The 57,671-nt window shown below is 72.2% G+C and carries 31 protein-coding genes and 1 tRNA gene (2 of these 32 running past the window's edge); 18 read left to right on the top strand and 14 right to left on the bottom strand.

Annotated features, from left to right (window positions below):
- Window positions 1–920: the beginning of a DEAD/DEAH box helicase gene (locus tag ACIPLC_RS02180; RefSeq protein WP_400470034.1), read on the bottom strand. 1,609 nt of this gene lie to the left of the window's left edge; only the first 920 of its 2,529 coding nucleotides appear in the window; its start codon is at window positions 918–920; its stop codon lies off the left edge, out of view.
- A 221-nt stretch (window positions 921–1,141) separates the two neighbouring features.
- On the opposite strand from ACIPLC_RS02180, the gene bldG reads away from it, so the two are divergent.
- The 17 genes from bldG to ACIPLC_RS02095 all read left to right on the top strand — a co-directional run bounded on the left by bldG (window position 1,142) and on the right by ACIPLC_RS02095 (window position 26,883).
- On the top strand, window positions 1,142–1,483 hold the full coding sequence (bldG, locus tag ACIPLC_RS02175) for an anti-sigma factor antagonist BldG (RefSeq protein ID WP_049659132.1): 342 nt from the start codon (window positions 1,142–1,144) through the stop codon (window positions 1,481–1,483).
- Window positions 1,484–1,648: 165 nt separating this feature from the next.
- Window positions 1,649–2,068, top strand: coding sequence for an ATP-binding protein (locus tag ACIPLC_RS02170; protein WP_400470031.1), 420 nt, complete (start codon window positions 1,649–1,651; stop codon window positions 2,066–2,068).
- Between the two features lie 167 nt (window positions 2,069–2,235).
- A complete protein-coding gene (locus ACIPLC_RS02165) occupies window positions 2,236–2,721 on the top strand; it encodes a cyclophilin-like family protein (protein WP_400470028.1) in 486 nt (161 codons plus the stop codon).
- Window positions 2,718–3,482 (top strand): small secreted protein, encoded by a 765-nt coding sequence (locus tag ACIPLC_RS02160; RefSeq protein ID WP_400470025.1) that lies wholly within the window; start codon window positions 2,718–2,720, stop codon window positions 3,480–3,482. The genes ACIPLC_RS02165 and ACIPLC_RS02160 overlap by 4 nt, the downstream gene beginning before the upstream one ends.
- Before the next feature lie 314 nt (window positions 3,483–3,796).
- Window positions 3,797–5,329: a methyltransferase gene (locus ACIPLC_RS02155; RefSeq protein ID WP_400470022.1), complete on the top strand. Its 1,533-nt coding sequence runs from the start codon at window positions 3,797–3,799 to the stop codon at window positions 5,327–5,329.
- 168 nt (window positions 5,330–5,497) lie between these two features.
- Window positions 5,498–5,956: a DUF3592 domain-containing protein gene (locus ACIPLC_RS02150; protein ID WP_400470019.1), complete on the top strand. Its 459-nt coding sequence runs from the start codon at window positions 5,498–5,500 to the stop codon at window positions 5,954–5,956.
- Between the two features lie 381 nt (window positions 5,957–6,337).
- Window positions 6,338–9,220: a type I DNA topoisomerase gene (topA, locus tag ACIPLC_RS02145; RefSeq protein WP_400470016.1), complete on the top strand. Its 2,883-nt coding sequence runs from the start codon at window positions 6,338–6,340 to the stop codon at window positions 9,218–9,220.
- A gap of 293 nt (window positions 9,221–9,513) precedes the next feature.
- Entirely contained in the window at window positions 9,514–13,014 is a 3,501-nt protein-coding gene (tmk, locus tag ACIPLC_RS02140) for a dTMP kinase (RefSeq protein ID WP_400470013.1), read from the top strand.
- A gap of 265 nt (window positions 13,015–13,279) precedes the next feature.
- Complete coding sequence (locus ACIPLC_RS02135) at window positions 13,280–14,491, top strand: DNA polymerase III subunit delta' (protein WP_400470627.1); 1,212 nt, start codon at window positions 13,280–13,282, stop codon at window positions 14,489–14,491.
- 355 nt (window positions 14,492–14,846) lie between these two features.
- Window positions 14,847–15,995 (top strand): hypothetical protein, encoded by a 1,149-nt coding sequence (locus tag ACIPLC_RS02130; RefSeq protein ID WP_400470010.1) that lies wholly within the window; start codon window positions 14,847–14,849, stop codon window positions 15,993–15,995.
- Between the two features lie 200 nt (window positions 15,996–16,195).
- Entirely contained in the window at window positions 16,196–17,863 is a 1,668-nt protein-coding gene (locus ACIPLC_RS02125; RefSeq protein WP_400470007.1) for an alpha/beta hydrolase, read from the top strand.
- 119 nt (window positions 17,864–17,982) lie between these two features.
- Window positions 17,983–18,648, top strand: a complete 666-nt coding sequence (gene leuE, locus ACIPLC_RS02120; RefSeq protein ID WP_400470004.1) for a leucine efflux protein LeuE — start codon at window positions 17,983–17,985, stop codon at window positions 18,646–18,648.
- 83 nt (window positions 18,649–18,731) lie between these two features.
- A tRNA-Thr gene (locus ACIPLC_RS02115) sits at window positions 18,732–18,808 on the top strand.
- Between the two features lie 593 nt (window positions 18,809–19,401).
- Entirely contained in the window at window positions 19,402–21,846 is a 2,445-nt protein-coding gene (locus tag ACIPLC_RS02110; RefSeq protein WP_400470001.1) for a type I restriction-modification system subunit M, read from the top strand.
- Window positions 21,843–23,057, top strand: a complete 1,215-nt coding sequence (locus tag ACIPLC_RS02105; RefSeq protein WP_400469998.1) for a restriction endonuclease subunit S — start codon at window positions 21,843–21,845, stop codon at window positions 23,055–23,057. The genes ACIPLC_RS02110 and ACIPLC_RS02105 overlap by 4 nt, the downstream gene beginning before the upstream one ends.
- Before the next feature lie 12 nt (window positions 23,058–23,069).
- Window positions 23,070–26,156 carry a type I restriction endonuclease subunit R gene (locus ACIPLC_RS02100; RefSeq protein ID WP_400469996.1) on the top strand — a complete coding sequence of 1,029 codons (3,087 nt, stop codon included), beginning with the start codon at window positions 23,070–23,072 and terminating at the stop codon, window positions 26,154–26,156.
- 7 nt (window positions 26,157–26,163) lie between these two features.
- Window positions 26,164–26,883 (top strand): M48 family metallopeptidase, encoded by a 720-nt coding sequence (locus ACIPLC_RS02095; RefSeq protein WP_400469993.1) that lies wholly within the window; start codon window positions 26,164–26,166, stop codon window positions 26,881–26,883.
- A gap of 714 nt (window positions 26,884–27,597) precedes the next feature.
- Here the strand turns inward: ACIPLC_RS02095 and ACIPLC_RS02090 are convergent.
- From ACIPLC_RS02090 to sbnA, 13 genes are all read right to left on the bottom strand, one after another.
- Window positions 27,598–28,242: a LuxR C-terminal-related transcriptional regulator gene (locus ACIPLC_RS02090; protein WP_400469990.1), complete on the bottom strand. Its 645-nt coding sequence runs from the start codon at window positions 28,240–28,242 to the stop codon at window positions 27,598–27,600.
- Window positions 28,206–29,525: a sensor histidine kinase gene (locus ACIPLC_RS02085; protein ID WP_400469987.1), complete on the bottom strand. Its 1,320-nt coding sequence runs from the start codon at window positions 29,523–29,525 to the stop codon at window positions 28,206–28,208. The genes ACIPLC_RS02090 and ACIPLC_RS02085 overlap by 37 nt, the downstream gene beginning before the upstream one ends.
- 164 nt (window positions 29,526–29,689) lie before the next feature.
- Entirely contained in the window at window positions 29,690–30,178 is a 489-nt protein-coding gene (locus tag ACIPLC_RS02080; RefSeq protein WP_400469985.1) for a MaoC family dehydratase, read from the bottom strand.
- A gap of 267 nt (window positions 30,179–30,445) precedes the next feature.
- The gene (sbnB, locus tag ACIPLC_RS02075) at window positions 30,446–31,477 is read right to left on the bottom strand and encodes a 2,3-diaminopropionate biosynthesis protein SbnB (RefSeq protein ID WP_400469982.1); all 1,032 of its coding nucleotides are present in this window, start codon (window positions 31,475–31,477) and stop codon (window positions 30,446–30,448) included.
- A gap of 51 nt (window positions 31,478–31,528) precedes the next feature.
- Window positions 31,529–33,229, bottom strand: a complete 1,701-nt coding sequence (locus ACIPLC_RS02070) for a phytoene desaturase family protein (protein ID WP_400469979.1) — start codon at window positions 33,227–33,229, stop codon at window positions 31,529–31,531.
- Window positions 33,230–33,240: 11 nt separating this feature from the next.
- A complete protein-coding gene (fabG, locus tag ACIPLC_RS02065; protein ID WP_400469976.1) occupies window positions 33,241–33,969 on the bottom strand; it encodes a 3-oxoacyl-ACP reductase FabG in 729 nt (242 codons plus the stop codon).
- A complete protein-coding gene (locus ACIPLC_RS02060; RefSeq protein WP_400469974.1) occupies window positions 33,966–35,087 on the bottom strand; it encodes a beta-ketoacyl synthase N-terminal-like domain-containing protein in 1,122 nt (373 codons plus the stop codon). Before ACIPLC_RS02060 ends, fabG begins: the two co-directional genes overlap by 4 nt.
- Window positions 35,088–35,089: 2 nt before the next feature.
- Window positions 35,090–36,358 carry a beta-ketoacyl-[acyl-carrier-protein] synthase family protein gene (locus tag ACIPLC_RS02055; RefSeq protein ID WP_400469971.1) on the bottom strand — a complete coding sequence of 423 codons (1,269 nt, stop codon included), beginning with the start codon at window positions 36,356–36,358 and terminating at the stop codon, window positions 35,090–35,092.
- 61 nt (window positions 36,359–36,419) lie between these two features.
- The gene (locus ACIPLC_RS02050) at window positions 36,420–36,668 is read right to left on the bottom strand and encodes an acyl carrier protein (protein WP_400469970.1); all 249 of its coding nucleotides are present in this window, start codon (window positions 36,666–36,668) and stop codon (window positions 36,420–36,422) included.
- Window positions 36,669–36,955: 287 nt separating this feature from the next.
- Window positions 36,956–37,159, bottom strand: a complete 204-nt coding sequence (locus ACIPLC_RS02045) for an MbtH family protein (RefSeq protein ID WP_400469967.1) — start codon at window positions 37,157–37,159, stop codon at window positions 36,956–36,958.
- A 50-nt stretch (window positions 37,160–37,209) separates the two neighbouring features.
- Entirely contained in the window at window positions 37,210–44,544 is a 7,335-nt protein-coding gene (locus tag ACIPLC_RS02040) for an amino acid adenylation domain-containing protein (protein WP_400469965.1), read from the bottom strand.
- Window positions 44,541–52,505, bottom strand: a complete 7,965-nt coding sequence (locus ACIPLC_RS02035; protein ID WP_400469962.1) for an amino acid adenylation domain-containing protein — start codon at window positions 52,503–52,505, stop codon at window positions 44,541–44,543. Before ACIPLC_RS02035 ends, ACIPLC_RS02040 begins: the two co-directional genes overlap by 4 nt.
- A gap of 97 nt (window positions 52,506–52,602) precedes the next feature.
- Complete coding sequence (sbnA, locus tag ACIPLC_RS02030; RefSeq protein WP_400469959.1) at window positions 52,603–53,640, bottom strand: 2,3-diaminopropionate biosynthesis protein SbnA; 1,038 nt, start codon at window positions 53,638–53,640, stop codon at window positions 52,603–52,605.
- A 222-nt stretch (window positions 53,641–53,862) separates the two neighbouring features.
- On the opposite strand from sbnA, the gene ACIPLC_RS02025 reads away from it, so the two are divergent.
- Window positions 53,863–57,671, top strand: the 5' portion of a protein-coding gene (locus ACIPLC_RS02025) for an amino acid adenylation domain-containing protein (RefSeq protein ID WP_400469956.1). The gene runs 3,358 nt beyond the window's last position; 3,809 of the gene's 7,167 nt are visible here — the first part of the coding sequence; its start codon is at window positions 53,863–53,865; the stop codon falls past the right edge of the window.

Here is a 57,671-nt window from a genome sequence, read left to right as displayed (position 1 = left end):
AAGACGACGGTGCGGGTCTGGCGCTCGACCAGGTCGGTCAGTAGCTGCGCGGCCTCGGCGGTGGCCGTGCGGCGGACGGGCGCGCCGTGCTCGCCGACGTTCTCGGTCAGCGGCGGCTCCCAGAGGCCGAAGACCATCGGCCCGCGCGGCGAGGCGTCCTCGGTGACCGCCCGGGCGGGCAGGCCGGTCAGGCGCTCGGCGGTGGCGGCCGGGTCGGCGGTGGTGGCGGAGGCGAGCAGGAAGGTGGGTGACGAACCGTAACGGGCGCAGACGCGACGCAGCCGCCGGAGCACCTGGGCGACGTGCGAGCCGAACACACCCCGGTAGCTGTGGCACTCGTCGACGACCACGTAGCGCAGCACCTTGAGGAAGGAGGCCCAACGGGCGTGGGCGGGCAGGATGCCGCGGTGCAGCATGTCCGGGTTGGTGAGCACGTACGAGGCGTACTGGCGGACCCACTCGCGTTCCTCGGGCGGGGTGTCGCCGTCGTAGAGGGCGGCCCGGACCCGGGGCGGGGCGAGTTCGGCGGCCCGGCGGCGCTGGTCGGCGGCCAGCGCCTTGGTCGGGGCGAGGTAGAGCGCGGTGGCGCCACGGCCGTTGCGGGCCTCCGTGCCGTCCAGCAGGTCGCTGAGCACCGGGGCCAGGTAGCCGAGCGACTTGCCCGAGGCGGTTCCTGTGGCGATCACCACAGTCTGACCGCTTTTGGCCAGTTTCATTGCTTCTGCCTGGTGCGCCCAGGGCTGCTCCACCCCGACGGCGAGCGCGGCGGCGACGATCTCGGGCCGGATCGACTCGGGCCAGGGCGCATAACGCGCAGGTCGGGCGGGAAGGTGCTCCGTATGGGTGAGCCGGTCGGACCGCCCCCGGCTGGTGGACAGGGTTGTGAGCAGTGCCTCGGGCAGGCTGTGTCGGGGCGGCATGAGGACCCAGTGTGTCACCGGCGTGACGCAGAATCGTCGTAAGCCATCGTGCGGGCATGGTCGCAGGTGGTTGAATGTGGCCGTGACGGCCGGATGGCCGTGGGTCGCAGCGCCGAGGCTTGCCACGCGTGGCTGGGCGCGGCCGGGCTCGCGACCATGCGGTGGCGGCCGGCCGGCCGAGGATCGCACATGACGTAGCAAGGCAAGGTGCTGGAGGTTCCGTGGACCTGTCCCTGTCGACCCGTTCAGTCGGCGATCGTACGGTCGTCGAGGTTGGCGGCGAGATTGATGTGTACACCGCCCCGAAGCTGCGGGAGCAGCTGGTCGAGCTCGTCAACGACGGCAAGTACCACCTCGTCGTCGACATGGAAGGCGTGGACTTCCTCGACTCGACCGGCCTCGGTGTGCTGGTGGGCGGTCTGAAGCGAGTGCGCGCCCACGAGGGCTCGCTGCGCCTGGTCTGCAACCAGGAGCGCATCCTGAAGATTTTCCGCATCACCGGCCTGACCAAGGTCTTCCCGATCCACACCTCGGTGGATGACGCGGTCAACGCGACCGACTGACGCGGCCGGGCCGGCCCGTGCCCGTGGAGGCCGGCCCGTTCGTTCCACGCGTCCGGGGTGCCGGGGCCTGCGGGCCCCGGTGCTTCCCGGCCGCCCCGGGGCCGGTTCCGCCGGCCCGCAGGGGCCGCATCGCCGGCCCCGGTCGGAGCACCCCGAAGGGGAGAGATGGCAACCGTCGAACTTCGATTCAGCGCGCTTCCGGAGCACGTGCGAACGGCCCGGCTGGTCGCCGCGGCCGTCGCGAGACGGGCGGGGGTCGACGAGTCGGTGCTCGACGAGGTGCGGCTCGCGGTCGGTGAGGCCTGTTCCCGCGCGGTCGGCCTGCACCAGCGCGGCGGCATCGGCGGCACGGTCCGGGTCGCGTTGACCGACCAGGAGAAGCGTTTCCTCATCGAGGTCGAGGACGAGGCCGGCCCCGCCGCCGTCCCGGCCCCGGGCGCCGCCGAGGCGGCGGACCCGGACGAGGACACCCTGGGCCTCGCCGTGATCACCGGTCTGGTCGAGGACCTGGAGGTCACCAACGGCGCGGACGGCGGCCTGATCCGGATGAGCTGGCCGGTCTCGGTCGAGTCCGTGGTGGTCTGAGGGCCCGACCTTCCGCGTGCCTTGCGCACCCCCAGTGGTCCAGCCGTTGGCCCGGTCCCTGGTCCAGTCCTCGGGCGTGCGTTGACAGATTGTTGAACCTGGCGGTTCGCTGCTTCCGGCGCGTCCGGGTCCGATCGGTGATCGGACCTGTCGCGCGAAGGAAGACCATGCGGATTCGCATTCTGCGGTCGGCCGGACAGGCCACCGCCACGCTGGAGGCCACACCCACCACCGAGGCGCTCTGGGCCGAGCTGTCGATCAGCTCCTCGGCGAGCACCTGGGGTGGGGAGGTCTACTTCGGCACGCCGGTCAGCGTGCCGCGCGAGGGCGACGCCCGGCAGGTCGTCGAGCCGGGCACGGTCGCGTTCCGGACCGACGGCGACAGCCTCGCGCTGCCCTACGGGCCGACGCCGATCGCCCACGACGGCGAGTGCCGACTGGCCGGCCCCTGCGACATCCTCGGTGGACTGGACGGGAACGCCCGGGTGCTGCGCACCGCCGGCCCGGCGATCCGATCCGCGTCGAGCGCGCCTGAGCGGGGCCGGGCACCCGCCGGGGCACCGAGGTCCGGGAACCGGGAAGCAGGCAGCGGACACCGGCCGTGTAGGTTCGACGACCGAAGACGACCGAAACCGAAAGGCTTCTCCCGGTGAACAAGCGACTGCTGGCCGTACCCGTCCTCGGCGCGCTGCTCGCGTTCGGCGCCGTCGGCTGCGGCGGCGACGACAACGGCAAGCAGCTGGAGTCCTGGGCGTCGAACGTCTGCGGCGCGGCCAAGGACCCGATCGCCCAGGCGCAGGCCGCGCTCGTCGACACCGGTCAGGTGAAGACCGGCGAGGCCCCGGCCGACCTCCAGAAGCGGCTCTCGGCGGACATCGGGCGGTTGGCCAAGACCAACCAGGACATCGCGGGGGCCATCAACTCGGCCGGTGTGCCCAAGGTGAAGGACGGCGCGAACCTGCAGAAGGACGCCGTCGCCGAGCTGACCAAGGCGGCCGACGGCTACCAGGACATCCAGAAGAAGCTGGACGCCCTGTCCAACGCCGACCAGGCGAAGTTCGCGGACGGGCTGCGCAGCGTCTCGGACCAGATCCAGCAGCTGGCCTCGCTGTCCACCCAGGCGCAGGGCAAGCTGCAGCGCGGCGATCTCGGCGCGGCCATGGCCAAGCAGGAGGGCTGCAAGCCCGCCGCCTCCGCGGCCCCGGGCGGCGGGGCCGGCGGCGCGTCGGCCACCCCGGGCGCCGGGGCGCCCGGCGGGACACCCGCGCCCGGTGCGACGGACGGCGCGAGCCCGGCGGCCACCCCCTCCGCGGGCGCCGACACCACCCCGGCGAGCCCGCCGGCCACTCCGCCGGCCACTGCGGCGACGACCCCGGCCGCGCCCCCGGCCACCCCCGCGCCCAGCGCGAGCTGAACCCAAGGCCGTTGGGCCGGGACCGGGCAGCCGCCCCGCCCCGGCCCGGTGGCTGCCCTGCCCTGCCCCGGCCCGGTGGCCGCCTCGCCCCCCCGCCCCTTCCCACCCGCCGTCTCGCCCCCCCGCCCCGGCCCGGTGGCCGCCTCGCCCCCGCCCCGGCCCGGTGGCCGCCTCGCCCCCCCCGCCCCTTCCCACCCGCCGTCTCGCCCCCCGCCCCGGCCCGGTGGCCGCCTCGCCCCCGCCCCGGCCCGGCGGCCGCCCCGCCCTGCCCCGGCCCGGCGGCCGCCCGGTCCGGGGCGGGGGACAATGGCGGGGTGATCAGTAGCCCCCTTCTCGACCAGACCCGCCTCGCCAAGTTGCGTGAGGCGCTGCTCGCCGCCTCGTTCACCGCCGATGGCTGCCTCGACCTGCTCGGGCCCACCGGCTATGCGGCGCTGGCCCGTAGTGAGGCGGTGCCGGCGCTGCGGGCGACCCGGGGCGGCAGCCCGCTGGAGACGCTGGTCCGGCTGTTCCTGCTCCAGCAGCCGGTGCCGTACCGGGCGGCCGCGGCCGCGCTGCCGGTCGAGGACTGCCTGGCCGACGGCTGGCTGCGCTCCGACGGCGAACTGGTGCGGGCGACGGTGGACGTCCGGCCGTACGCCAACGAGGTGGCCGGGATGGCCAGTTCGGACGCCTGGGTGGTGTCCGACCTGGGCTGTGCGGTGGGTGGCGCGGGCGGTATCGGGTCCGGCGAGACCGCGCACGGGGTGGCCCGCAAGGACCTGGTGCTCGGGGTCGGCGGCGCGTCGACGACGCTGGCCAACATCACCGTGCGCCGGCCTGTCCGGACCGCGCTGGACCTCGGTTCGGGCTCCGGCGTGCAGGCGCTGCACGCGGCCCGGCACGCCGGGCAGGTGACCGCCACCGACCTGAACCCGCGCGCGCTGCGCTTCTCCGAGCTGACCCTGGCGCTGTCCGGTTTCGACCGGAGGGAGGCGCTCACCGGCAGCCTCTTCGAGCCGGTCGGGGAGCGGCGGTTCGACCTGATCGTCTCCAACCCGCCGTTCGTGATCTCGCCGACCGGCCGGTTCACCTACCGCGACGGCGGCATGGCCGGCGACGACCTGTGCCGCGGCCTGGTCCGCTCGGCCGCCGATCACCTGGAGCCGGGCGGCTACTGCCAGTTGCTCGCCAACTGGCAGCACGTCAAGGGCGAGGACTGGCAGGAGCGGCTGGCCAGCTGGGTGGCGGGTACCGGACTGGACGCCTGGATCGTCCAGCGGGAGGTCCAGGACGTCGCCCAGTACGCCGAGTTGTGGCTGCGGGACGGCGGCGATCACCGCGGTCCTGGCGGCGACTACCAGGCCCGGTACGGCGAGTGGCTGGACGCCTTCGAGGCGGGCCGGGTCGAGGGCATCGGCATGGGCTGGATCACCCTGCGGGCGAGCGGCGCCGAGCGTCCGACGGTCCGGGTGGAGGAGTGGCCGCACCCGGTGGAGCAGCCGCTGGGCCCGCACATCGAGGAGTGGTTCGACCGGCAGGACTTCCTGCGTTCGCACGACGACGCGGGCCTGCTCGCGGCCCGTTACGTGCTGGCCGACGAGGTGGTCCAGGAGCAGGTCGGCGCGCCGGGTGCGGAGGATCCGGAGCACGTGATCCTGCGTCACAACCGGGGCATGCGGCGGGCCACCAAGGTCGACACGGTGGGTGCCGGTTTCGTCGGGGTCTGTGACGGTTCGCTGTCGGCGGGCGAGATCGTGGACGCCATCGCGCAGTTGCTCGGCGAGGACCGGGTGGTCCTGCGGGACCGGGTGCCGGAGTCGCTGCGGCTGCTGACCGAGCAGGGGTTCATCCGCCCCGAGGGCTGACCCGCTCCCCCGACGCGGGAGCCCCCGGATCTGGGCGGTCGGCGCCGGTTCACCTTCCGGTACTCCCCGGTTCGTCCGGCGGTCGTCGGTCGGCCGCCGCGCGTTGGTCCCCTGCTGTGAGGCTCTGTCCACAGGCTGTGGACAGAGCTGGGGAGCCGGGGGTCAGGGGTGGACACGACGACGGCGACGGTGGGTGGGCTGGTGCTCGCCCTCTTCGGTGGCGTGCTGCTGCTCTGGTGCGCCGCTGAAGTGCGCCTTCGCCACCGGGTACGTCGGTCGGGGGCGTCGGCGGTGGCCACGGTCGTGGTCGAGGACGAGGCGCACGGCCAGCTCGACAGCGCCCCGCTGCTCTCCTTCTCCGTCCTGCCCCCGGCCGAAGGGGTCGGCGCGGGCCGGATCGCCGAGCTGGTGCTCACCCGTCCGCGCGGACACACGCCGCTGCGCCGTCCGGACCGCTTCGCGCCGGGTGCCTCGGTGCGGATCTGCTACGACCCGCGCCGTCCGAGCCGGGTGGTGCTGGCGGCCGGGGAGATCAGCCGGGCCGCGGTCGCCGACCTGCTGTGGAGCGTGCTCGGCCTGGGCTGTCTGGCAGCGGGTGCCGGGCTGCTCTCGGCGGTCAACGGCTGAATCCGGGGCGGACGGTCGACCCCGGACGGGTTCGCCGGGAAACCGTGGTCGGCGTCCTGCGGCGGGCGGCCCCCGGGGCCGTCGATATTGCGTTGACAGATCTTGAAATCCGTCATTCCATCCTCCGGAACCCGCCGAAGCCCCCCCTCCACGGGGCGCGAACCTCCGTCATCGGGTTACCGTTCGAGTGGCGTCGGTGAGCGCGGCAAAGTGAAAACGCGGGATCCGTCCGTTTGACAAGGGTGGCCGGGGTACGGTCACACTCCGCTGGTGGGGTCGTCGTACAGCGGCAGCCCCGGGACGGTGGAGGGGCCGGGCGGAGCGCAGCCCGTGCTGCCGGCGCCGACCAGCCCACATAAGGACCGGGAGAGAAGAGCGAAGGTGTCCCCGAGCAGCGAGACCGCGCACGGACAGCGACTCGTCATTGTCGAGTCGCCGGCCAAGGCGAAGACGATCAAGGGCTACCTGGGCCCCGGCTACATCGTCGAGGCGAGCGTCGGGCACATCCGCGACCTCCCCAGCACCGCGGCGGAGGTCCCGGACAAGTACACCGGCGAGGTGCGCCGCCTCGGGGTGGACGTCGACCACGACTTCGCCCCCATCTACGTGGTCAACGCGGACAAGAAGTCCCAGGTCAGCAAGTTGAAGTCGCTCCTCGCGGAGTCCGACGAGCTCTTCCTCGCCACCGATGAGGACCGCGAGGGCGAGGCCATCGCGTGGCACCTCCAGCAGGTGCTCAAGCCCAAGGTGCCGGTGCACCGGATGGTGTTCCACGAGATCACCAAGACGGCGATCCAGGAGGCGGTGGCCAACCCGCGCGAGCTCAACCAGCGCCTGGTCGACGCCCAGGAGACCCGCCGCATCCTCGACCGCCTCTACGGCTTCGAGGTCTCGCCGGTGCTGTGGAAGAAGGTCATGCCGAAGCTCTCGGCGGGCCGGGTGCAGTCCGTCGCGACCCGGCTGGTGGTCGAGCGCGAGCGCGAGCGGATCGCCTTCCGCACCGCCTCGTACTGGGACCTGGTCGGCACCTTCGGCACCGGCCGCACCCCGGCCGACGCGGCCAACCCGGAGACCCTCGGCGCCCGGCTCTCCTCGGTGGACGGCAAGCGGATCGCCACCGGCCGCGACTTCGGCTCCGACGGCCGGCTGAAGGCCGGCAGCGCCAACACCCTGCACCTGGACGAGCAGGCCGCCCGGCAGCTGGCCGCCGCCCTGGAGCAGACCGCGTTCAGCGTCCGCAGCGTCGAGTCCAAGCCCTACCGCCGTTCGCCGTACGCGCCGTTCCGCACCACCACGCTCCAGCAGGAGGCCAGCCGCAAGCTGGGCTTCGGCGCCAAGCGGACCATGCAGGTGGCCCAGAAGCTGTACGAGAACGGCTTCATCACCTACATGCGCACCGACTCCACCACGCTGTCGGACACCGCGATCTCCGCCGCCCGCGCGCAGGTCACCCAGCTGTACGGCGCCGACTACCTGCCGGACGCCCCGCGCACCTACGCCAGCAAGGTCAAGAACGCGCAGGAGGCGCACGAGGCCGTCCGCCCCTCCGGCGACCGCTTCCGCACCCCCGCCGAGACCGGCCTGACCGGCGACGACTTCCGGCTCTACGAGCTGATCTGGATGCGCACCGTCGCCTCCCAGATGAAGGACGCGGTCGGCCAGTCGGTGACCGTCAAGGTCGGCGGCGCGTCCGCGGACGGCCGCGACGTCGAGTTCTCCGCCTCCGGCAAGATCATCACCTTCCACGGCTTCCTCAAGGCCTACGTCGAGGGCGCCGACGACCCGAACGCCGAGCTGGACGACCGCGAGCGCCGGCTGCCGCAGGTCGTCGAGGGCGACCCGCTGGCCGCCGAGCAGCTCACCCCCGAGGGCCACGCCACCAAGCCGCCGGCCCGCTACACCGAGGCCTCGCTGGTCAAGGAGCTGGAGGACCGGGAGATCGGTCGCCCCTCCACCTACGCGTCGATCATCGACACGATCATCCAGCGCCGGTACGTGTTCAAGAAGGGGACGGCGCTCGTCCCGTCCTTCCTCTCCTTCGCCGTGGTCAACCTCCTGGAGAAGCACTTCGGCCGACTGGTCGACTACGACTTCACCGCCAAGATGGAGGACGACCTCGACCGGATCGCGGCCGGCGAGGCCAAGTCCGTGCCGTGGCTGAAGCGCTTCTACTTCGGCGAGGGCGACGGCCACGCGACCGGCGGCGCCGCCGAGGCCGGCAACGGTGACGGCGACCACCTGGGCGGCCTGAAGGAACTGGTCACCGACCTCGGCGCGATCGACGCCCGGGAGATCAGCTCGTTCCGGATCAGCGACGGCATCACCCTGCGGGTCGGCCGCTACGGCCCGTACGTCGAGCGGGCCTCCGACGTCGAGGGCGAGCCCGGCCAGCGCGCCGACATCCCCGACGAGCTGCCGCCGGACGAGCTCACCGTCGAGCTGGCCGAGGAACTGCTGGCCAAGCCCAGCGGCGACTTCGAGCTCGGCCCGGACCCGGTCAGCGGCAACATGCTGGTCGCCAAGGACGGCCGCTACGGCCCCTACGTGACCGAGATCCTGCCCGAGGGCACGCCCAAGACCGGCAAGAACGCGGTCAAGCCGCGCACCGCCTCGCTGCTGAAGACGATGTCGCTGGACGCCGTCACCCTGGAGGACGCGCTGCGGCTGCTCTCGCTGCCGCGCGTGGTCGGCGCCGACGCCGAGGGCGTGGAGATCACCGCGCAGAACGGCCGCTACGGCCCGTACCTCAAGCGCGGCACCGACTCCCGCTCGCTCACCAGTGAGGAGCAGATGTTCACGGTCACCCTGGAGGAGGCCCTGGCCATCTACGCCCAGCCCAAGCAGCGCGGCCGGGCCGCCGCCGCCCCGCCGCTCAAGGAGCTGGGCACCGACCCGGTCAGCGAGCGGCCCGTCGTGGTCAAGGACGGCCGCTTCGGCCCGTACGTGACCGACGGCGAGACCAACGCGACGCTCCGCAAGGACGACGAGGTCGAGACCATCACGCCGGAGCGCGGCTACGAGCTGCTCGCCGAGAAGCGGGCGCGCGGGCCGGTGAAGAAGACGGCGAAGAAGGCCCCGGCCAAGAAGGCGACCGCCAAGAAGGCGACGGCGACCAAGACCGCCGCCACCAAGACCGCCGCCACCAAGACCGCGGCCGCGAAGAAGACCGCCGCCAAGAAGACCGCGACGAAGGCGACCACGGCGAAGAAGACGGCGGCCAAGAAGACCGCCGCCGCCAAGGCCGCGGCCGTCGACGAGGGCTGATCCTCCGGCAGGGCTTCGACCGGAGCCCTGCCAGGGGGCCCTGTCACGGCCCCTGGCAGGGCCTCTGGCAGAGCTCAGGACAGGGCTAGAGCAGGCCTTCGCCAGCGCCAGCGCCTTCGCCAGTGCCTCCACCAGTGCCTCCACCAGTGCCGACGGGCCCGCGACCCCACCCCGGGGACGCGGGCCCGCGGCCGGTCGGGCCGGGTGCGCGGAACGTCACAACCCGGTGATGAGCGGGATCCGGAACCCCGTTCGTCTCATTCCGGCCAACCCCCGCCCGCTACGCTGACCGTATGACGAGCGAGGAGCAGCCCACCCCCAGCGCAGCCCCGGCCGCCCGCGACGCCACGTCCGGCCTGCCCGAGGTCGCGCCAGCCGGGACCCCGGTCGAACGGGCCCGCGCGCTGCTGCGGACGCGCCCCTACCGGCGCCTGTGGACCACCCAGCTGATCGGCGGCACCGCCGACCGGCTCGGCCTGTTGGTGCTGCTCGCGCTCACCGTGATCGCCGTCGCCCTCGGCGGCCAGTTCGGTGACCTGCCGCGCAGCCTCGCCTTCGCCGTCACGGCGGTCCTCGCCGTCCGGCTGGCGGCCACCGGGCTGGTCGGCGTCGCGCTGCTCGGGCCGGTGCACCGGCTGGTCGCGGGCCGGCTGGACCGGCGCTGGACGCTGTTCGGCGCCGACGCCCTGCGCGCCCTGCTGATCGGCCTCGCGCCCTGGTGGACCGTCTGGCTGGGCTCCGGCCCGAAGCCCTCCGGCGCCGCCGCCTACGTCCTGCTCGCCACCGTGTTCGTCACCGGCGCCGCCGAACGGATCTGGGGGATCGCCAAGGACGCCGCCGTCCCGGGCCTGCTGCCGCCCGCCGACCCGTACGCCCCCGCCGCCGAGCAGCGGCCCGCCGCCGCCCACCTGGACACCGTCCGGCGCATCGACCGCTTCACCGGCTGGGCCACCGTGCCGCTCGCGGCCGTCGGTCTGGTCGCCCTCACCCTGCTGAACAACATCGGCGCGGCGCTCGGCTCGGACTGGCTCCGGGCCCACCAGCTCACCTTCGCCGCGCTCGGTGCGGCCGGTCTGTTCGCCGCCTCGGCCGCCCGCGGCTACCTCCAGCAGCTGCCCGTCGGCCCGGTGGTCGTCGCCCCGCACTCGCCGCTGAAGGGCCTGCGCGCCCCCACCGACGCCACGCCCGGCCCCGCGCTGAGCAAGGGCCGCACCGGCAGCGCCCCGTACTTCACCTTCGCCGTCGCCGCCGGGTACGCCTCGATGACCGGCGTCGTCGCGCTCGCCCTGCTCACCGCCGCCGAGCACCGGGCCGGGCCGATCGGCTACGGCCTGCTGGTGCTCGCCGCCACCGCGGCGCCCGCCCTCGGCTCCCGGCTCACCCGGGCCACGCTGCCCGCGCTCTCGCGCCGCCGCCTGCTCGCGCTGGCGCTGCTCACCGAGGGCGTGGCGCTGATCCTGGCCGGGCTGGTGCTGGACTTCGTCCTCGTCCTGGCCCTCACCGTGCTGGCCGGCCTCACCGCCGGGATCGTCGTCTCCGCTGGGCGCACCCTGCTCGGCCAGGAGGTTGAGGAGGCCCGGCTGCCGAAGGTCACCGAGCACCTGTACGCGGTGCTGCGGGTCGTGGTCGCCGCCGCACTGGTCGTCGTCCCGCTGATCGCCGCGGCGTACGGGGACGTCGAGTACGGCACGGTCGAGCCCGGCTCGTTCACCTTCATCCACGGCGGTGCGGCCCTCGCGGTCGCCACCTCGGGGCTGCTCACGCTGGTCCTCGCCGCCGTCGTCCTGCTGCGGACCGACGACCGGCGCGGCACCGCGCCCTTCGGCCGGGACCTGGTCGACGCGGTGCGCGGCGCCGTCGGCCCGGCCCCGCGCCAGGGCGCCGGCACCGGCTTCTTCATCGCCCTGGAGGGCGGCGACGGCGCCGGCAAGTCCACCCAGGCCCAGGCGCTCGCCGAGTGGATCCGCGGCAAGGGGCACGAGGTCGTGCTCACCCGCGAGCCCGGCGGCAGCCCGGTCGGCCAGCGGCTGCGCGGCCTCGTCCTGGACGTCGGCAACACCGGCCTGTCGCACCGCGCCGAGGCGCTGATCTACGCCGCCGACCGGGCCGAACACGTCGAGAACGTCATCCGGCCGGCCCTCGCCCGCGGCGCCGTGGTGATCACCGACCGGTACATGGACTCCTCCATCGCCTACCAGGGCGCCGGGCGCGACCTGGCCGCCACCGAGGTCGCCCGGATCTCCCGCTGGGCGACCGGCGGGCTGCTGCCCGACCTGACCGTCGTCCTGGACGTCGACCCGACCCGGGCCCGGGAGCGCTTCACCGAGGCGCTCGACCGGCTGGAGTCCGAGCCCACCGAGTTCCACCAGCGGGTCCGGTCCGGCTTCCTCGCCCTCGCGGCCGCCGACCCGGCGCGCTACCTGGTCGTCGACGGCAGCCAGGCCCCCGGCTTCGTCACCACCGCCATCCGGCACCGGCTCGACCGCGAGCTGCCGCTCTCCGAGCAGGAGAAGGCCGCCCGCGCCGAGCAGGAGCGGCTGGCCCGTGAAGAGGCCGAGCGCCGCGCCGCCGAGGAGGCCCGCAAGAAGGCCGAGGCCGAGGCCGCCGAGCGCAAGCGGCAGGAAGTGCTGGCGCAGCTGCGGGCCGAACAGGCCGAGAAGGAGCGGCTGGCCAAGGAGGAGGCCGAACGGGCCGCCGCCGAGGCCCGGCGCAAGGCCGAGGAGGAGGCCCGCCGCCGGGCGGAGGAGGAGGCCCGCCGCCGCGCCGAGGAGGAGGCCAAGCGGAAGGCCGAGGAGGACGCCCGGCTGGCCGTGGAGGCCGCCGAGCGCAAGCGCCTCGCCGACGAGGCGGCCGCCCAGGCGGAGCTCCAGCGGCAGCGCGAACTCCAGCGCGAGGAGCAGCGCCGCCGGGCGGAGGAGGCGCTGCAGCGGGCCGAGGAGGCCCGGCTGGCGCAGGCCGCCGCGCTCGCTGCGGCTGCTGCTGCGGCGCAGACGACGGCGGATCGGGCGGCGGCGGGCTCGGCTGGCCTGGCCGGTTCGGTCGGTTCGGGTGCTGGCTCGGCTGCCGGTCCGGCTGCTGGTCCGGCCGCTGGTTCGGCTCCCGGCGAGGCTGTGACCACCGAGCTGCGGGCCGTGCGGGACGTCCCGGGGGCGGGGCCCGTGGGCGCCGCCGGGCCCGGCGGGACCGACGAGGCGACGCGGGAGCTGTCGCCGCGGGACCGGCAGGCGGCCGTCCGGGCGGCGGAGGCCGCCGACGCGACCGCCCAGCTGCCGGTGGTCCCGTCGGCCGCCGCGGACGAGACGGCCGTGCTGCCGAAGGTTCCGGAGGAAGCGGACCGGACCGCGGTGCTGCCGCGGGTCGAGCCGGAGCGTCCGGTGTCGGAGCGTCCGGCGTCAGGGCGTCCTTCGTCGGAGCGTCCGGCGCCGGGTGGGGCGGCGCCGGGCCGTGCTGGGGCGGGCCGTACCGAGGATCGGGTGCCGCCGGGGCTGTGGCGCGAGGAGCCGGTGGACAGCACCCGCGAACTGCCGGTGGTCGACGCCGAGCCGCGGCCCGTCGACGAGTCGCAGGCCACCGCCGAGCGGCCCCGGCCCGACTGGGCCGAGGAGACGCCGATGGACGACCTGCCGAGCCTCACCGACACCCTGCTCGGCTCGCGTGACGAGTGGGCGCGCTGGAATCACGGCGCCCCGGCCCCGCAGGACCCGCGTGGCAGCCAGGACCGGCCGGCCCCCGGGGGCGACCAGGGTGAGGGCGGCGGCAAGGGCAAGGGCCGTCGCTGGGGCCGCCGGGGCTGACCCCGGGCGGCGGGACGGACGACGCAAGGACAGCGGTACGGACGACGGTAAGGACAGCGGTACGGACGGCGGGCGGCGCCGTCGGGGCGGAGAACCCCGGCGGCGCCGCCCGTCGCCTTCGGCGTCGGGGTGTCTTCTGCGGTGACGGGGCGTTCCTTCGGCGGCGGGTGCCTCGGAGGGCGCCGTGGCTGTCGGAGCGGACACGTATGCTCGACGGCGGGGAAGAGGCGCCGGGAGCGCTGCCGTACGGAGCTTGGGAGCAGCAGTGGCCGTCTGGGACGACCTGGTGGGCCAGGAGCGGGTGGTCGAGCAGCTGACCGCCGCCGCCCGGGCGGCCGGGGCGACGATCGCGGCCGGCCGCGGATCCGACTCGCAGCCGGGCGGGAACGCCTCCCTGATGACGCACGCCTGGCTGTTCACCGGCCCGCCCGGGGCCGGGCAGGTCACCGCCGCGCGTGCGTTCGCCGCGGCCCTCCAGTGCACCAGCCCGGACCTCGCGCTCGGCGGCACGCCCGGCTGCGGGTTCTGCGACGGCTGCCACACCGTACTGGCCGGCAGCCACGCTGACGTCAAGTACGTCCGGACCGACGGCCTGTCCATCGGCGTCGGCGACATGCGCGAGCTCGTGCTGCGCGCCTCCAGCTACCCGACCGGCGGCCGCTGGTCGGTGATCCTGGTCGACGCCGCCCACCGGCTCACCGAGGCCGCCGCGAACGCGCTGCTCAAGGGCGTGGAGGAGCCCTCCCCGCGCACCGTCTGGCTGCTCTGCGCCCCCTCCGTCCAGGACGTGCTGCCGACCATCCGTTCGCGCTGCCGCCTGCTCGTCCTGCGCACACCCGCCGCCGAGGCCGTCGCCGACATGCTGGTCCGCCGCGACGGCGTCGATCCGGAGACGGCCCGGCTGGCCGCACTCGCCGGGCAGGGCGACGTCGAGCGCGCGCGCCGCCTCGCCGTCGACGACCAGGCCCGCACCCGCCGTACCGAGGTGCTGCGGATCCCGCTGGAGGTCGGCGACATCGGCGGCTGCCTGGCCGCCGCCCAGCGCCTCGTCGACACCGCCAAGGCCGATGCCGAGGCGCTCGCCGAGACCCAGGACGCCAAGGAGACCGACGACCTGAAGGCCGCCTACGGCGCCGCCGAGGGCAGCAAGGCGCCGCGCGGCATGGCCGGGGCGGTCAAGGAGCTGGAGAAGCGGCAGAAGAGCCGGGCCACCCGCACCCGCCGGGAGACCCTCGGCGTCGCGCTGCTCGACCTGCTCGGCTTCTACCGGGACGTGCTCGCGCTCCAGCTCGGCTCCAGCGGCGCCCTCGCCAACGAGGACCAGCGGCAGGCCCTGAACCGGGTCGCGCAGGACGGTCCGCCGGAGGGCACGCTGCGCCGGATCGAGGCGGTGCTCGCCTGCCGGAAGGCGCTGGACCGCAACGTGGATCCGCTGCTCGCCGTCGAGGCGATGACGGTGGCGCTGCGCGCGGGCTGAGCCGCGTCGCCGGGCCGTTCGGGGTTGGCCCCTTCTGGGTTGGTCGTTCGGAGCGGGCTGTTCGGGCCGGGTCCTTCGGGGCGGGCTGTTCGGGCCGGGTCCTTTGGGCGGGCTGTTCGGGTCGGGTCCTTTGAGTCGGGTTCCTTTGGGCCGAGTGCCCGGCGTGGGCCTCCCGGAGCCGCTCCGCTGTCCCACCTTCGAGTGAACGATCGATACGCGCCGGGCGCACCCGCGTGTGACCGTCCGCCCGTTGTGCACGCTGGGGGCCGACTGCGCCCCGGTACCGGGGCCGTCGCCCCCCGTACGGCACCGGGTCCCGTCCGGCGCCGGCCCTCCTCCCGAGGCGGTGCGTCCCATGGTTCGTTCGCTCCTCGTCATCCCCCTGCTGATGGCCGCGTTGGGCGGGATCTGGCTGGCCCGCGGCGCGCTCCAGCGCTGGCGAGACCTATGCGCCGCCGCAACCTACGAACTGCCGGGCGACCGCTGGCCGATGCTGGTGCGGGCGGCCGGAGCGATGATCTGCGGGGTCTGCGTCACCGCGCTGACACTGCTCACGGCGGCAGGGGCGTTCGGCGGCCACGGCCGCTACGACCAGGAACCGGACGGGACCGAGCAGGTGGTCGACGCGGCGGGATCGGGTTCGGGTTCGGGCGGGGGAGCGGTGGTCCGGCAGCAGGCGGCGCCGCCCGTCGTGGCGGAGCCGGCCGCGGCCTCCGCCGCCCCGTCGGCGGCCGCGGCCGCGGCCGGCCACTTCGACAGTGTCGGTCAGCCGGGGGGCGGCGAGCTGCTGCAGTCCGCCGTGCCCGGCCCGGACGGGCGCCCGCGCAACGTCCGGGTCTGGCTGCCGCCGCAGTACGCCAAGGAGCCCAACGCGCGCTTCCCGGTCGTCGTGATGCACGCGGCCGCCCCGGGCAAGACCGCCGACGCCGAGGTCCCGGACGTCTTCGACGGCCTCACCGCGGCCCTGCAGACCGGTCGCGCCCGCGCCTTCATCCTGGTCGCGCCCGAGGCGCCGAACGGCACCGCACACCCCTGCGACCTGGTCGCCGCCGCGCCGGCCGCCGTCGCCGACGACGAGGCGCTGCGCACCGCCATCGCCGCCTCCTTCCGCATCCTGTCGCCCAGCGCTGCTTCCTGGGGCACCCTCGGCGTCGAGGGCGGTGCGCCGTGCGCGGCCGCCGCCGGGCTGTCCCGCCCCGACCTGTACGGCGCGGCCGCCGCGGTCTCCGGTCGGTACGACGCCGCCGCGCTCGCCCAGAGTGGCGCCGAGGCCCCGGCCGGCAGCGCGGCGAAGCTGCTGCTGGCCGCCGCCAAGGCCGACACGGCCGGGCTGGACGCGGCCCGCAAGCTCCAGGCCGCGCTCCAGGCCGGGACCGGCCCGGCGGCCAAGGCGGAGGTACGGATCTCGGACAACGTGCAGGACTACACCCCCGAGCGGGAGCGGCTGCGGCTCGTCCGGCAGGCGGCGCAGTACCTGGCCGACGCGCTGTCCAAGGCGTCCTGACCCGGCGTGGACGGGGCGTTGCGGCCCGGTCCCGTGGCGGGTGCCGGGCGGCGCGCTGTGGTGCAATGCGAGTCGGGTCGCCGGGCGACGACCCGGGGATGACGACCGGGGGTGACGACCGGGGATGACGACCGGGGGTGACGACCTGGGGTGACGACCGGGGTGACGATCGAGAGGGTCGGATGATCGAGAGGGGTCGGATGAGGGCCACCGGGCGGGTACTGGTCGCGGCGCTGGCCGTCGGGCTGCTGGCGGGCGGGTGCGGCGCGGGTTCGTCCGGGGCGGGGGGTGCCGGGCCGTCCGGTCCCGCCGGGTCGGCCTCGTCGGATGTGGCCGGGCCCGCGGCGCCGTCCGCCTCCTCCTCGCCCGGCGTCACGCCGCTGGAGCCGCTGCCCGCCGCCGTCCCGGCCGGGCTGGCTCCGTACTACGCGCAACGGCTCGACTGGCAGCCGTGCGACGCCGGGTTCGAGTGCACCACCCTCCGGGTGCCGCTGGACTACGACCGCCCCGGCGACGGCGACCTCACCCTGGCGGCCGCCCGCGCCACCGCCGTCCCGGCGGGCTCCGGTTCCGGTTCCGGTTCGGGCCCGGGCTCCGGTTCCGAGGCCGGGGGCGGGAGCGGTCGGCTCGGCTCGTTGCTGCTCAACCCCGGCGGGCCCGGCGGCTCGGCGGTCGAGTACCTGGAGGCCGCCGCCCGGACGTACGACAGCGGCGTGCGCGCCCGGTACGACCTGGTCGGCCTCGACCCGCGCGGGGTCGGCCGCAGCAACCCGGTCACCTGCCTGAGCGGCGACCGGATGGACGCCTACACCGCCGTCGACCTGACCCCCGGCGACCAGCACGGAGTCGACGCGCTGGTCGCCGCCGACAAGGAGTTCGCCGACGGCTGCCGACAGCGCGCCGGGGCGGCGCTCGGCCACCTCAGCACCGTCGAGGCCGCCCGCGACATGGACGTGCTGCGCGCCCTGCTCGGCGACGAGCGGCTGAACTACGTCGGCAAGTCCTACGGCACCTTCCTCGGCGCCACCTACGCCGGGCTCTTCCCCGGCCGGGTCGGGCGGCTGGTGCTCGACGGCGCGGTGGACCCGTCGCTCGACTCGGTCACCGGCAACCGCACCCAGGCCGGCGGCTTCGAGACCGCCTGGGCCGCCTTCGCCAAGGACTGCGCCAAGCACGAGGACTGCCCGCTCGGCCGCACCGAGCAGCAGATCGGCGAGCAGCTCACCACCCTGCTCGCCACCGTCCAGGCCCATCCGCTGCCCAGCACCGACAACGGCCGCCGGCTCACCGAGGCCCAGGCGACCACCGGCGTCATCCAGGCCATGTACGCCGACTTCCTCTGGCCCAAGCTGCGCACCGCGCTCACCGACGCCAAGGCCGGTGACGGCACCAGCCTGCTGAAGCTCTCCGACTCCTACTACGGGCGTGAGGCGGACGGCTCGTACCCCAACCTGATGTTTGCCAACACGGCGGTGAACTGCCTCGACCTGCCCGCCCCGTTCGCCGGGCCGACGGACGTCCAACGCGCGGTGCCGGACTTCGAACAGACCTCGCCCCACTTCGGCCGCGACATGGCGTGGATGGCGCTGACCTGCACCTACTGGCCGGTCCGGGCCACCGGCACGGCGCACACCATCCGGGCCGCCGGCGCCGCCCCGATCGTGGTCGTCGGGACCACCCGCGACCCGGCCACCCCGTACGCGTGGGCCCAGGCGCTGGCCGGGCAACTGGAGTCCGGACGCCTGCTCACCTACGACGGGGACGGCCACACCGCCTACGGGCACCACAACGCCTGCGTGGACGGCGCGGTCAACCGCTACCTGCTGGTGGGCGAGGCACCGGAGCAGGGCAAGCGCTGCGCCCGGTAGGCGGCGGCGGGGCGTCCGGCCTCTCGACCTCCCGGATGGTTTTCGCTTCAACCGACCGCCGGTGCGACGTTACGATGAGCGCCCCCCGCTCTCATCCCCTCCCCTCCCCGGAGCGCACCGTGCTCGGAGTCAACGACCTGGCGACGTACGTCCTCGGCGCCCTCGTCATCGTCCTACTGCCCGGCCCCAACTCCCTGTACGTGCTGTCCGTCGCCGCCCGCAAGGGCATCCGGACCGGCTACCAGGCCGCCGCCGGCGTCTTCGTCGGCGACCTCACCCTGATCAGCCTCACCTCGCTGGGCGCCGCCTCCCTCCTCAAGGCCAACCCGGCCGTCTTCGCCGTGGTCAAGCTCGGCGGCGCCGCCTACCTCCTCTGGATCGGCTACGGCATGCTCCGCGCCGCCCGCCAGCTCTGGCGCGAACGCCGGACCGCCGACGACCCCGGCAACCCCGCCGCCACCGCCGAACCGGCCCCCGAACCCGTCGAGCGCCCGTTCCGCCGCGCCCTGGTGATCAGCCTGCTGAACCCGAAGGCGATCCTCTTCCTGCTCTCCTTCTTCACCCAGTTCGTCGACCCGGCCTACGGCCAGCCGGTCCTCTCCTTCGGCCTGCTCGGCGGCGTCCTGCAAACCTTCAGCGTGCTCTACCTCTCCCTGCTGATCTTCGCCGGCACCACCCTCGCCGCCGCCTTCCGCCGCCGCAGGCGCCTCTCCGCCACCCTCACCAGCGGCGTCGCCGTCCTCTTCGCTGGCTTCGCCGCCAAACTCGCCGTCTCCTCCGCCTGACCCCCGCCCCCGCCAAACCAGGTGTGGATCACCCGCGAAACCTGTGTAGACTGGCCCGCGTTGCCACCACGCGTGACAACGGTGCCGCCTTAGCTCAGCTGGCCAGAGCAACGCACTCGTAATGCGTAGGTCGCGGGTTCGAATCCCGCAGGCGGCTCCATGGTGAACCCCAGGTCGGGCCTCTGACCTGGGGTTTCTCGCTTTGATGACCATGAGAGTCGGGCAAATCAGGCACCTGGACTCTATGCATCGCAATGCGTAGGCCGCCGGTTCGTTGGTGTCATTGATTCTCTGGGCATCCCTTTGACCTGCGGTTTTGCCGATGATCGTGAGTCTGTCCACTCGGCATCGGAGCACCCCGGTGGACAGCCGGTGGACAAGCGTGCATCGGTGGTGCAGCTGGTGGCGTCGGATGGCCACGGGGCTGCGAGTGGGACTGTCCATTCTCGACAAAGAGCCAGGGCTGAGAGCCGCTCAGCGGGATGATCCAGCGGCCTCCCGAGGCCACGGCGAGGCTCATGCGGTTTCTTGGCGAGCTGGACACGCGCCTGGAGAGCCCACCTGCACGCAGACGCGCTGATGCTGCGGGCGCCAGTGATCGCAAGAAATCTGTCAGTGCCAGGGCCTAGAGTTGACCGCGCCCGATGGCCTGCTGCCGGCCGTGGAGCGAGGTGTTCACGTGCGCTCAAGCGAGGGGCGACACGAACTGTGCAGCAGCGCGGCGGCCCAGGAGACGAACGAGACGGTGAAGTAGTGGCGATCAAGAAGTCGGACCTGTACAGCTCACTCTGGCGCAGCTGCGACGAGCTTCGTGGAGGCATGGACGCCTCCCAGTACAAGGACTACATCCTGACCTTGCTGTTCGTGAAGTACGTGACAGACAAGCATGCATCCGATCCAAACTCGCTGATCGACGTTCCGTCCGGCGGCTCTTTCAACGACATGGTTGCCCTCAAGGGTGACAAGGAAATCGGCGAGAAGATCAATACCATCATTGGCAGACTCGCTGAGGCCAACGATCTGGAGAAGGTCATCGATCTGGCCGACTTCGACGACGAGGAGAAGCTCGGCAAGGGCAAGGAGATGCAGGACCGCCTTTCCAAACTCGTGGCGATCTTCGCAGACCTGGACTTCCGTGGCTCCCGGGCGGAAGGCGACGATCTGCTTGGCGACGCGTATGAGTACCTCATGCGCCACTTCGCCACGGAGTCCGGGAAATCCAAGGGCCAGTTCTATACCCCCGCCGAGGTGTCTCGGATCCTGGCGAAGATTATTGGTATTGGACCAGAGACGCGCCAGGACGAGACCGTCTACGACCCTACCTGTGGCTCCGGGTCACTCCTGCTAAAGGTCGCCGATGAGGCTCCACGGGGAATCACTATCTACGGCCAGGAGAAGGACAACGCTACCTGGGCGCTGTCCAAGATGAACATGATTCTCCATGGCAACGAGGTCGCAGATATTCAAAAGGGCGACACGATCACCAACCCGCAGTTCACCAAGGGTAGCGAACTGCGCACCTTCGACTTTGCAGTGGCTAATCCACCATTTTCGGTCAAGTCGTGGAACAATGGACTTGAGCACGACTACGGGCGGTTTGAATTCGGCATGCCGCCGGAGAAGAATGGCGATTACGCCTTCTTGCTGCACATTCTGAAGTCGCTCAAGAGCACCGGCAAGGCCGCAGTTATTCTCCCGCACGGGGTGCTATTCCGGGGCAATGCCGAGGCGACCATCCGCAAGCAGCTCCTTCGCCGTGGCTACATCAAGGGAGTCATCGGTCTTCCGGCCAATCTCTTCTACGGCACGGGCATCCCAGCCTGCATCATGGTGCTCGACAAGGAAAACGCCCAGTCGCGCACCGGAGTCTTTATTATTGACGCCTCCAAGGGATTCATGAAGGACGGCAATAAGAATCGCCTTCGCAGCCAGGATATTCACAAAATCGTAGACGTCTTCAATCGGCAGACTGAGATTGATCGCTACTCGCGCATGGTTCCACTTGCCGAGATCGCTGATCCCAAGAACGACCACAACCTGAACATTCCGCGCTACATCGACTCGTCCGAGCCTGAGGACATCCAAGACCTTCAAGCTCACCTGAACGGGGGAATCCCGGAGCGGGACCTCAACGCCCTAAGTCGCTACTGGGATGCCTTCCCAAGCCTTCGGGCAACGCTGTTCACACCGAATCGCCCCGGTTACAGTGACCTGGCTATCGAGGTGAAGGACGTGCAGCAGGCTGTCCTCGACTCTGAAGAGTTCAAGGAGTTCGCCAGCAAGGTGGACGCCAAGGTGATCGATTGGTTTGCCGGGCACCGACCGATTCTTCAGGGCATTGGGCCCGACACCAGCCCTCAGGAGCTCATCGCCAACCTGGGCGACGACCTACTAGCTCTCTTCAAGGGCGTCCCGCTTCTCGACGAGTACGACGTCTACGAGCAGCTCATGACGTACTGGCATTGGGTGATGCACGATGATGTCTTCCTCGTCATGAATGAGAACTGGGTCGAAGCCGCCAAGCCCCGCCCAGCACGCATTTTGGGGTATGACAAGAACAAAAAGCCAAAATTCGAGGATGCGGATTTCCAGTTCGGAACGGGTTCCTCAGCAAAGCGATATGTGATGGACCTGATCCCACCCGCTCTCGTGATTGCTCGCTATTTCGCTGAAGAGCAAGCGGCCGTCGACGTTCTTAACGCCGCAGCCGAAGGCATGGCACGTGCCGTCGAAGAGTACATCGAAGAGCACTCCGTCGAGGATGGACTCCTCGCAGAGGCAATCGACGACAACGGAAAAGTCACGCTCAAGTCAGCTTCGGCGTGCCTGGAGCTGGCCATGTCCCGTCGGGACTTGGAAACCACCGAGGCAGCGAATCACATTCTTCGCTTGCTCAGGAAGGAGGCTTCCGCCAAAAAGGCTGCCAGGGACGCCAGGATCGCCCTCAACTGGACGGCCCTTGAGAAGTACGATGACCTGGCGGAACCTGACATCAAGCAGCTCGTGCTCGACGACAAGTGGCGCTCAGCCATCACTACCCGCACGGCTAACGAAGTCAACTCGTTGACACTCTATCTCGTTGACCGCATCCAGGAGCTCGGCGAGCGTTATGCTGAGACCGTTGGAAACCTTGATGCGCAGCTGGCAAAGCTGGAAAGTCACGTCGCTCAGCATCTTGCAAGCATGGGGGTCAAGTGAATCCGCAAGACTGGACAACCGTCCGTCTGAGCGACGTCGCAGCGTTTTCGGGAGGAACGACTCCTTCGCGATCCAGGCAAGCTGATTATTTCGATCTCGGCACCCATTCTTGGGTGAAGACCATGGATCTAAATAATTGGCACATCTCGTCAACGAGCGAATCAGTAACCGAAAAGGCGATCACTGAAACGAGCCTCAAGATCCATCCCGCTGGGACGGTTCTTGTTGCAATGTACGGTGGATTTCAACAGATCGGCAGGACTGGAATCCTCAGTCGTCCAGCTGCGGTAAACCAGGCGATCACGGCAATTTATCCGAATCGCCGGAGGCTAGTACCCGACTACCTTCTTCATGCTCTCAACTTCCACGTGGACTACTGGAAGACGGTTGCGAGCAGCAGCAGAAAAGACCCGAATATCACGAGTGGCGATGTTAGGGAGTTCCCCCTTCCTCTTCCACCCACTCGAGAAGAGCAGACGGCAATCGCTGAAGCTCTCAATGATATCGAATTTCTGATCTCCGGCCTTGATCGGCAAGTCGTTAAGAAGCAGTCGATCAAGCAAGGCATGATGCAGCAGCTTCTAGGCGACAGAGCTTGCCTGTGGCCCCGCTCCCGTTTGTCTGACCTGATCGATGGATTGGAAGCCGGCGTTAGCGTTCGCTCGTCTGAGTACGCTGTCCATGGAGTCGCAGTTCTGAAGACGTCGGCAGTTGGTGGCGGCCGATTCGATCCGACCGAAGCCAAACCAGTATTGCCGGTAGATATTGGGCGGGTGCGCTGTAATCCTGCGGCGGGCAGCTTGCTCATTAGCCGCATGAACACTCCCGCTTTGGTCGGCCAGGTCTGCTATGTGGAACACGATTACGCTAACTTGTACCTTCCTGATCGGCTTTGGCTGGCTCGCCCCAAGCGAGGCGGACTAGCAAGTATGCGCTGGCTTTGCTACTACCTGAGTTCGGAATCTGGCTCACGTGCGGTCCGTGAACTTGCAACAGGAACCAGTGGCAGTATGAAGAATATCCCCAAAGAAAGACTGTTGGCTCTCGAAATCCCCATTCCTTCACCTGAAGAGCAAGATCGAATTGCTAGGGCGTTGCTTGATGCGGATCGCGCTATCGAGGTGCTTTGTAGTCGACTATCCAAGGCGCGAGATGTCAAGCAGGGCATGATGCAGGAGCTTCTGACTGGCCGTACCCGGCTCACGGTATAAGGAGGGCACGGCATGAGCAATGTCGGCCAGGCCGAGCGCAAGACTCAGGACCGCGTGGTGGATTTGTTCCGGCACTCGCTCGGCTACGATTACTGCGGCAACTGGGAGTACCGCGGGAACAACGCCAACATCGAGGTCGACATGCTCGCGCTGAACCTGCGAGCGCGCGGGTACACCGAGCCGCTCATCAAGAAGGCGGTCGACAAGCTGAAGAGCGATGCGTCGCTCGGAGGCGGCCGCGGCTTGTATGAAGCGAATCGTGACGTCTACGGTCTTCTGCGCTACGGCGTGAAGGTCAAGCCTGGCACAGGAGAGCACAACGAGACGGTCTGGCTCATCGACTGGAAGAACCCCGAAGCGAATCATTTCGCCCTCGCTGAAGAGGTCACGGTCCTCAGCCAGCACACAAAGCGACCGGACGTTGTGCTATATGTCAACGGCATCGCTCTCGTGACGCTGGAGCTCAAGCGCTCGAAGGTGGCTGTCACGGAGGGCGTCCGCCAGACCATCGGTAACCAGCAGAAGGAGTTCATCCGCTCCTTTTTCACGACGGTTCAGCTTGTCATGGCTGGGAACGACGTCGAGGGGCTGCGCTACGGCGTTATTGATACACCGGAGAAGTACTGGCTTTCATGGCGCGAGCCTTCCGAGATCACCGAGCCGCTCGATCGTGGTCTGACCCAGCTGTGCTCCAAGGGACGCCTCCTGGAGCTGATCCACGACTTCATGGTCTTCGATGCCGGCACCAAGAAGACCTGTCGCCATAACCAGTACTTCGGTGTCAAGGCAGTTCAGGAGCGCATCGCCAAGCGCGAAGGCGGGATCATCTGGCATACCCAGGGGTCTGGTAAGTCTCTGACTATGGTGTGGCTCGCCAAGTGGATCCGCGAGAATCAGCATGATCCGAGAGTTCTGCTCATCACCGACCGAACAGAGCTCGACGATCAGATCGAGAAGGTGTTCGCCGGGGTCAACGAGTCGATCCACCGCACCAAGAGCAGTGCCGACCTGCTCGCAACCCTTAACGCGTCCGAGGAGTGGCTCATCTGCTCCCTCGTCCACAAGTTCCGTGGGTCAGATGACGACAAGGCTCGCGACCAGGCCAACAGCGACTTCCTTCGCGAACTGAACTCGCAGATCCCCAAGGGCTTCCGCGCTAAGGGCAACCTCTTCATCTTCGTCGACGAGGCGCACCGCACCCAGTCAGGCAAGATGCACGACGCCATGAAGCAGCTGATGCCCGGAGCCATGTTCATCGGCTTCACCGGCACGCCGCTGCTCAAGGCGGACAAGGCCACCAGCATCGAGACTTTCGGCAGCTTCATCCACACTTACAAGTTCGACGAAGCTGTCGCGGACGGCGTTGTGCTCGACTTGCGCTACGAAGCCCGCAACATTGACCAGGACCTGACGTCGCCAGCCAAGGTTGACAAGTGGTTCGATGCCAAAACCCGAGGCATGACCGATCTGACCCGTGCTGAGCTGAAGAAGCGCTGGGGCACTATGCAGAAGGTCGTCTCGTCTGAGCCTCGTGCGAGGCAGATCGTCGACGACATCTTGCTCGACATGGAGACCAAGCCCCGCCTCATGGATGGCCGTGGCAACGCCATCCTGGTCGGATCGAGCATCTACCAGGCCTGCAAGTTCTACGAGCTGTTCACGAGGGCCGGCTTTAAAGGCAAGTGCGCCATCGTGACCAGCTACACCCCGCAGGCCAGCGACATCGCCAAGGAAGACTCTGGCGCCGGAGCGACTGAACGGCTACGGCAATACGAGATCTACCGTCAGATGTTGGCCGACCACTTTGACGAGTCGGCCGACCAGGCGATGACGAAGGTCGAGCAGTTCGAGAAGGAGGTTAAGAGGCGGTTCATCGAGCAGCCTGGACAGATGCGGTTGCTCATCGTCGTAGACAAGCTGCTGACTGGCTTCGATGCACCCAGCGCGACGTACCTCTACATCGACAAGAAGATGCAGAACCACGGTCTGTTCCAAGCCATCTGCCGGGTGAACCGCCTTGACGGTGACGATAAGGACTACGGCTACGTCGTCGACTACCGGGACCTCTTCAACTCGCTTGAGACCGCCATCACCGACTACACCAGCGGCGTCCTGGACGGTTACGAGAAGGCGGACATCGAGGGGCTGTTGTCTGACCGCATCGAGAAGGCGCGGGAGGACTTGGACGAGGCCCTGGAAAAGATCCGGGCTCTCTGCGAAACGGTCGAGCCCCCGAAGGATACCCTGCAATACCAGCGGTACTTCTGCGCCAGGGAGCAGGGCAACGCCGAGCAACTCAAGGCCAACGAGCCCAAGCGAGTCGAGCTGTACAAGGGGGTGGCGGCGTTGGTCCGCGCCTTCGGCGCGCTAGCCAACGACATGGCCGCCGCGGGATACAGCGACGCAGAGGCAATGGCGATCAAGTATGAGATCGCGCACTATGCCAACGTCCGCGACGAGGTGAAGCTTGGGGCGGGCGAAGATGTCGACTTCAAGCAGTATGAGGCTGGTATGCGTCACCTGCTCGACACGTACATCAGTGCTGAGCCGTCTGAGGTCGTGTCCGACTTTAAGGACACCGGACTCATCCAGCTCATCGTGCAGCTCGGCGCCAAGGCAGTCGACAAGCTGCCCACGGGCATCAAACGCGACCCCGACGCTGTGGCCGAGACGATCGTCAACAACATCCGCAAGGTCATTGTCGACGAGCGCGCCATGAACCCGAAGTACTACGACAAGATGTCCGAACTCCTGGACGCCATACTTGACGAGCGCCGGCAAGACGCCATCGACTACAAAGCTCATCTGGCAAGGCTCCTGGAGCATGCCGAGAAGGTCGGCAAGGGCGAGTCTGATACGGTCTACCCGGATTGGGTAAACAACGGTGCCCAGCGTGCGCTGGTCGACTTCTTTTCCCCTGCCACCGAGCTGGCCCGCGACGTCGACCAGGTGGTCTTGAGTACCAAGCCAGACTCCTGGGTCGGAAGCGCCATGAAGGAGAAGAAGATCAGGCGCGCGCTCAAGCAGAGCCTGCCAGCGGACTTCGGTCAGCTGGACGAGCTATTTGATCTCGTAAAGGCCCGAAATGAGTATCACTAGCGCTCACTTGACCGTTCGCGGTATCGCCATCGATATCGTCTACAAGAACATCAAGAACCTTCATATTGGCGTCTACCCGCCTATGGGAAGGGTGCGCGTAGCCGCGCCGCTTCGACTGGATGACGAACAGGTGCGCCTGGCCGTCATCCAGCGCCTCGCGTGGATCAAGAAACAACGTGAGCAGCTGCGGTCCGTGGAGCGTCAGTCGCAGCGCGGGATGACCACCGGTGAATCCCACTATATATGGGGACAGCGCTACCGGTTGAAGGTAGTCGAGCGGCCTGGGCGAGCCCATGTCGAGGTGGAGTCGGGGCGCCTTCTTATGTATGTGCCACCAGGTAGCAACTCGGACACCAGGAGTCAGTTGCTTCAGCGGTGGCAGCGGGAACAGTTGCGGCTCCGGGTCCCGGCGCTCATCGCGAAGTGGGAGCCAGTTATCGAGCGCGATGTGTCACGGTTGACTATCCGCCGTATGAAGACGAAATGGGGTTCGTGCAGTCGGGAATCGGGGCACATCTCGCTCAACCTTGAACTCGCCAAGAAGCATCCTGACTGCCTTGAGTACGTCATCGTCCATGAGATGACTCACCTGCACGAACGCAGCCACGGCCAGCGATTTATCGCTCTATTGGATAAGTACATGCCCACCTGGCGCGCGCGACGTGACCAACTGAATGAATCGCCCCTGGCTGAAGAAGAGTGGAGCTATCCACAGCGGCACTGCTGAGTGTCTGAAGAGTCAGCCAGACGCATCTTGCGTACGAGCACTCAGCAGCGCGGAAATTGCATCAGGTGGCGCAGCCTGGCGTGTGGAGGTTCGCAGCTGCTGTTTGGTTGCGAAGATGTAGTTGTGGAGCGCGACTTGCGGCTTGGGGCGGGTGGCACAGCGCGAGGGGGTGCCCGAGAGTACTGCAGCAGCCAGCCAGTCGCCGTTTCGGGCGCTTCAGATGGCTCCCAGCAGCTATCGCACGGCAACCGCACCCGCGTGCGCAAGCGCAATCAGCCGTGAGGGGCTGCGGCGGTTAGCCGGCTGGGCCGAGCGGTAGCGCGCGGCGAAGGCGTCCCGACATACGGGAAACCCGGCCATGGCATTGCGAACTCAGGACCGTACGGGCGTGCTGGCGTAGGTTGTTGCGTTTGGAGGACATCGACAACTCGACCTGGTCTCCATACTTCGCTTGCTCGAGGGGCTCCGGTGGACAGCCGGTGGACGGACGCCTTTGGACAGTGCGGTACGGGGTGGCACAGTCCAATCTGTCCCACGTGCTCTGAACAGGAAGAGCATCACCAGACGTCATGCGGCGGCACCACTCAACATGAACCGCCGTGATCTCGTAATGCGTAGGTCGCGGGTTCGAATCCCGCAGGCGGCTCAGTAAGTGGAAGGCCCAGGTCATGTGTTCATGACCTGGGCCTTTTGTGTGGGGTGGGGCGGGGCGGGTTATTGGTCGAGGTAGGCGAGGACGGCGAGGACGCGGCGGTTGTCGCCGTCGGTGGGGAGGAGGCCGAGCTTGGTGAAGATGTTGCTGATGTGTTTGGCGACGGCCTTCTCGGTGATGAAGAGGCCTTGGGCGATGCCGGCGTTGGAGCGGCCCTGGGCGAGCCATTCGAGGACTTCGCGTTCGCGGTCGGTGAGGCTGCCGACGTTCTCGTCGCGTTCCTTGCGGATGAGGAGTTGGGAGATGACGTCGGGGTCCATCGCGGTGCCGCCGTCGGCGACGCGGCGGATCGAGTCGAGGAACTGGGAGCCGTTGGTGACGCGGTCCTTGAGCATGTAGCCGACGCCGCGGCCGCCGCTGGCGAGGAGTTCGCGGGCGTAGAGCGGTTCGACGTACTGGGAGAGGAGCAGGACCGGGAGGTCGGGCATGGTGCGGCGGGCGGTGAGGACGGCGCGCAGGCCCTCGTCGGTGAAGTTCGGCGGCAGCCGGACGTCGACGACCGCGACGTCCGGCTGCCGCTCGGTGAGGGCTGCGAGGAGGTCGGCGCCGTTGTCGACGGCGGCCACCACCTCGTGTCCGTAGGCCTGGAGGAGGCGGATCAGGCCGTCCCTCAGGAGGAAGTGGTCTTCGGCGAGGACAATGCGCACGGAAGCTCCATCGTGACCATGGTCGGGCCGTTGACGGGGCTGTTCACGGCCAGGACCCCGTCGAACGTGCTGAGTCGTCGCTCGATGCCGCGCAGGCCGGTGCCCCGGGTGGCGTCGGCGCCGCCGCGGCCGCTGTCGGTCACGGTGATGCGCAGCATGCCGTGATCGTAACGGATGTCGATCCAGGCCCGGTCGGCACCGGAGTGCTTGGCGACGTTGGTGAGGATCTCCGAGATCGCGAAGTAGGCGGCGGACTCGACGGGCATCTCGGGGCGGCCGGGCAGGTCCACGACGACCTCGGTGGGGACCGGGCAGACCATCGCCAACGCGCGCACCGCGTCGGCGAGTCCGCGGTCGGCGAGGACCGGCGGGTGGATGCCGCGGACCAGGTTGCGGATCTCCTCCAGGGCCTTGGAGGAGGACTGGCGGGCCTCGATGAGCAGGGCCCGGACGGCCTCCGGGTTGGTCTCCAGCAGGTGTTCGGCGGCGTCCAGGGTCATGCCCATCGCGACCAGGCGGGCCTGGGCGCCGTCGTGCAGGTCGCGTTCGATCCGCCGGATCTCGGCCATCTGCGTGTCGACGGCGGTGCTGCGGGTGGTGGTGAGGTGCTCGATCCGGCTGGCCATCAGCTCCTGCTCGCTGGGGGCGAGCACGGAGTGGGTGTACAGGGCGTGCTTGCGGACCGCGCGGGGGGCCATCCACAGGGCCAGCGGCAGTTGCAGGACGCCGAGGACGCCGGCGAGCACCGCGGTGGCCTGACCGTCGATCGGGATGAACTGGTACCAGAGGCCGTCCCACTCGGTCGACAGCGGGACGCCGAAGAAGGCCAGGAAGATGCCCCAGAAGCCGCTGAGCAGCACGGCGATCGGCATGAAGGCGAGGAAACCGCCGGCGATCGGGTCGGTGAGCACCCAGGCGAACTCCCGCCGGGTCTGCGGGTCGCTCATGATCCAGCGGTAGCGGGCGACGGCCCCCGAGGCGCCCTCGGGGACGGCCGGCAGGCCGCTGGGCGGGCCGGGGATCCGCACGCCGGACCAGCGCTCGGACAGGCCGCGCTGGCGGGCGGCCAGTGCCCGGACGCGCTCCATGGCCCGCGGCACCAGGCCGAGGCCGGGGCCGACCAGGGAGATCGCGCCGGTGACCCCGAGCGAGCGCCCGAAGGCCGCGATGGACATCCAGCAGAGGGCCAGTGCCCGCCGCAGCCCGGTGAATCCGGCGGGGACGGAGAATCCCCTGATCTCGACCGCCGAGGGGCTTCCCCCGAGCTTCATCGTGCGGTCCATGGCCCGCTCCTCTCTGGTGCCGTTCGCTGTGCCCCGGCCGTGGTGGCCGTGTGACCATTCTGGCGGGGGCGGCGCGGCGAAATCGGTAGTAATAACCCCCCTCTTGCACGACCGGAGGGGGAGGTTCTTCTACCTGGCGGCGGCGGTGACGTCGGCGGGCGGGCTCAGAAGCCGTCCGGGGCGCCCTCGGCGGTGTCGGGGGCGGCGACGAAGAGGGACAGGGTGTCCGCCACGCAGGCCGCGTGCTGCTGGCCCTCGACCTCCACCGTCATCCGGACCGCGGCCAGGTGGCCCATCGGGGTCTCGCGGACGCTGGTGACCTTGGCGCCGCCGCGGACCCGGGCGCCGACCGGGATCGGGCGGGGGAAGCGGACCTTGTCCAGGCCGAAGTTGACGCCGAGTTCGACGTTGTGGATCTCGAAGATCGCGCGCATCATCGCGGGCAGCAGGCCGAGCGTCATGTAGCCGTGGGCGATGGTCCCGCCGAACGGGCCGGTGGCGGCGCGCTCCGGGTCCACGTGGATCCACTGGAGGTCGCCGGTGGCGTCGGCGAACTGGTCGACGCTGTGCTGGGTGACGTCGAGCCATTCGCTGTAGCCGAGGTGCTCCCCGGTCGCCCCGGTGAATTCGGCCAGGCTGGCAAAGGATCTCATGCGGGTGATTCTCGGCGGCCGTCCATGGCGTGGACAAGGCGCCGGGAGGCCGTGGGGCCGTTCGGTCAGCGTGCCGTCAGTTGGCCGTCAGCGCAGGGGCCGCATCGCCGTCGGCGCGGGGGGCGAAAGCCCTGGCCGGACGGCCCGAGGCCCGCCGGCGCCGGGAGCGCGGGCGGGCCTCGGGGGGACGGGAGGGGACGGGACGGGACGGGACGGGACGGGAGGGGAGGGGAGGGGAGGGGAGGGGAGGGGAGGGGAGGGGAGGGCTCAGCCGTAGCGCTTGAGCTCGTGGAAGAAGTCCGGGACGGTGTGCAACTGCCCGGCCGCGAGGACGCGGTCGTGGACGTGCTTGGCGACGGCCATGTCGAGCACGCCGAGGCCGAACGGGGAGAAGATCACCGGCCGGTCGGACGGCGGGGTGATCGCGCCGGTGAGCACGTCGTAGAGCGTGCCGGCGACGAACTCGCGGTGGCCGACCTGCTGTTCGGCCAGGTGCGGCGAGGTGCCCGCCTTCATGCAGTGCTCGATGTCGTCGACGACGTTCCACGACTCGAGGACGATCTCGGGGGAGAGGTCGCGCAGCGAGACGTGCAGCACCAGCGGGTTGTGCGAGAACCACTGCGGGTCCGTCACGTGCGGCTCGCCGGCGACGGTGGCGAAGACCACCAGGTCGCTGGAGCGGATCAGCTCCTCGGCCTTGTCGTGGACGGTGATCTCCACGCCCTCGCCCTCGGCCCGGCGCAGGTACTCGGAGAAGCCCTCGGCGTGCTCGGCGGACAGGTCGTGGACGCCGGCCGCCGTGAAGTCGAAGCCGTTGGCGGCGAGGTAGGTGTGCACGTAGCGGGCGATCAGGCCGACGCCGAAGAAGCCGACCCGGGTCGGGCGCTCGCCGCGGGCGTCGGCGAGCCGGGCCGCCGCGAGGGCCGCGGAGGCGGCGGTGCGCGCCGCGCTGATGATCGAGCTCTCCAGGCAGGCGAACGGGTAGCCGGTCTCGGCGTCGTTGAGGATCAGGACGGCCGAGGCGCGCGGGAGGCCGGCCGCCACGTTCTCCGGGAAGCTGGAGATCCACTTGATGCCGTGCACGCCGACCTCGCCCTTGACGGAGGCGGGCAGCGCGATGATCCGGGAGGACGGGCGGTCGGGGAAGCGCAGGAAGTACGAGTCCGGGTTGACCGTCTGCCCCTCGCCGTGCAGCCGGTACGCGGCCTCGACCGTGGCGACGACCTCGTCCTCGTGCCCGTGGAGGGCCTCGTGCACCTGGGCGCCGGAGACCACGGCGAAGGGAGGTACCTGATTCATGGGAACAGTGCTCCTGGTCGGAGGGGTTGAGGGAAGAACAGGGACCGGCGCTCAGCCGATGCGGGCCAGGCCCTTGGCGCGCTGCCGCGCCCGCCCGCGCGAGACCACCAGCGGGTCCCAGTCCGGGCCGCGGTCGGGCAGCCGGGCGGCGTCGCCGAGCACCGCGCCGCCGAACACCTCGCGCAGCAGCCCGCGGCCGATGATGTCGGAGGCGGCGGCCATGCCGCTGTTCGCGACCGCGGCGATGCCGCTGCCGTAGCGGACGCTCTGGCCGACCACGTACAGGCCCTCGACCTCGGTGCGCACGTCCGGCCGCTGGTTCGAGCCGCCCCAGCTGGCCATGCCGTACGGGGTGCCGCCGGTGGCCCGGATGTAGCGCTCGTGGGTGAGCGGGGTGGCCGTCTCCAGGTGGGTGATGCGCTCCCGGAACGGGCCGATGACCTTCTCGGCGGTGGCCAGCATGACCTCGGTGAGCTGCTGCTTGCGGGCGAGGTAGGCGGCGTTGCGGCGGTAGGGCTCGCCGTCGGCCGGGCCGCCCTCCAGGCCCCAGAACCCGTAGCCGGGCGGCAGGCCCGTCATGAGCTGGAAGTTGCTGTGGCCGGGCGGGCAGACGGCGGCGGCGCCCGGGTCCTTGAGGGAGGCGAAGGAGAAGGTGAGGGCCGGCACCGAGTCCATCGAGCCGTCCCGCGCGTACCGCTCCAGCATGGCGGCGTGCGCGCCCTCCAGGTCGTCGCTGTCGTGCCACCAGATGTTGGCGTTGGGCAGGCCCGGCAGTTTGGTGTCGAGCGCGATGTACACCGAGACGAAGGAGCCTCGCATGGTCGCCGCGCGGGTGCGGGCCACCACCTCGGGGGGGAAGGCGTCCTCGCCGCCGCACAGGTCGAGGACGGTGCGCCGGTAGTCCGCGTTGGAGATGACCAGCGGGGCCGAGATCCGCTGCCCGTCGGTGAGCTCGACGCCGGTGGCGCGCCCGTTCTCGACCAGGATGCGGCGGACGTCGCAGCGGGTGCGCAGTTCGCCGCCGTGCGCCTCCAGAGCCTCGACGAACGCGGCCACCACCGCCTGGCCGCCGCCCTCGGGGTAGTACGCGCCGCGCAGGTAGTGGTCCATCATCGAGGCGTGGTGGGCCAGGCTGATGCCGTCCGGCATGGTGCCGTAGTTGCCGGCCTGCGCCGCGAGCAGGGTGCGCGCCTTGGCGGAGAAGCCGAAGTGGTCCAGGGCGTCGGCGAAGGTGCGGCGGGACCAGCGCATGGTCTGCGGGGACTTGCGGAACAGGTCGACCAGGGACTCGCCGTTCAGGCCGGCGCGGGTCGAGCCGGCCACGTTCTCGGCGAGTTCGAGGAAGCCGTCGATCCGGTCGGCCTCCTCGGGCAGGGCCTGCCGCAGCCGGTCGCGGTAGGCGCCCCAGCCGGCCGGCACGTCGACGGTCGCGGTGGGCGTGATGATCCGGTCGAAGCCCTGCTCGTTGTCCATCGGCCGGAACCGCACCCGGTCCAGGACGCCGAGACCGGCCAGGATCGCCGGGAAGTGCCCGTCGGGGCCGCAGTCGCCGAGGTAGTGCGTGCCGACGTCGAACTCGTACTTCCGCCGGCGGCGGAACACGTGCGCGTTGCCGCCGGCGATGTCGTGCTGTTCGAGGACGAGGACGCTGCGCCCGTCGGCCGCCAGGTAGCCGGCGGTGGTCAGGCCGCCGATGCCGCTGCCGACGACGATCGCGTCGTAGTGGTCGCGCAGCCCCTGGGGCCCCTGCATGCGTGCTCCCATCAGAACGTGCCGCCGCCGTGGATCTCGAAGACCGACCCGCTGATGTAGGCGGCGCGGTCGGAGAGCAGGAAGGAGACCAGGTCGGCCACCTCCTCGGGCTTGCCGGCCCGGCCGAGGGCGACGTTCTTCAGCATCCGCTCCACCGCGGCGTCGGACATGTCGCCGACCATGTCGGTGGCGATCAGGCCCGGTGCGACCACGTTGGCGCGCACGCCGCGCGGGCCGCACTCCTTGGCGAGGGACTTGGTGAAGCCGATGATGCCGGCCTTGGACGCGGCGTAGTTGGCCTGGCCGAGGTTGCCGTAGATGCCGGACACCGAGGACAGGTTGACGATTGATCCGCTGCGGCGCTTGCTCATCGCGAAGGCGGCGGCGCGGCACACGTGGTACACGCCGTCCAGGTTGGTGCGCAGGACCTGGTTCCAGTCGTCCTCCGGCATCAGGATGACCGGGCGGTCCCGGGTGATGCCGGCCGAGGTGACGGCGGCGTCCACCGGGCCGACCTCGCGCTCGGTGCGGTTGAACCAGTCGCGGACCTGCTCGGGGTCGGCCACGTCGCACTGGGTGGCCGTGATCCGGGTGCCGAACTCGCCCGCTTCCTTGGCGAGTTGCTCGGCGGCCTCGGTGTTGGAGCGGTAGCAGAACGCGACGTCGTAGCCGTCCTGGGCCAGGCGCAGCACGATGGCCTTGCCGATGCCCCGGGACCCGCCGCTGACCAGGGCGATCACGCGTGCTCCCCGATGAGTCTCAGGACGGCGCAGCCCACGGCGCCGTCACGGTCGACGGCGGACACCAGGGCGATCCGGCCCCGGGCCGCCGGGTCGGCCTCGGCCACGCCGAGCACCGCCTGGATCTGGAAGGACGCGGAGGCCGCGCTGGTGTCGCCGAGCTGTTCCATGGACGGGACCCGGCCCAGTGCCTCGGCCGGCAGCAGCGCGGTGAGCGCGTCGTACTCGGCCCGGCCGGCCGCGGTGGGCGCGGCGCACGGGACGGCGGCCCACACCTCGTCGGGGGTGACGCCGGCGCGGGCCAGGGCGCGCCGCACGCAGGCGGTGACGGCGGCCTTCGGGTCGTCGTCGATGTCGACGCGGGTCTCCACCGCGAGCACCGCGGCGAGCGCCGGGCGCTGGGCGGTGCCGGCGTGCTCGACCATGAACAGGCCGCAGCCCTCGCCGAGCAGCGGCGAGGAGTCGCCGGCCGCGACGGCGGTGTGCTCGATCCAGGCGTGCGCGGCGGAGAACTCCTCGGCCGAGCCGACCAGGTACTTGGTCGCCCGGCCCTGGCCCATCAGGCGCCGCGCGTAGTTGAGGGCGAGCAGGCCGCTGACCCGGCCGCCGGCGACGGTGGTGTTGGGACCCTTGAGGTCGTGCCGGATGGCGGTGGCGCCGGCGGCGTGGTTGAGGCTGCCGAACGGGATGCGGCCGGCGTCGACGTGGAAGGGCAGCGCGTTGGTGTAGGACTGCTTGAGGAAGTTGGTGACGTTCTCCAGGCTGCCCATCGAGATGCCGAGGACCACACCGGTGCGGTCGTCGGTCTCCACCACCCGGTTGCCGTCGGCGTCCTTGAGCAGGCCGTCGGAGGCGACCAGGGCCAGCGCGGTGAGCCGGTCCATCTTGGCGGTGCCGGTGGGGCCGAGCAGGCCCTTGATGTCGAAGCCGGGCACCAGGCAGACGTCGGGCGACGGCAGCGGGCCGAGCGCGGCGTCCGCCTTGGCGGCGGTCTTGGCGCCGGCGCGCACGCCGGACGCGAAGTCCTGGCGGGTCAGGCCGTACGGCGACACGGCCGACCAGCCGGTGATGACGAGTGTCTCCGGCGGCAGGGCCGCCGGGGTGGCTGCGGTGGTCATCGTCAGACTCGCTCTCCGTACGTGCCCAGAATCAGGATGGCGTTGTTGCCGGCGAAGGCGCTGGAGTTGTTCTCCACGATCCGGACCTCCGCGTCGACGGCCCGGTTGGGCACGACGTCCAGCGGGCAGTCCGAGTCGGTCTCCACGTGGTTGATGGTCGGCGGGATGAACTGGTGCTCGATGGCGAGGCTGCAGGCGATCGCGCCGAGCGCGCTGGCCGCGCCCATCGAGTGGCCGAGCATCGACTTCACCGCGACGGTGCGCGGCGGCGCGTCGCCGTACACGTCGACGATGGCGGCCGACTCGGTCTTGTCGTTGGCCTTGGTGCCGGTGCCGTGCGCGGAGATGAAGTCGATCTCGCCCCGCTCGACCCCGGCGTCGTCCAGGGCGAGCCGGATGCCGCGGGCGATGCCGTCGCGGTTCGGCGCGGTCGGGTGGGCGGCGTCGCAGCTGAGGCCGTACCCGAGCACCTCGGCGTAGATGTGCGCGCCGCGGGCGAGGGCGGACTCCAGGCTCTCCAGGACGAGGATGCCCGCGCCCTCTCCGGTCAGGATGCCCTGGCGGTTCTTGTCGAACGGGCGGACCACGTCCGGGGTGAGCGCGCCGAAGCGCTTGAACAGCGCGAAGGCCTTGCGGCAGACGGCGTCGGCGCCGCCGCACAGCGCGATGTCGACCTCGCCGGAGCGGATCGCGTCCAGGCCGTAGCCGATCGAGTAGTTGCCCGCCGCGCAGGCCGTGGTGATGGTGGTCGGCTCCACGTTCGGCATGCGCAGTTCGCGGGCGATGACGGTGGTGAGCCGGCCGGCGTTGATCCGGCGGGACAGCACCGGGTCCATGGCCTCAGGGCTCCCGGCCGCGAGCTCCTGCTCGACCAGCACGCCGATGTCGTGCCCCTCGCCGTCGGTGGTGCCGACGCTGATGACGGCCTGGCGCTCACCGAGGTCGGCCTCGGTGAGCCCGGCGTCCGCCACGGCCATCCGGGCGGCGGCGACGGCGAACTGCCCGGCGCGGCCCATGTCGTCGAGGGGGACGTTGCGGATCCAGCGCTCCGGCTCGAAGTCGGGGACCTCGCAGGCGATGTTCTGGCCGAACCCCTCGGTGTCGAACCGGGTGATCGGCCTCGCACCGGAGCGGCCGGCCCGCAGCCCCGCGGTGTACTCCTCGACACCCGTGCCGATGCTGGAGATCGCCCCGAGGCCGGTGAGGACGACCCGGCGGCGGTCGGCCGGCACGCCGGCGCGGGGTGCCGCTGGTGACTGTGCGGTGGACATGGGACTCCTTAAGCAGTGGGATGCCTGCGGGCGGGGGTTCCGGTGCCGGAACCCGCCCCGATCACCAGCCGGCGGCCGTCGCGGTCACCTGGTACGTGGCCTCCACGTTCACCATCTTCGGCAGCTCGTTCATGTCGATGACGATGGAGTACTCCATCTCCAGGGCGCTGAGCACGTCGATGAGCTTCAGTGAGTCGGCGCCCAGCTCGTCGACGAACAGCGCGGTGTCGGCGAACTCGGTGTGCACGTCGATGTTCTCGGCGATGATCTCGCGGACACGGGCGAGGCGCTCCGGCGCTACCGTCGTCATGCTCGTTTCCTCCGTTTTCGCGGGCGCCCTGTGCGGGTGTCCCTGGGGTGCCCGGAAATCGGGCCTCTGGGCAGAAAATTAGTCAGGCCCGATGACGGGTCGATGACGTCCAACTGACCGCTCACTGACGGGTCCTGGCGGGCTGTTGCGCGCCTGGTGGGGATGGGTGTCGGGGACAAAACGACCGCCCGCCGCACCGGCGGGCGAAGGCCCTGGGGGTGCGGCGGGCGGCGGTGTCGGAGCCGTCCGGCGGCGTTCTTCCGGATTCCGGGCGCGGGCCCGGCCGGTCAGCCCTGCTGCTGGAGGCTGAGCGGGCGCATGTCCGTCCAGGTGCTCTCGATGTGGGCGACGGCGGTGGCCCGGTCGGTGGCCTCCAGGGTCACCGTCCAGCCCTCCGGGACGGCGGCGAAGGACGGCCACAGGGAGTGCTGCCCCTCCTCGTTGACGAGGACGAGGAAGGTGCCGTCTTCGCGGTCAAAGGGGTTCGCCATGACTGTTCTCCAGATCTCGGGATCTCGGGACGTGCCGGGGTGATCGGGCGTCAGGTGGTCGGGGTGGCGGCCGGTGCGGCCGGGGTTCCGGTCGGGCTCGCGGCCGGTGCGGTCAGGGCGGCGAGGGCGTGTTCGACGACCGCGCCGATCGCCGCCGCCGGTGCGGGGTGCAGCAGTTGCTGGTGCCCGCTGTCCACGTCGTGCGCGAGGACGGCGGAACCGACGTGCGGCTCCCAGTTCTTGACCTTGAGGGCGCGCTCCTCCGGGGTGGGGCGGGTGTCGCCGCCGACCGCCACGAAGAGCGTCATCGGGCAGCCGTCGAAGCGGCCCGGGGTGAACCGCTGGAACAGCTCCAGGTTGTTCCGCATGACGCCCAGCAGCCGTTCTAGCGTACCCGGTTCGAGCGCGGCGAGGGGGCCTTCGGTGCGGGCCAGGTGCGCGGCGACGTCCTGCGGGGTGAGCCGTTCCAGCCCCGTCGCGTCGACCCCGGCCTCGGCCAGGAAGTCGGCGAGGAACTCGGCGTCGTCGGGCCGGGAGCCGAGGGCGTCGTCGGGGTAGGCGTCCAGGTTGGCCAGGAACGCCACCTGCTCGTCGGCGGCGTGCAGCCGGACGGCCATCTCGTGCGCCACGACCCCGCCGTAGGACCAGCCGAGCAGGTGGTACGGGCCGTGCGGCTGCACGGCCCGTACCCGGGCCAGGTACTCCTCGGCGACGTCGCCCAGGTCGGTCGGCAGCGGGCCGTCGCCGGACAGGCCGCGGGCCTGGAGGCCGTAGACCGGCTGCTCCGGGTCGAGGTGCTCGGCGAGGGCCGCGAACGGGAGCGCGAAGCCGAGGCCGCCGTGCACGCAGAACAGCGGTGGCCGCCGGCCGGTGGGCCGGATCGGCAGGACCGGGCCGAGCAGGTCGACCGCGCCGCCCCCGGTGGCGGCGGCCGCGGCCAGTGCCTCCAGGGTGCGGTGCTCGAAGACCGCGCCGAGGCTGATCGGCAGCCCGGCCCGGCCGGCCGCGTTGACCAGCCGGATCGCCTTCAGGCTGTCCCCGCCGAGGGCGAAGAAGGAGTCCTCGGGGCCGACCGGGCCGACGCCCAGCACCTCCTCGACGGCGGCGCAGAGCAGCCGTTCCGGCTCGGTGCGGGGCGCCCTCGGGGCGCGGGCGGAGGGGGTGGCCGCCGGGGCCGGCAGGGCCCTGACGTCCAGTTTGCCGTTGGCGTTCAGCGGCAGTTCCGGCAGCGCGGTGTAGCTCTCCGGCACCATGTGGCCGGGCAGCGAGCGGGCCAGGTGGCCCTGCAGCTCGGCGGGCCCGGGGGCCGGCCGGCCGTCGGCGGGCACCAGGTAGGCGACCAGGCGGCGTTGGCCGGCGGCGTCGGCGGGGGCCAGGACGGCGGCCCGGGCGACGTCCGGGTGCTCGGCCAGCAGCCGTTCGATCTCGCCGAGTTCGACCCGGTAGCCGCGGATCTTGACCTGCTGGTCGGCGCGGGCGACGTACTCGATCCGGCCGTGCCGGTCCCAGCGGACCAGGTCGCCGGTGCGGTACATGCGCTCGCCGGGCGCGCCGAACGGGCAGGCGGTGAAGCGGGCGGCGGTCAGCCCGGGCTGGCCGAGGTAGCCGCGGGCCAGGCCCTCGCCGGCCAGGTACAGCTCGCCGACCACGCCGCGCGGCACCGGCCGCAGCGCCCCGTCCAGGACGTACGCGCGGGTGTCGCCGATCGGCAGGCCGATCGGGACGGTGCCGTCGGCGCGGCCGAGGTCCTGGCCGGTGGCGAAGGTGGTGGTCTCGGTGGGGCCGTACACGTTGAACACCGTGGTGCCCGGCAGGGCGGCCCGCAGCCGGTCCAGGTGGTCGCGGGAGTGCGCCTCGCCGCCGGTGAGCAGCGCCCGCAGCGGGGCCAGGGCGCGCGGCCGGGTGTCGGCGATGGTGTTGGACAACTGGGTGGTGAGGAAGGCGACGCTCACCCGGGCGCGGGCCAGGAAGGACTCCAGGGCCTGCGGGTCGGCCGGGCCGGGCGGGTGGATCGCCACCCGGGCGCCGTGGGCGAGCGGGCCCCAGATCTCGAAGGTGGAGGCGTCGAAGGCGACCGGCGCGAAGTAGAGGAAGGTGTCCGCGGCGGTCGGCGCCAGCTCCGGCAGGCCCAGGACCAGGCGGACGGCGGCGCGGTGCGGGACCGCGACGCCCTTGGGCTTGCCGGTGGAGCCGGAGGTGTAGATGACGTACAGCAGGTCGTCGGGGTCGACCGGGGCGGCGGGCACCGGGGCGGTGACGGGCCGGCCGGCCAGGTCGGCCAGGGTTTCGGGGGCGTCCAGGAGCAGCTCGACGACCCCGGCGGGGAGCTCCCGTCCGGCCGGTGACCGTTCGGTGACGAGCAGCCGGGCGCCGCTGTCGGCCAGCATGTCGCGGACCCGCTCGTCGGGGTAGGACGGGTCGATCGGCAGGTAGGCCGCGCCGGTGCGGGCGATCGCCAGCAGGGTGCTCACCACGGCTGGGCCGCGCTCCAGGCGCAGCGCCACCAGGTCGCCCCGGCGGGCGCCGCGGGCGGCCAGCAGGTGGGCCAGGCGGTTGGCCTCGGCGTCCAGTTCGGCGTAGCTGGTGTGCCGCAGCCGCTCGGGGTGGCCGGGCTCGGTGTGGACCAGCGCGACCGCGTCCGGGGTGGCCGCGATCCGGCGGTCCACGAGGGCGGTGAGGGTGCTGCGCGGGGTGCCGGCCCGGTGGGTGCCGAGGGCGAGCAGTTCGGCCTCCTCCTCGGGCCCGAGCAGGTCCAGCCGGGACAGCGGCCGGGCGGGCTCGGCGAGGGCGGCGGCGAGCAGCCGCAGGTAGGCGTCGGTGATCCGGCGGGCGGTGGCGGGCTCGAACAGGTCGGTGCGGTACTCGACGGCGAGCGCGAGTGCGCCGCCGGCCTGCTCGGTGAGCTGGAAGAACAGGTCCCACTTGGCGGTCCGGACGGGCACCGGCTGCTCGGTCACGGCGAGTTCCGGGTCCTGCTCGGGCGCCGGGGCCGGCCCGGCCTGCTGGAAGCCGAGCATCACCTGGAACAGCGGGTGCCGGGCCATCGAGCGCTCGGGGTTGAGCACCTCGACCAGCTTCTCGAAGGGCACGTCCTGGTGCTGGTGGGCGGCCAGGTCGTAGGCGCGGACCCGTTCGGCGAGTTCGCGCAGGCCCGGGTCGCCGGAGGTGTCGGTGCGCAGCACCAGGGTGTTGACGAACATGCCGACCAGCTCGTCGAGCCGCTCGTCGGTGCGGCCCGCGATCGGGCTGCCGAGCGGGATGTCGGTGCCCGCGCCGAGCCGGGTGAGCAGGGCGGCGAGCCCGGCCCGCAGCAGCATGAAGACGCTGACGCCCCAGGCGGCGGCGAGCCGGTGCAGCTCCGCGGTGAGCGGCTGCGGCACGGTGGCGCGCACGACGTCGCCGCGGTGGTCGGCCCGGGTGCCGCGCGGGTGGTCGAAGGGCAGCGCCAGTTCCTCCGGCAGGCCCTTCAGGGTGGCGGTCCAGTGGTCGAGTTGGCGGGCGAGTTCGCTCCGCGGGTCGTCCTCCGCGCCGAGCAGTCCGCGCTGCCACAGGGCGTAGTCGGCGTACTGGACGGGCAGCGGCGGTAGTTGGGCCGGGCGGCCGGCCACCCGGGCCCGGTAGTACGCGGTGAGGTCGCGGGTGAGCGGGGCGAGCGACCAGCCGTCGCCGGCGATGTGGTGCAGGACGATCGTCAGCACGTGCTCGTCCGGGCCGAGCCGGAACAGGTGGGCGCGGAGCGGGAGGTGGTGCTCCAGGTCGAAGCCGCGCGCGGCCTCGGCGGCGAGGGCGGCGGGCAGGCCCGCCTCGGTGGTCTCGCTCACCGGGAGCGGGACGGTGGCCTCGGCCGGGGTGAGCACCCGCTGTTCGGCCGGTCCGCTGCCGGTGGTCTTGGGGGCGGCCCCGGCGGGTGCGCGCTGCGGGAAGACGGTGCGCAGCGCCTCGTGCCGGGTGACCACGTCGTGCAGCGCGCCCTCCAGGGCGGCGGTGTCGAGCCGCCCGGAGAGGCGGATCGCCAGCGGGATGGCGTACAGCCCGCCGGGTGCGCCCAGGTGCTCGACGAACCAGAGCCGCTGCTGCGCGTACGACAGCGGCAGCACGGCCGGGCGGGGGCCGGCGGCGAGCGGGGCGCGGCCGGGGGCGGCGGCGGCCAGCCGTTCGGCGAGGCGGGCGGGGGAGGGGGCCTCGAAGAGGTCCCGGACCTGGAGTTCGGCGCCGAGTTCGGCGCGGACCCGGTTGACGATCCGGGTGGCGAGCAGCGAGTGGCCGCCGAGGGCGAAGAAGTCGTCGTCGACGCCGACCCGGTCGAGTCCGAGCACCTCGGCGAAGACGCCGCAGAGCCGCTCCTCCCCGGTGGTGCGCGGGCCGCGGGCCGAGGTGGTGTACGCGGGGGCGGGCAGGGCGCGGCGGTCGAGCTTGCCGTTGGCGGTCAGCGGCAGCGCGGCGAGCCGGACCACGGCCGCCGGGACCATGTACTCGGGCAGCCGCTCGGCGGCGAACTCCCGCAGTCCGGCCGGGTCGGCGCCGTCGCGGGGCACCACGTAGGCGACCAGGCGCTGGTCGCCGGGCCGGTCCTCGCGGGCGATCACGGCCGCCCCGGCGACTGCGGGGTGCTGGCCGAGGACGGTCGCGATCTCGCCCAACTCGATCCGGAAGCCGCGCAGTTGGACCTGCTCGTCGGCGCGGCCCAGGTACTCCAGGGTGCCGTCGGCCCGCCACCGGCCGAGGTCGCCGGTGCGGTACATCCGGGTGCCGCCGGGCTCGAACGGGCAGGCGACGAAGCGGGCCGCGGTGAGGTCGGGGCGGCGCAGGTAGCCGCGGGCCAGGCCGGGGCCGGTGATGTAGAGCTCGCCGGGCACGCCGGCCGGGACGGGTTGCAGGGCGCCGTCGAGCAGGTAGACCCGCAGGTCCGGGATGCCGCGCCCGATCACGCTGCCGCCGCCGGCGGCGGCCGTCGGGGCGTCCAGCTCCTGGTAGGAGACGTGCACCGTGGTCTCGGTGATGCCGTACATGTTGACCAGGCGCGGTGCGTCGTCGGCGTGCCGGGTGTACCAGTCGGCGAGCTTGCCGATGTCCAGCGCCTCGCCGCCGAACACCACGGTCCGCAGGGCGAGCGGGCGCGGGCGGTCGGCGTCGGCGCGCATCAGCTGGTAGAAGGCGGACGGCGTCTGGTTGAGGACGGTCACCCGCTCCGCGGCGAGCAGGTCCAGGAAGGCGTCGGGGGAGCGCGACACGTCGTACGGCACCACGACCAGCCGGCCGCCGCGCAGCAGGGCGCCCCACAGCTCCCAGACGGTGAAGTCGAAGGCGATGGAGTGGAACAGCGTCCACACGTCGCCGGGGCCGAAGTCGAACCAGTCGTCGGTGGACTCCAGCAGCCGTGCCACGTTCCGGTGCGGCACCACGACGCCCTTGGGGCGGCCGGTGGAGCCGGAGGTGTAGATGACGTAGGCCGGGTGTTCGGGGGTGACGGCGGCGCCCGGGTCGGTGGCCGGGCGGGCGGCCAGCGCGGCGGCCGTCTCCGGGGCGTCCAGGTCCAGGCGCGGCAGGTCCGGGGCCCCGGGCAGGTCGGGCAGCACGCCGTCGGCGGTCAGCAGCAGGGCCGGACGGGCGTCGCGCAGGGTGTAGCCGATCCGGTCGGCCGGGTGGCCGGGCTCCAGCGGCAGGTAGGCCGCGCCCGCCTTGAGGACGGCGAGGACGGCGACGATCAGCTGGGCGCCGCGCGGCAGCGCGACGGCCACCAGGCTCTCCGGGCCGGCGCCGCGGGCGGCGAGCAGGTGGGCGAGCCGGTTGGCCCGCTCGTCCAGCTCGCGGTAGCTGAGGGCGGCCTCGCCGGGGGCGGTGACCGCGACGGCGTCCGGGGTGCGGGCGGCCTGCTCGGCGAACAGCTCCGCGATGGTGGCGCGCCGCGCCGGCTCCCGGGGGGCGGCCGAGGCGCCGCTCCACTCGCCGAGGATGCGGGCCAGCTCGGCGGGCTCGGGCGCGCCGAGCCGGGCGAGCGGGGCCTGCGGGTCGTCGGCGACCTGCTCCAGGACGCGGACCAGCCGGTCCAGGACGCGCTGCGCGGACGGCTGCGGGTCCTCGGTGAGGCCCTCGGTGAGGCCCTCGGGGCCCTCGGTGAGGCCCTCGGGGTTCTCGGCGAAGGCCGAGGGCCGGTAGGCGAGGTGGAGGTCCAGCCGCTCGCCGGGGAAGACGGTGAGGCTCAGCGGGTAGTGGGTGGCCGAGAGCACCTGGGCGGAGCTGACGCTGCCGCCCGACTCGCGGAACAGCGCGGCCTCGTCCAGCGGGTAGCTCTGGAAGGCGAGGACGGTGTCGAACAGCTCGCCCTGGACGCCGGAGGCGGCCTGCGCCTCGGCGAGCGGCAGGTGCTCGTGCGGCATCATCGCGAGCTGCTGGCGGGCCAGCGCCTCGAACAGCTCGCTCGCCCGCTGGTCGGGGCGCAGGTCGGCGCGGACCGGCAGGGTGTTGGCGAACAGGCCGATCATCGACTCGACGTCCGGGACCTCGGCCGGGCGGCCGGAGGTGACCGACCCGAACACCACGTCCTCGCGGCCGGTGAGCCGGCCGAGCAGCAGCGCCCAGCAGCCCTGCACCACGGTGTTGAGGGTCAGGCCCCGGCCGCGCGCCCAGCCGCTGAGCGCCGCGGTGCGCTCCGGCGACAGGAACCCCCGGACGAGCGACGGCAGTTCGTGGGAATCGACGTCACCGGCGCCGGGCAGCGCCCGGACCGGCCCGTCCAGGCCCTCCAGCAGCTGCGCCCAGGCCGCCCGCGCGGCGGCCCGGTCGCGGCCGTTCAGCCAGGTCAGGAACGAGCGGTACGGCGCGGGCGCGGGCAGCGCCGCCGCGCCCGCCTCGTCGCCGAGCAGCACCAACTCGCGGACGGCCAGCGGGAACGACCAGCCGTCCATGACGATGTGGTGCACCGACCAGAGGAACCGGTGGTGCCCCGCGCCGAGCCGGATCAGGGTGAACCGCATCAGCGGCGGCCGCGCCAGGTCGAACCGGCGCAGCCGGTCCTCGCGCGTCAGCCGCTGCGCCGCCGCCTCCCGGTCGCCCTCGGGCAGGCCGGTGAGGTCGTGCAGCTGCCACTGCGGCTCGACCTCGGTCTCCTTGAGGACGACCTGGACGGGCTCGCCGGTCTTGCGGTTGCGGAAGCAGGCCCGCAGGTTGGGGTGCCGGCGCAGCAGTGCGGTCGAGGCCTCGCGCAGCCGGGCGGCGAGCTGTTCGCCGTCACCCGCGCCCGGCCCGTCGATCTCCGCGACGAACTGGAGGGTGTACGGGTCGGGCGAGGCCTGGTCGTACGAGGACAGGAACAGCAGCCCCTGCTGGAGGGGGGAGAGCGGAAGTACTTCGCTGATCTTCGACCCGGTTCTGGGGGCGGTCGTCACGAAAGTTCCTCATTCAACTCGAATTCCAGATCGGCCAGTTCCTCGTCGGACAGGGCGATCAGACTGCTTTCGGGCTCCACCGGGTCGGGGGCGGCGGGGCTCTGCTCCTGCTCCTCGGCGACCTGGGCGAGGGCGGCGGCGGTCTTGTGGGTGAAGATGTCGCGGGTGGTGAGGGTGAGCCCGGCCTTGTGAGCGCGGCTGACGACCTGGATGGAGCGGATGCTGTCGCCGCCGAGGGCGAAGAAGTCCTCGTCGATGCCGACCCGGCCGGTGCCGAGGACCTCGGCGAGGATCTCGGTCAGCACCTGCTCGCGCTCGGTGCGCGGCGCGCGGGCCTCCTCCTGCTCCCCCGGGTCGGGCTTGGGCAGGGCCTTGCGGTCGAGCTTGCCGTTGGCGGTGAGCGGCATGACGGGCAGCACCAGCCAGGACGCCGGGATCATGTACCCGGGCAGCAGTTCGGCCAGTTGACGGCGGATCAGATCAGGGTCGACGCCGGGGCCGGTGAGGTAGCCGATGAGGCGGGGGTTGCCGGAGGCGTCGGGGAGGACGGCGACGGCGGTGTCGGTGACGGTGTCGAGGGAGCGGATGACGGTTTCGATTTCGCCGGTTTCGACGCGGCGGCCGCGGATCTTGACCTGGTGGTCGCGGCGTTCGATGAACTCGAGTTGGCCGTCGGGTCGTTGGATGACGCGGTCGCCGGTGCGGTACATCCGGGTGCCGGGTCCGGCGTGGGGGTCGGCCATGAAGGTGGCGGCGGTGCGGGCGGGGTCGTGGAGGTAGCCGCGGCCGACTCCGGCGCCGCCGATGTAGAGCTCGCCGGGGACGCCGACGGGGACGGGTTGGAGTTCGTCGCTGAGGACGTAGAGGCGGGTGTTGCGGACGGCGGTGCCGATGGGGACGCGGGCGGTGAGGGTGTCGCCGGCGCGGATGACGGCGTGGGTGACGTCGTCGGAGCATTCGGTGGGGCCGTAGGCGTTCATCATCGGGATGTGCGGGTGGCGGGCGTGCCACCGTCGGCAGAGGTCTGCGGGGAGGGCTTCGCCGGTGACCATCAGCCAGCGCAGGTGGGGGAGTTCGGGTGCGGTGCCGTCGAGGTCCCAGGCGTCCAGGGCGGCGCGCAGCAGGGAGGGCACGACCTCCAGGACGGCGATCTTCTCGTCCCGGGCCATGCCGAACAGGGCGGCCGGGTCGGCGGCCATGTCGGTGCCGGAGACCCGGACGGTGCCGCCGACGATGAGCGGGGCGAGCATCTGCCACACCGACACGTCGAAGGTGAGCGGCGCGTTCTGGACGACGCCTTCCCCGGCGGCCAGGTCGAGGTCGCCGACCTTGGCCCAGAGGTGGTTCATCATGCCGGAGCGCTGGACCATCGCGCCCTTGGGCTTGCCGGTGGAGCCGGAGGTGAACATCACGTACGCCAGGTCCAACCCGGTGCCCACGCAGTCGGGCAGGGCCCGCGTGCCGGCGGCCTGCTCCAGGCCGATGACGGTGACCGGCTCGCCCTGGACGGCGGCGGCGAACTCGGCGGCCTGCTCCTCGTACCCGGCGCCGACCAGCAGGTGGCGGGCGCCGCCGTCCTCCAGCAGCCCGGTGTTGCGGGCGGCCGGGGCGGCCGGGTCGAGCGGCAGGTAGGCGCCGCCGGCGCCGATCACGCCCAGCACGCCGGTGATGAACGGGACACCGGGCTCGGCGAGCATCGCGACCACCGAACCGGTGCTGACCCCGGCCCCGGCGAGGCCCGCGGACAGGCCGCCGGCCGCCTCGACCAGCTCCCGGTAGGTCAGCGAGCCGGCGCCGTCGGTGACGGCGGTCGCCTCGGGGGTGCGGGCGGCGACGGCGCGCACCCGCTCGACGACGCCGAGGCTCTCCTCGGGGATCGACGGGTCCCAGGCGCCGAGCAGTCCGCCCAGCTCGCCGGGGGTGCCGGTGCCGGTGAGGTCCGCCGGGCCGGTCACGTCGACCTGGGCGAGCGGCAGTCCGGGCCGCTCGGCGACGGTGCGCAGCAGGTGCTGGAAGATCGCCGAGACCCGCTCGACCTCGGCCCGGCCGAACAGGTCGGGGTTGTAGTCCAGGCGCAGGTGCAGGCTGTCGCCGGGGTGGACCACCAGGCTCAGCGGGTGGTGCCGGGCGTCGAGGGCCTCGGTGCGGACGATGCGCGGGCCGTCGGCGACGCCGGTGTCGAGGCCGTTCTCGTCCAGCGGGAAGTTCTCGAACAGCACCACGGTGTCGAAGACCTCGCCGGACAGGCCGGCGGCCTGGTGGATCGCGGCGAGCCCGAGGTGCTCGTGCGGGAGCAGCGCGGTCTGCTGGTCCTGGAGGGCGTGCAGCAGTTCGGTGAGGGTGGCGCCGGGGTGCAGCCGGGCCCGGACCGGCACGGTGGTGAGGAACATGCCGATCATCGACTCGACGTCCGGGACCTCGGCCGGGCGGCCGGAGGTGACGGCGCCGAACACCACGTCCTGGCGGCCGGTGAGCCGGCCGAGCAGCAGCGCCCAGCAGCCCTGCACCACGGTGTTGAGGGTCAGGCCCTGGGTGCGGGCCCAGCCGGCGAGCGCGGCGGTCAGCTCGCGCGGCACCTCGGCGAGCACCGCGTCGGGCAGCGCCGGGAGGCGGCCCGGGTCGGCGGGGACGAGCAGGGTGGGCTCGTCGACGTCGGCCAGCACCTCGTGCCAGGCGGCCCGGGCGGCCGTGCGGTCCTGCGCGGTCAGCCAGGCCAGGTACGAGCGGTACGGGGCGGGGTCGGGCAGCAGCGCGACGTCCGCGCCGGGCGCGCAGAGCGCGAACAGCTCGCGGACGAGCAGCGGCATCGACCAGCCGTCGACCAGGATGTGGTGGCTGGTCCAGACGAACCGGTGGCGGCCCTCGCCGTGGGTGACGAGTGCGAAGCGCAGCAGCGGCGGCGCGGCGAGGTCGAAGCGGCGGGTGCGCTCGGCCTCGGTGATGTGGTTCAGCTCGGCGGCCCGGGCGGGCTCCGGCAGGTCGGTCAGGTCGGCTTCCAGCCAGGGCAGTTCGGCGTGCTGCGCGATGACCTGGACGGGCTCGCCGGTGGCCCGGGCGCGGAAGGCGGCGCGCAGGTTCGGGTGCCGGTCGAGCAGGGCCTGCCCGGCGGCGCGCAGGGCGGCGGCGTCGAGTTCGCCCTCGATGTCGGCGACGATCTGCAGGGTGTAGACGTCGACCGCGTCCGTGCCGCCCCCGGCGGCGGTGTCGTAGTCGGCGTGGAAGAGCATGCCCTGCTGGAGCGGGGTGAGCGGCAGGACGTCGGCGAGGGCGGTGCCGGCCTCGGCGAGTTCGGCCTCGTACTCCTCGATCTCGTCCTGGGCCAGGGCGACCAGCGGCAGGTCGGAGGGGGTGCGGCCGCCCGCACCGGGGGCGGTGGCGTGCCGGGCGAGCAGTTCGAGGGCGCGGAACCAGGTGGCCGCGACGTCCTGGGCGTCCTCCTCGGCGACGGTCCGGCCGGCCCAGGACCAGTTGGCGATCAGGTGCGGGCCGTCGTGCCGGTCCTCGGTGGCCGGGGTGACGTCGAGCAGGTGCGGCAGCGGCATGCCGGGGTGGGCGCCGGTGCCGACCACGCCGTCGCCGCCGGCCGGCTCCCAGAGGCCGGCCTCGCGGGCGTCGAAGCGGCCCATGTAGTTGAAGCCGATCTGCGGCTTGTGGTGGCCGGCCAGGGCGCGGGCGGCGTGCGGGTTGAGGTAGCGCAGCAGGCCGTAGCCGACGCCGCGGTCGGGCAGCGCGCGCAGCTGCTCCTTGATCCGCTTGAGGGCGGCGGCGAGGGCGGGGCCGCCGGCCCAGAGCTCGTCCCAGTCGAGCGTGCCGGGGTCGAGGCGCATCGGGAAGGCGCTGGTGAACCAGCCGACGGTGCGGGACAGGTCGAGGCCGTCGGCGAGCTGCTCGCGGCCGTGGCCCTCCAGCTCGATCAGGGTCTGGGCGTAGTCGGCGCGGCCGTGCCGGCGGCGCCAGTCGGCGACGGCGAGGGCGAGGCCGGTCAGCAGGACGTCGTTGACCTCGGCGTGGAAGGCCGCCGGGACGTCGGTGAGCAGCGGGCCGGTGACCTCGGGGCCGAGTTCCAGGCGCAGGGTGCGCTGGGTGCCGTAGACGTCCGTCTCCGGGTCGAGCCGGTGGGTGCCGACCAGCGGGTCGGGGCCGGTCAGGATCGACTGCCAGAGGGCGAGTTCGGGGCCGCGGACCTGGGTGCGGGCCTGCGCGGCGAGCAACTGCGACCAGGCGCGGTAGGAGGTGCCGACCGGGTCGAGGGCGGGGGTGCGGCCGTCCGCCAGCGCCTCGCAGGCGGCGGCGAGGTCGGGCAGCAGGATTCGCCAGGACACGCCGTCGATGACCAGGTGGTGGGCGGAGAGCACCAGCAGGGCGGTGTCGGCGCCGGGGGCCGCGGCGATCAGTACGGCCTGGATCATCACGGCGGCGGCGGGGTCGAGCCGGGCGCGGGCGGCGGCGGCCTGCCGCTCGGCGAAGCCGAGGGCGTCCTGGTCGTCCGTGCCGCTGCTGCCGCCGTTCTCGGCGGTGGCGACCAGTCGGACGCCGGCGAGCGCGCCGGGGGCCAGTGCCTCCAGGTGCCACAGGCCGGGGGCGGGTTCGGTGGCCCGGGTGCGCAGCGCGTCGTGGTGGTCGACCAGGGCGTGCAGGGCCGCGTCGAGCAGTTCGGCGTCCAGGGCGGCGGGGACCCGGACGACCACGTGCTGGCTGTACTTGACGACCGGGCCGGTGAGGCTGCCGGTGTCGTCGTGCAACTGGCCCATGATCGGGGTGAGTTCGTAGGGGCCGGTGCCGCCCGCGTCCTCGGCGGGCGCGGTCGCCGCCGTGGGGTCGGTGCCGCCCGCGACCTGGGCGAGGGCGGCGGCGGTCTTGTGGGTGAAGATGTCGCGGGTGGTGAGGGTGAGCCCGGCCTTGTGAGCGCGGCTGACGACCTGGATGGAGCGGATGCTGTCGCCGCCGAGGGCGAAGAAGTCCTCGTCGATGCCGACCCGGCCGGTGCCGAGGACCTCGGCGAGGATGTCGCAGAGGATCCGCTCGCGTTCGGTGCGGGGGCCGCGCAGGGTGTCCTGTTCGCCGAGGGCGGGCTTGGGCAGGGCCTTGCGGTCGAGCTTGCCGTTGGGGGTGAGCGGCATGGCGTCGAGGACGAGCCAGGACGCCGGGATCATGTATCCGGGCAGCAGTTGGGAGAGTTCGGCCCGGACCTGTGCGGGGTCGACGCCGGGGCCGGTGAGGTAGCCGATGAGGCGGGGGTTGCCGGAGGCGTCGGGGAGGACGGCGACGGCGGTGTCGGTGACGGTGTCGAGGGAGCGGATGACGGTTTCGATTTCGCCGGTTTCGACGCGGCGGCCGCGGATCTTGACCTGGTGGTCGCGGCGTTCGATGAACTCGAGTTGGCCGTCGGGTCGTTGGATGACACGGTCGCCGGTGCGGTACATCCGGGTGCCGGGTCCGGCGTGGGGGTCGGCCATGAAGGTGGCGGCGGTGCGGGCGGGGTCGTGGAGGTAGCCGCGGCCGACTCCGGCGCCGCCGATGTAGAGCTCTCCGGGGACGCCGACGGGGACGGGTTGGAGTTCGTCGCTGAGGACGTAGAGGCGGGTGTTGCGGACGGCGGTGCCGATGGGGACGCGGGCGGTGAGGGTGTCGTCGGCGCGGATGACGGCGTGGGTGACGTCGTCGGAGCATTCGGTGGGGCCGTAGGCGTTCATCATCGGGATGTGCGGGTGGCGGGCGTGCCACCGTCGGCAGAGGTCGGCGGGGAGGGCTTCGCCGGTGACCATCAGCCAGCGCAGGTGGGGGAGTTGGGGTGCGGTGCCGTCGAGGTCCCAGGCGTCCAGGGCGGCGCGCAGCAGGGAGGGGACGACCTCCAGGACGGTGATCTTCTCGTCCCGGGTCATGGCGAACAGGGCGGCCGGGTCGGCGGCCATCTCCGTCCCCGAGACCCGGACGGTGCCGCCGACGATGAGCGGGGCGAGCATCTGCCACACCGACACGTCGAAGGTGAGCGGCGCGTTCTGGACGACGCCTTCCCCGGCGGCCAGGTCGAGGTCGCCGACCTTGGCCCAGAGGTGGTTCATCATGCCGGAGCGCTGCACCATCGCGCCCTTGGGCTTGCCGGTGGAGCCGGAGGTGAACATCACGTACGCCAGGTCCAACCCGCAGCCGACGGATGGCAGTTCGCCTTCGTGCGCGGCGTCGGACGGGTCGGTCAGCGGCAGCGCGGCGGTCGCCCCGGCGGTGAGCTCGGCGGCCCGCTCCTCGTACCCGGCGCCGACCAGCAGGTGGCGGGCGCCGCCGTCCTCCAGCAGCCCGGTGTTGCGGGCGGCCGGGGCGGCCGGGTCGAGCGGCAGGTAGGCGCCGCCGGCGCCGATCACGCCCAGCACGCCGGTGACGAAGGGGACGCCGGGCTCGGCGAACATCGCGACCACCGAACCGGTGCTGACCCCGGCGGCGGTCAGCCGGGCGGCCAGGCCCGCCGCGCGGGCGACCAGTTCGCGGTAGTCGATCCGCTCGGCGCCGTCGGCCACGGCCACCGCGTCGGGCGTGCTGGCCGCGATGGCGCGGACCCGCTCGAGCAGGCCCTGGTCGGCGGCGGTGGCCGGGTCCCAGGCGCCGAGCAGCCCGAGCGGTTCGCCGGTCGCGCCCAGGCCCACCTGGCCGAGCGGACGGTCCGCGGGCATGGTGGCGAGGGCGCCGAGGAAGGTCTCGAACCGGGCGAGGTGGGTGGCGAGTTCGGCCGGCTCGTACAGCTCGGGGTTGCCGTCGAGGTGGATCTCGACGGTGCCGTCGTCCGCGTTCAGGACCGTCATGATGAGGTCCTTGACGATGCCGGTGGACAGGTTGACCACGACCCCGCGGCAGTCGCCGAAGGCCAGCTCCGGGTCCTGGTTGAGCACGTTGATGAACGGGCCGAAGGCGCGCTGGTCGTCGATCCGCAGGCCGATGTCGCGGCGGACCCTGTCACCGCGGTAGCGCTGGTGCTTCAGGGTGCCGGCGACCTCGACCCAGGCCGCGCGCAGCAACTCGGTGCGGGTCATCTCCGGGCGCACCCGGACGGCCAGCGGCAGGTAGTTGGCGAGCATGCCGGGGATCTCGCGGCTGACCGCGCCGACCCGGCCGGTGACCGGCAGGGTGAGCAGCGGCGCCGGGACCCCGGTGACGCGCTGGGTGTAGGCGGCCATCGCGGCGACCATCAGGACCGGCATGGTGACCTTGCCGTCCTGGGCGAGGGCGTGCAGCGCGGCCGTGGTCGCGGGGGAGAGCCGGGCGGTCTCGCGCAGCGCGACCCGGCCGGGGGCCGGCTCCTGCTCGGAGAGCGAGACCAGCTCGGGCACCGCGCCGTGCCGGTCGGAGGTGAGGCGGTCCGTCCAGTAGGCGCGGTCCTTCTCGACCATCGACGAGTCGAGGTACGTGCGCTCGGCGTCCAGCAGCCGGTGGAAGGCCGGCATGGCGTCGGCGTCCAGCTCGGCCGGGCCCTCGCCGGCGGCCAGCCGGGTGTAGACGCCGGACAGCTTGGGGTAGAGCAGCGAGCGGCTGAAGCCGTCCGCGAGGATGTGGTGCATGCACAGGTAGAGCAGGTGGTGCTCCGGGGCGAGCCTGATCAGCGCGCCGCGGAACAGCGGGAAGTCGGTGACCTTCATCGAGTCGGCGTGGTCGGCCCGCATCCACCGCTCGGCGGCGGCCGCCGGCTCCGCCTCGCCGGTGAAGTCCAGCGTCTTGAGGGGGATCTGGGCGAGCGGACGGACGATCTGGCCGGGGGCGCCGTCCTCCTCGACGAACTGCACCCGCAGCCCCTCGGCCTCGTGGCCGAGGCGTTGCAGCGCCCGTCCGAGCAGCTCGGCGTCGAGCGGTCCGCGCAGATTGATGTAGTCCGCCATGTTGTAGGCCAGCGGCCCGGCGGCGAACTGCTCGTCGAACCAGATCTCGGCCTGTGCCGCGGTGAGCGGAAGGACAGCGTTCCGGTTTGTCGTCGTCACTGCTTTGCTCTCCGTCATTCTCAGCCTCAGCCCCGCCTTGAAAACTCTCGACCCTCTGACACCGCCGACCCCGACACCGCCGACCCCGACCGTCCGGTCAGCCGGACACCGTCTGGAGCCCGGCGGCGACGCCCGCCCCGAGGCCCCGGTGCTCGATCCCGGGCAGCAGGCCCTCCGGGCCGACCGAACCGCGGACCCACTCGTCGTGGTAGACGGTGTCCAGGTAGCGCTCGCCCAGGTCCGGCGAGATGGTCACGGCGGTCACCCGCTCGCGCACGCCGCCCGCGCCGTCGCCGTAGTGCTCGTTCAGCCAGCGCAGCGCACCGCTGACGGCCGTCCCGGTGGAGCCGCCGAACAGGAAGCCGCCCCGCATCAGTTCGCGACAGGTGCGGACGGTGTCGGTCTCCTCGACGTGGACCGCCCGCTCCACCAGCGACTCGTCCAGCAGCGCGGGCCGCACGCTGGTGCCCAGGCCCGGGATGTGCCGGGTGGCCGGCGGGGCGCCGAAGGTGACCGAGCCGACGCTGTCGACCGGGACGACCCGCACCGAGGGGCGCCGCTCGCGGAAGTACCGGGCGCAGCCCATCAGCGTCCCGGTCGTGCCCGCGCCGACGAACAGCACGTTCAGGTCCGGGAACTGGCGGGCGATGGCCGGCGCGGTGGTCCGGTAGTGCGCCATCCAGTTGCCCGGGCTCAGGTACTGGTTGAGCCAGACCCGCTTCTCGTCGGCGGCGAGCAGCGCCTTGACGTGGCGGATGCGCGCACCGAGGAAGCCCTCGGTCTCGTGCGGCTCGGTGATCAGGTGCACCTCGGCGCCGTACGACTCCATGGTGCGGCGGGTGACCTCGTTGCAGCGAGAGTCGGTGACGCAGATGAACTTGTAGCCGCGGCTGGCGGCGAGCACGCTCAGGGCGACGCCCATGTTCCCGGACGAGGATTCCACCAGGGTCGAGCCGGGGCCGAGGACGCCCGCCGCCTCGGCCTGCGCGACCATTTCCCGGGCCGCTTTCAGCTTGATGGACCCGGCGAAGTTGAACCCTTCGACTTTCAGGAAGAGACGGTGCCCGAAGAACGGCTGCAGATTCACGAAGAGGTCGCTGACCTCGAATTCGTGCGACGCGGAAATGACCGGCACTGGAGACTCCTGGCCTTCGGTAACGAATTAGCCTCGGCGGCAAGCCTCCCGCCGGGCGCTGACGAGGGGCTGACGGACTGCTGACGGGGTCGGCGACCAGGGTTTCGGGCCGGCCCGGAGGCGCGCGTCAGCCGTCCGTCAGTTGCCGGTCAGTTGCTCGTCAGCGCCATCGGAAAGCGTTTGTTATTCCGCACCTTGCAGGCCTTCCACGAGGAGCCCGGTTTGAATCGGCCGTCCGCCATCAGTGAAGTCCTTCCGCTCTCGCCGCTGCAACAGGGACTGCTCTTTCTCTCGGAGTACGACCGTGAGGGGACGGACGTCTACACCATTCAGCTGGTCCTCGACCTGGACGAGCTGACCGACGCCGATGCCGCCGCGCTGCGCACCGCGGCGGGCCTGCTCCTGGAGCGGCACCCCAACCTGAAGGCCTGCTTCCGGCACCGCAAGAACGGCGAGGCGATCCAGGTGATCCCCACGTCGGTCGAACTGCCGTGGCGCGAGGTCGCGGTGGCGGCCTCCGCGGCCGGACCGGAGGCCGAGTTCGACCGGCTCGCCGAGGAGGACCGGCTGCGCCGCTTCGACCTCGCCCGCCCGCCGCTCCAGCGGCTCACCCTGGCCCGTGCCGAGGGCGGGCGCTGCCGGCTGGTCTGGACCGTCCACCACATCCTGGTGGACGGCTGGTCGATGGTCTCGCTGATCGGCGAACTCGCCGCGCTCGCCGAGGAGCTGAAGGCCGGCGGCACGCCGTCCGGGCAGCCGCAGGCCGGTGCGGCCCGCTACCAGGCGCACCTGGCCTGGCTCGGCGCGCAGGACAAGGAGGCCGCCCGGCAGGCCTGGACCGCCGCCCTGGCCGGGGTCGTCGACCCGACCCGGCTGGTGCCGGCCGACCGGGCCCGGGCCGCCGGGGCGGCCGCGCTGCCGCAGGCCGTCCCGCTGGAGCTGACGCCCGAGGTCTCCGCGGCGCTGACCGGCTTCGCCCGCTCGCGCGGCCTGACCGTCAACGCGGTGGTGCAGGGCTGCTGGGCGCTGCTGCTGTCCCGGCTGACCGGCCAGGACACCGTGCTGTTCGGCGCGGTCACCTCCGGCCGGCCGGCCCAGATCCCGGACGTCGAGCGGATGGTGGGCCTGTTCGCCAACACGCTCCCGGTCCGGGTGGACGTCGACCCGGCCCGCACCCCGGCGGAGCTCTTCGCCGACGTGCAGCGGTCGCAGACCGACCTGCTGGCGCACGAGCACCTGACCCTGGCGGAGGTCCAGCAGCTCACCGCCGTGCGCGGCGAACTCTTCGACACCGCCCTGATGTTCCAGAACTACCCGATGGGCGGCCTGCCGCTGGCCACCGGCACCGGCCCCCGGGTGACCGGCGCCGACGTCCGCTCCGCCACCCACTTCCCGGTCACCCTCACGGTCTTCCCCGGCACTCCGTTCGGCCTCGCCGTCAACCACGTGCCCGCGCTGGTCACCCGGGCCGAGGCCGAACTGGTCGGGCGGCGCTTCGCCCGGCTGCTGGCCGCCGCCGTCGCCCGGCCCGACGAGCCGTGCGGCCGGCTGGACGTCCTGGACGAGGCCGAGCGGGCCGGGATCACCGAGGCCCGCAACGCCACCGAGGCACCGCTGTCCGGCGACTGGCTGGCCCCGCTGCTGGCCGACCGGGCCGCCCGCACCCCGGACGCGCCCGCCGTGCGCTGCGGCGAGGAGCGCCTGACCTACCGCGAACTGCACGCCCGGGCCGACGTGCTGGCGCACGCCCTGCACGCCGCCGGGGCCGGCCCGGAGCAGGTGGTGGCGATCGCGCTGGACCGCTCCTGCGACCTGGTGGTGGCCGCCCTGGCCGTCCTCAAGTCCGGCGCGGCCTACCTGCCGCTGGACCCGGACTACCCGGCCGACCGGCTGCGCTACATGCTCGCCGACGCCGCCCCGGTGGTCACCCTCACCCACCGCCGGGTGCGCGAACTCCTCGCCGCCGAAGCCGCCGAAGGCGCCGAAGGCGGGATGAGCACCGGCGAGCTGTGGGTGCTGGACGGCCCGGACGCCGCGACCGGTGCGCCCGGGCAGCGCGTACCGGCCCCGGCCCCGCGCGCCGACCACCCCGCGTACGTGATCTACACCTCGGGCTCCACCGGCCGCCCCAAGGGCGTCGTGGTGCCGCACCGGGCGCTGGTCAACCTGGTCGAGGACATGGCGGCCCGCTTCGAAGTGACCACCGAGGACCGCTTCCTCGCCGTCACCACCTTCGGCTTCGACATCGCCAACCTGGAGCTGTTCGTCCCGCTCGCCGCCGGCGCCGAACTGCTGGTCGCCGACCGCGAGACGGTCCGCGACCCGGCCGCCCTGGCGGACGCCGTCACCCGCATGGACGCCACCCTGCTGCAGGCCACCCCCAGCCTCTGGCAGTCGCTCGCCGCCGACCACGCCCCCCGGCTGGCCGGCCTGCGCGCCCTGGTCGGCGGCGAGGCGCTGCCCGAGCCGCTGGCCCGCACCCTCACCGCGCACTGCGCGTCCGTGACCAACGTGTACGGCCCGACCGAGACCACCATCTGGTCCACCGCCGCGCCGCTGACCGCCGCCGAGGCCGGGCCACCGCCGATCGGCGGCCCGATCGCCAACACCCGGGTGTACGTCCTGGACGGCGCGCTGCGCCCCGTCCCCGACGGCACCTTCGGCGACCTCTACCTCGCCGGCACCGGCCTGGCCCGCGGCTACCTGGGCCGCCCCGGCCTGAGCGCCGAGCGCTTCGTCGCCGACCCGTACGGCCCGCGCGGCGCGCGGATGTACCGCACCGGCGACATCGTCCGCTGGGACGCCGCCGGCACCGCCCTGGAGTACGCGGGGCGCAGCGACCACCAGGTGAAGATCCGCGGCTACCGCATCGAGCTCGGCGAGATCGAGTCCGTGCTCGCGGCGCAGCCCGGAGTGACGCGGGCCGTCGTCACGGCCCGCACCGACCGGGCGGGGGACGCCCGCCTGGTCGCCTATGTCGTACCGGCAGGGATCGACCGCGACCGCTTGCGGGAGCGGGCGTCATCGGTGCTGCCCACGCACATGATCCCTGCCGTGTACGTTCCCTTGGACGACCTGCCGCTGACCCCCAACGGCAAGGTCGACCGCAAGGCCCTGCCCGCCCCGCCGGACGAGCGGGCGGGCACCGGACGCGAGCCCGCGGGGGAGCGCGAGGAACTGCTCTGCGCGGTCTTCGCGGAGGCGCTCGGGCTCGACCGGGTCGGCGCCGACGACGACTTCTTCGTACTCGGCGGCCACTCGCTGTCCGCGACCAGGGTCGCCAACCGGCTGCGCGCCGCGCTCGGCGTGGACGTCCCGGTGCGGGCCCTGTTCGACGCCCGGACGGCCGAGGCGCTGGCCCGCGCCCTCGACCCGGAGGCGGCGGCCGCCGAAGCGGCGGAGCCGGCCCCCCGGCGCCCCGCGCTGCGCGCCGTCCCGAACCGGCCGTCCTCGGTGCCGCTCTCGCACGCCCAGGAGCGGCTCTGGTTCCTGGACAAGATGGACGGCCCCACCGGCAGCTACAACATCCCGCTGGCGGTCCGCCTCACCGGCCCGTTGGACGCCGCCGCGCTGGCCGCCGCCGTCCGGGACGTGGTGGCCCGGCACGAGAGCCTGCGCACCGTCTTCGCCGAGGCCGACGGGCTGCCCTCGCAGCTGGTGCTCTCCGCCGAGGAGGCGGAGCAGGCCGGCGCCCCGCTGGTCGTGGTGGACCTCTCCGGGGCGGCGCCGGGCGCGCTGGAGGCGGCGCTGGCCGCCGAGGCCGCCCACCCCTTCGAGCTGTCCGCCCAGGTGCCGCTGCGGGCCCGGCTGTTCACCCTCGGCCGGGACCGCCACGCACTGGCCCTGACGGTGCACCACATCGCCGCCGACGGCTGGTCGCTCGGCCCGCTCGCCCGCGACCTCTCCGAGGCCTACCGGGCCCGGCTGGACGGCGCCGCCCCGCGCTGGGAGCCGCTGCCGGTGCAGTACGCCGACCACGCGCTCTGGCAGCGCGAACTGCTCGGCTCCAAGGACGACCCGGACAGCCTGGC

Source organism: Kitasatospora sp. NPDC086801 (genome assembly GCF_044745805.1).
In the GTDB taxonomy this organism is placed as follows: domain Bacteria; phylum Actinomycetota; class Actinomycetes; order Streptomycetales; family Streptomycetaceae; genus Kitasatospora.
Note: the sequence above shows the minus strand (reverse complement) of the source record. Positions and strands in the feature narration are given on the sequence as shown.

What these genes read in the sequence shown, in the direction of transcription:
- ACIPLC_RS02060 (WP_400469974.1), bottom strand. Translation starts at nt 35,087, where the DNA reads ATGACCACCGCAGCCACCCCGGCGGCCCTGCCGCCGGAGACACTCGTC.
- ACIPLC_RS02085 (WP_400469987.1), bottom strand. Translation starts at nt 29,525, where the DNA reads ATGGACCGCACGATGAAGCTCGGGGGAAGCCCCTCGGCGGTCGAGATC.
- sbnB (WP_400469982.1), bottom strand. Translation starts at nt 31,477, where the DNA reads ATGAATCAGGTACCTCCCTTCGCCGTGGTCTCCGGCGCCCAGGTGCAC.
- ACIPLC_RS02170 (WP_400470031.1), top strand. Translation starts at nt 1,649, where the DNA reads ATGGCAACCGTCGAACTTCGATTCAGCGCGCTTCCGGAGCACGTGCGA.
- ACIPLC_RS02055 (WP_400469971.1), bottom strand. Translation starts at nt 36,358, where the DNA reads ATGTCCACCGCACAGTCACCAGCGGCACCCCGCGCCGGCGTGCCGGCC.
- ACIPLC_RS02080 (WP_400469985.1), bottom strand. Translation starts at nt 30,178, where the DNA reads ATGAGATCCTTTGCCAGCCTGGCCGAATTCACCGGGGCGACCGGGGAG.
- ACIPLC_RS02045 (WP_400469967.1), bottom strand. Translation starts at nt 37,159, where the DNA reads ATGGCGAACCCCTTTGACCGCGAAGACGGCACCTTCCTCGTCCTCGTC.
- ACIPLC_RS02070 (WP_400469979.1), bottom strand. Translation starts at nt 33,229, where the DNA reads ATGCAGGGGCCCCAGGGGCTGCGCGACCACTACGACGCGATCGTCGTC.
- ACIPLC_RS02165 (WP_400470028.1), top strand. Translation starts at nt 2,236, where the DNA reads ATGCGGATTCGCATTCTGCGGTCGGCCGGACAGGCCACCGCCACGCTG.
- ACIPLC_RS02050 (WP_400469970.1), bottom strand. Translation starts at nt 36,668, where the DNA reads ATGACGACGGTAGCGCCGGAGCGCCTCGCCCGTGTCCGCGAGATCATC.
- tmk (WP_400470013.1), top strand. Translation starts at nt 9,514, where the DNA reads ATGACGAGCGAGGAGCAGCCCACCCCCAGCGCAGCCCCGGCCGCCCGC.
- ACIPLC_RS02130 (WP_400470010.1), top strand. Translation starts at nt 14,847, where the DNA reads ATGGTTCGTTCGCTCCTCGTCATCCCCCTGCTGATGGCCGCGTTGGGC.
- ACIPLC_RS02125 (WP_400470007.1), top strand. Translation starts at nt 16,196, where the DNA reads ATGAGGGCCACCGGGCGGGTACTGGTCGCGGCGCTGGCCGTCGGGCTG.
- ACIPLC_RS02100 (WP_400469996.1), top strand. Translation starts at nt 23,070, where the DNA reads ATGAGCAATGTCGGCCAGGCCGAGCGCAAGACTCAGGACCGCGTGGTG.